46 protein-coding genes, 1 tRNA gene and 1 riboswitch (2 of these 48 cut by a window edge) are annotated in these 57,484 nt (G+C 67.0%); of the genes, 19 read left to right on the forward strand and 28 right to left on the reverse strand.

Annotated elements, in window-relative coordinates; translation table 11 throughout:
• Positions 1-306 carry the 5' portion of a DUF3486 family protein gene (locus tag Q331_RS0102625; protein ID WP_026379398.1) on the reverse strand. It extends 42 nt beyond the left edge of the window, so 306 of the gene's 348 nt are visible here — the first part of the coding sequence; the start codon lies at positions 304-306; its stop codon lies beyond the left edge, outside the window.
• A 43-nt stretch (positions 307-349) separates the two neighbouring features.
• The gene (locus Q331_RS0102630; protein ID WP_026379399.1) at positions 350-649 is read right to left on the reverse strand and encodes a helix-turn-helix domain-containing protein; all 300 of its coding nucleotides are present in this window, start codon (positions 647-649) and stop codon (positions 350-352) included.
• A gap of 231 nt (positions 650-880) precedes the next feature.
• On the opposite strand from Q331_RS0102630, the gene Q331_RS23345 reads away from it, so the two are divergent.
• On the forward strand, positions 881-1,567 hold the full coding sequence (locus tag Q331_RS23345; protein WP_084174666.1) for an XRE family transcriptional regulator: 687 nt from the start codon (positions 881-883) through the stop codon (positions 1,565-1,567).
• 131 nt (positions 1,568-1,698) lie between these two features.
• On the opposite strand, the gene Q331_RS19640 is transcribed toward Q331_RS23345, so the two are convergent.
• The gene (locus Q331_RS19640; protein WP_051630415.1) at positions 1,699-2,625 is read right to left on the reverse strand and encodes an NAD-dependent epimerase/dehydratase family protein; all 927 of its coding nucleotides are present in this window, start codon (positions 2,623-2,625) and stop codon (positions 1,699-1,701) included.
• 77 nt (positions 2,626-2,702) lie between these two features.
• Between Q331_RS19640 and Q331_RS0102650 the strand changes: the two genes are divergently transcribed.
• The gene (locus Q331_RS0102650; RefSeq protein WP_156953244.1) at positions 2,703-2,900 is read left to right on the forward strand and encodes a hypothetical protein; all 198 of its coding nucleotides are present in this window, start codon (positions 2,703-2,705) and stop codon (positions 2,898-2,900) included.
• A 135-nt stretch (positions 2,901-3,035) separates the two neighbouring features.
• Positions 3,036-3,863 (forward strand): C40 family peptidase, encoded by an 828-nt coding sequence (locus Q331_RS0102655; RefSeq protein WP_026379401.1) that lies wholly within the window; start codon positions 3,036-3,038, stop codon positions 3,861-3,863.
• Between the two features lie 15 nt (positions 3,864-3,878).
• Here Q331_RS0102655 and Q331_RS0102660 read toward each other — a convergent pair whose 3' ends face one another.
• A complete protein-coding gene (locus Q331_RS0102660; RefSeq protein ID WP_034490842.1) occupies positions 3,879-5,219 on the reverse strand; it encodes a deoxyribodipyrimidine photo-lyase in 1,341 nt (446 codons plus the stop codon).
• Between the two features lie 290 nt (positions 5,220-5,509).
• Between Q331_RS0102660 and Q331_RS19645 the strand changes: the two genes are divergently transcribed.
• Positions 5,510-5,659: a YqaE/Pmp3 family membrane protein gene (locus Q331_RS19645; RefSeq protein ID WP_034490844.1), complete on the forward strand. Its 150-nt coding sequence runs from the start codon at positions 5,510-5,512 to the stop codon at positions 5,657-5,659.
• Between the two features lie 16 nt (positions 5,660-5,675).
• Here the strand turns inward: Q331_RS19645 and dut are convergent, their stop codons facing one another.
• Positions 5,676-6,164: a dUTP diphosphatase gene (gene dut / locus Q331_RS0102670; RefSeq protein WP_026379403.1), complete on the reverse strand. Its 489-nt coding sequence runs from the start codon at positions 6,162-6,164 to the stop codon at positions 5,676-5,678.
• A 223-nt stretch (positions 6,165-6,387) separates the two neighbouring features.
• Between dut and Q331_RS0102675 the strand changes: the two genes are divergently transcribed.
• Positions 6,388-7,275, forward strand: coding sequence for an MBL fold metallo-hydrolase (locus tag Q331_RS0102675; protein WP_026379404.1), 888 nt, complete (start codon positions 6,388-6,390; stop codon positions 7,273-7,275).
• Positions 7,276-7,480: 205 nt separating this feature from the next.
• Here Q331_RS0102675 and Q331_RS0102680 read toward each other — a convergent pair whose 3' ends face one another.
• The 12 genes from Q331_RS0102680 to mutM all read right to left on the reverse strand — a co-directional run bounded on the left by Q331_RS0102680 (position 7,481) and on the right by mutM (position 30,059).
• Positions 7,481-9,112: an alpha-D-glucose phosphate-specific phosphoglucomutase gene (locus tag Q331_RS0102680; RefSeq protein ID WP_026379405.1), complete on the reverse strand. Its 1,632-nt coding sequence runs from the start codon at positions 9,110-9,112 to the stop codon at positions 7,481-7,483.
• Positions 9,102-10,586, reverse strand: coding sequence for a glycogen synthase GlgA (glgA, locus tag Q331_RS0102685; protein ID WP_026379406.1), 1,485 nt, complete (start codon positions 10,584-10,586; stop codon positions 9,102-9,104). Before glgA ends, Q331_RS0102680 begins: the two co-directional genes overlap by 11 nt.
• 9 nt (positions 10,587-10,595) lie before the next feature.
• Positions 10,596-11,879, reverse strand: coding sequence for a glucose-1-phosphate adenylyltransferase (gene glgC / locus Q331_RS0102690; RefSeq protein ID WP_084174698.1), 1,284 nt, complete (start codon positions 11,877-11,879; stop codon positions 10,596-10,598).
• Between the two features lie 121 nt (positions 11,880-12,000).
• Complete coding sequence (gene malQ / locus Q331_RS0102695; RefSeq protein WP_026379408.1) at positions 12,001-13,848, reverse strand: 4-alpha-glucanotransferase; 1,848 nt, start codon at positions 13,846-13,848, stop codon at positions 12,001-12,003.
• Positions 13,849-13,870: 22 nt separating this feature from the next.
• Positions 13,871-15,946, reverse strand: coding sequence for a glycogen debranching protein GlgX (gene glgX / locus Q331_RS0102700; RefSeq protein WP_026379409.1), 2,076 nt, complete (start codon positions 15,944-15,946; stop codon positions 13,871-13,873).
• Between the two features lie 12 nt (positions 15,947-15,958).
• A complete protein-coding gene (gene glgB / locus Q331_RS0102705) occupies positions 15,959-18,178 on the reverse strand; it encodes a 1,4-alpha-glucan branching protein GlgB (protein ID WP_026379410.1) in 2,220 nt (739 codons plus the stop codon).
• Entirely contained in the window at positions 18,175-21,522 is a 3,348-nt protein-coding gene (gene treS / locus Q331_RS0102710) for a maltose alpha-D-glucosyltransferase (protein WP_026379411.1), read from the reverse strand. Before treS ends, glgB begins: the two co-directional genes overlap by 4 nt.
• The gene (locus Q331_RS0102715; protein ID WP_051630420.1) at positions 21,519-23,525 is read right to left on the reverse strand and encodes an alpha-1,4-glucan--maltose-1-phosphate maltosyltransferase; all 2,007 of its coding nucleotides are present in this window, start codon (positions 23,523-23,525) and stop codon (positions 21,519-21,521) included. The genes treS and Q331_RS0102715 overlap by 4 nt, the downstream gene beginning before the upstream one ends.
• Before the next feature lie 153 nt (positions 23,526-23,678).
• Positions 23,679-27,404, reverse strand: coding sequence for a bifunctional proline dehydrogenase/L-glutamate gamma-semialdehyde dehydrogenase PutA (gene putA / locus Q331_RS0102720; protein WP_026379413.1), 3,726 nt, complete (start codon positions 27,402-27,404; stop codon positions 23,679-23,681).
• A gap of 84 nt (positions 27,405-27,488) precedes the next feature.
• Complete coding sequence (locus tag Q331_RS0102725; protein ID WP_026379414.1) at positions 27,489-28,172, reverse strand: Crp/Fnr family transcriptional regulator; 684 nt, start codon at positions 28,170-28,172, stop codon at positions 27,489-27,491.
• A gap of 131 nt (positions 28,173-28,303) precedes the next feature.
• Entirely contained in the window at positions 28,304-29,077 is a 774-nt protein-coding gene (locus Q331_RS0102730) for an enoyl-CoA hydratase (protein WP_026379415.1), read from the reverse strand.
• Between the two features lie 79 nt (positions 29,078-29,156).
• Entirely contained in the window at positions 29,157-30,059 is a 903-nt protein-coding gene (mutM, locus tag Q331_RS0102735) for a bifunctional DNA-formamidopyrimidine glycosylase/DNA-(apurinic or apyrimidinic site) lyase (protein WP_026379416.1), read from the reverse strand.
• A 119-nt stretch (positions 30,060-30,178) separates the two neighbouring features.
• Between mutM and ubiE the strand changes: the two genes are divergently transcribed.
• The 3 genes from ubiE to coaBC all read left to right on the forward strand — a co-directional run bounded on the left by ubiE (position 30,179) and on the right by coaBC (position 33,858).
• The gene (ubiE, locus tag Q331_RS0102740) at positions 30,179-30,928 is read left to right on the forward strand and encodes a bifunctional demethylmenaquinone methyltransferase/2-methoxy-6-polyprenyl-1,4-benzoquinol methylase UbiE (protein WP_026379417.1); all 750 of its coding nucleotides are present in this window, start codon (positions 30,179-30,181) and stop codon (positions 30,926-30,928) included.
• Between the two features lie 21 nt (positions 30,929-30,949).
• Positions 30,950-32,518, forward strand: coding sequence for a 2-polyprenylphenol 6-hydroxylase (gene ubiB / locus Q331_RS0102745; RefSeq protein ID WP_156953245.1), 1,569 nt, complete (start codon positions 30,950-30,952; stop codon positions 32,516-32,518).
• Positions 32,519-32,619: 101 nt separating this feature from the next.
• Positions 32,620-33,858, forward strand: a complete 1,239-nt coding sequence (gene coaBC, locus Q331_RS0102750) for a bifunctional phosphopantothenoylcysteine decarboxylase/phosphopantothenate--cysteine ligase CoaBC (RefSeq protein WP_407637758.1) — start codon at positions 32,620-32,622, stop codon at positions 33,856-33,858.
• A gap of 14 nt (positions 33,859-33,872) precedes the next feature.
• On the opposite strand, the gene Q331_RS19650 is transcribed toward coaBC, so the two are convergent.
• The 3 genes from Q331_RS19650 to dctP all read right to left on the reverse strand — a co-directional run bounded on the left by Q331_RS19650 (position 33,873) and on the right by dctP (position 39,143).
• Positions 33,873-36,350 (reverse strand): glycogen/starch/alpha-glucan phosphorylase, encoded by a 2,478-nt coding sequence (locus tag Q331_RS19650; protein WP_051630423.1) that lies wholly within the window; start codon positions 36,348-36,350, stop codon positions 33,873-33,875.
• 178 nt (positions 36,351-36,528) lie between these two features.
• Entirely contained in the window at positions 36,529-38,076 is a 1,548-nt protein-coding gene (locus Q331_RS0102760) for a malonate--CoA ligase (RefSeq protein ID WP_026379420.1), read from the reverse strand.
• A 62-nt stretch (positions 38,077-38,138) separates the two neighbouring features.
• Positions 38,139-39,143 (reverse strand): TRAP transporter substrate-binding protein DctP, encoded by a 1,005-nt coding sequence (gene dctP, locus Q331_RS19655; RefSeq protein ID WP_051630425.1) that lies wholly within the window; start codon positions 39,141-39,143, stop codon positions 38,139-38,141.
• Between the two features lie 239 nt (positions 39,144-39,382).
• On the opposite strand from dctP, the gene proV reads away from it, so the two are divergent.
• The 5 genes from proV (at position 39,383) to cysK (ending at position 45,245) form a co-directional block, all read left to right on the forward strand.
• Positions 39,383-40,606 (forward strand): glycine betaine/L-proline ABC transporter ATP-binding protein ProV, encoded by a 1,224-nt coding sequence (gene proV / locus Q331_RS0102770; RefSeq protein WP_051630428.1) that lies wholly within the window; start codon positions 39,383-39,385, stop codon positions 40,604-40,606.
• Entirely contained in the window at positions 40,599-41,804 is a 1,206-nt protein-coding gene (gene proW, locus Q331_RS19660; RefSeq protein WP_051630430.1) for a glycine betaine/L-proline ABC transporter permease ProW, read from the forward strand. The genes proV and proW overlap by 8 nt, the downstream gene beginning before the upstream one ends.
• A gap of 94 nt (positions 41,805-41,898) precedes the next feature.
• The gene (gene proX / locus Q331_RS0102780; RefSeq protein WP_026379422.1) at positions 41,899-42,927 is read left to right on the forward strand and encodes a glycine betaine/L-proline ABC transporter substrate-binding protein ProX; all 1,029 of its coding nucleotides are present in this window, start codon (positions 41,899-41,901) and stop codon (positions 42,925-42,927) included.
• A gap of 179 nt (positions 42,928-43,106) precedes the next feature.
• Complete coding sequence (locus Q331_RS0102785; RefSeq protein ID WP_026379423.1) at positions 43,107-44,063, forward strand: MarR family winged helix-turn-helix transcriptional regulator; 957 nt, start codon at positions 43,107-43,109, stop codon at positions 44,061-44,063.
• Positions 44,064-44,252: 189 nt separating this feature from the next.
• A complete protein-coding gene (cysK, locus tag Q331_RS0102790; RefSeq protein WP_026379424.1) occupies positions 44,253-45,245 on the forward strand; it encodes a cysteine synthase A in 993 nt (330 codons plus the stop codon).
• Between the two features lie 6 nt (positions 45,246-45,251).
• Here cysK and Q331_RS0102795 read toward each other — a convergent pair whose 3' ends face one another.
• Positions 45,252-46,367: a 2'-deoxycytidine 5'-triphosphate deaminase gene (locus Q331_RS0102795; protein WP_051630432.1), complete on the reverse strand. Its 1,116-nt coding sequence runs from the start codon at positions 46,365-46,367 to the stop codon at positions 45,252-45,254.
• 56 nt (positions 46,368-46,423) lie between these two features.
• Positions 46,424-46,501, forward strand: a riboswitch (SAM riboswitch).
• 53 nt (positions 46,502-46,554) lie between these two features.
• On the opposite strand from Q331_RS0102795, the gene metZ reads away from it, so the two are divergent.
• Complete coding sequence (gene metZ / locus Q331_RS0102800; protein ID WP_026379426.1) at positions 46,555-47,787, forward strand: O-succinylhomoserine sulfhydrylase; 1,233 nt, start codon at positions 46,555-46,557, stop codon at positions 47,785-47,787.
• Between the two features lie 9 nt (positions 47,788-47,796).
• Here the strand turns inward: metZ and Q331_RS0102805 are convergent, their stop codons facing one another.
• The gene (locus Q331_RS0102805) at positions 47,797-48,399 is read right to left on the reverse strand and encodes a CDP-alcohol phosphatidyltransferase family protein (protein WP_026379427.1); all 603 of its coding nucleotides are present in this window, start codon (positions 48,397-48,399) and stop codon (positions 47,797-47,799) included.
• An 84-nt stretch (positions 48,400-48,483) separates the two neighbouring features.
• On the opposite strand from Q331_RS0102805, the gene Q331_RS0102810 reads away from it, so the two are divergent.
• Positions 48,484-49,305: a transporter substrate-binding domain-containing protein gene (locus Q331_RS0102810; protein WP_169738462.1), complete on the forward strand. Its 822-nt coding sequence runs from the start codon at positions 48,484-48,486 to the stop codon at positions 49,303-49,305.
• Here the strand turns inward: Q331_RS0102810 and Q331_RS0102815 are convergent.
• From Q331_RS0102815 to Q331_RS0102825, 3 genes are read right to left on the reverse strand one after another with little or no spacing between them, the layout of a single operon-like run.
• A complete protein-coding gene (locus Q331_RS0102815) occupies positions 49,302-49,874 on the reverse strand; it encodes a GNAT family N-acetyltransferase (RefSeq protein ID WP_026379429.1) in 573 nt (190 codons plus the stop codon). The two genes, Q331_RS0102810 and Q331_RS0102815, sit on opposite strands and share 4 nt — an antisense overlap.
• A complete protein-coding gene (locus Q331_RS0102820) occupies positions 49,875-50,681 on the reverse strand; it encodes a sterol desaturase family protein (protein WP_051630436.1) in 807 nt (268 codons plus the stop codon).
• 30 nt (positions 50,682-50,711) lie between these two features.
• Positions 50,712-51,122, reverse strand: coding sequence for a tellurite resistance TerB family protein (locus Q331_RS0102825; protein WP_026379431.1), 411 nt, complete (start codon positions 51,120-51,122; stop codon positions 50,712-50,714).
• 188 nt (positions 51,123-51,310) lie between these two features.
• Between Q331_RS0102825 and Q331_RS0102830 the strand changes: the two genes are divergently transcribed.
• The 4 genes from Q331_RS0102830 to Q331_RS19665 all read left to right on the forward strand — a co-directional run bounded on the left by Q331_RS0102830 (position 51,311) and on the right by Q331_RS19665 (position 54,911).
• Entirely contained in the window at positions 51,311-52,909 is a 1,599-nt protein-coding gene (locus Q331_RS0102830; RefSeq protein ID WP_051630438.1) for a lysine--tRNA ligase, read from the forward strand.
• Positions 52,910-53,052: 143 nt separating this feature from the next.
• A tRNA-Gly gene (locus tag Q331_RS0102835) sits at positions 53,053-53,127 on the forward strand.
• A gap of 112 nt (positions 53,128-53,239) precedes the next feature.
• A complete protein-coding gene (locus tag Q331_RS0102840) occupies positions 53,240-54,196 on the forward strand; it encodes an aldo/keto reductase (RefSeq protein WP_084174672.1) in 957 nt (318 codons plus the stop codon).
• Between the two features lie 31 nt (positions 54,197-54,227).
• The gene (locus tag Q331_RS19665) at positions 54,228-54,911 is read left to right on the forward strand and encodes a DUF6064 family protein (RefSeq protein ID WP_407637759.1); all 684 of its coding nucleotides are present in this window, start codon (positions 54,228-54,230) and stop codon (positions 54,909-54,911) included.
• Here the strand turns inward: Q331_RS19665 and Q331_RS0102850 are convergent.
• The 3 genes from Q331_RS0102850 to Q331_RS19675 all read right to left on the reverse strand — a co-directional run.
• Positions 54,902-56,383 carry a glycosyltransferase gene (locus tag Q331_RS0102850; protein ID WP_026379434.1) on the reverse strand — a complete coding sequence of 494 codons (1,482 nt, stop codon included), beginning with the start codon at positions 56,381-56,383 and terminating at the stop codon, positions 54,902-54,904. The two genes, Q331_RS19665 and Q331_RS0102850, sit on opposite strands and share 10 nt — an antisense overlap.
• Before the next feature lie 178 nt (positions 56,384-56,561).
• Positions 56,562-57,296, reverse strand: a complete 735-nt coding sequence (locus Q331_RS19670; protein ID WP_051630440.1) for a glycosyltransferase family 2 protein — start codon at positions 57,294-57,296, stop codon at positions 56,562-56,564.
• A 116-nt stretch (positions 57,297-57,412) separates the two neighbouring features.
• Positions 57,413-57,484: the 3' portion of a hypothetical protein gene (locus Q331_RS19675; RefSeq protein WP_210164896.1), read on the reverse strand. The gene runs 195 nt beyond the window's last position; the window shows 72 of its 267 coding nt (coding positions 196-267); its start codon lies beyond the right edge, outside the window; it ends in the stop codon at positions 57,413-57,415.

The raw sequence follows: 57,484 nt of genomic DNA on the forward strand, positions 1-57,484 counted from the left end.
GATCCGCTGAGCGGCAGCGGCGCCGACGGCGCGGCTGAGGCGTTCTCGGAAGATGGGTGCGAAGACTGCGCCCTCCGCTGCCGGCAGCAAGACCTCCGGTCTTTGGACCTTCCCGTCGAGCACTCTGCCGGCATACCGGTTGAAGCTCGATCTGGAGGCCTTGATCCCGTACGGCGCGAGGCGCTCGTTGAGGCCTTCCAGCACCGCCTTCTGCGTCATGCGTCGTTCAACGATCCGCTCGAAGGCCCATTGGACGGCGCCGAGCGCCTCGTCCGGAATGGTCTGGATGGAGGAAAGGCGTGCCATCACCGCACCTTTGGAGCGATGGCCAGGCGCGCCGACGGCATCCTCATGTGCGCGCCTCGATCTTGTCGGAGGCGCGCTCGCGCTTTTGCCTTTTGCGACCACGACCGTTGTGGGTATTGTCACCCTTGCTCTTCTGGCTGGCGTATCGGTCGGGAAAAAGCTCTTCGAGGGGGATGCCCAGCGCCTCCGAGAGAGCGCGCTCCCCTGAAGGCTGGCTGCGGACCAGAGCTTCCCGGCATGCCGCGTCCCAGAGCCCGGCATCGCGGGCGATGCCTGTGAGCGTGAGGCCGGATCGCTTCACCTCTGCGGCGATCGCGTGACGGTCCCAGACAGGTTGGGCCATGAGAGCTCCTGTGCTCGTCCGCGCCGAATCGCGGGCGGTTGCAACTTATGTTGGGCGACAATGCCCAATGAAAATTTGGCAGTCAACCATGTTTCTTTGGTCAGAGTTCGCAATAGCCCAACCGTCTTCACGGCGCTCCCTATCTCGCTGGTTTTGCGGCACTTTCGTGCGCTCTACATTGATTGGCCAGAACTCTGACAACGGGTCAGAGTTGGGGGTGATCGTTTCAATATGATGATCGCCCAAGATTTATCGGGCAGGTTGGCCGCAGAAAGAAAGCGCCTGGCGCTATCGCAGCGTGAAATGGCTGCTGCCGTAGGCGTTTCAAAAACCTCGTGGGAGAACTACGAGGCGGGGAAGAGCTCGCCGGGTGCACGCGTTCTCGCGTCTTTGGCCGAGCTCGGCGCGGATCTGCACTGGTTGCTTACTGGAGCGGCTCTCCGCGACGGTGAGAACGAAAGTCAGCGTCTCTCAAAGACTCCGGAGGTACGCGCTGAGGGCTTCGCGCTGATCCCGAAAATTGACGTCCAGGCAGCTGCGGGAGCCGGCGCCGTCGTCGATTCAGAGGCGGTTAGCGCCGAAATCGCTTTGTCCCCGCGCTGGCTGCGGGCAAGGCATATCAATCCGGCCGGCGCGCGCATGCTGACGGCGAAGGGCGATTCCATGGAGCCGACGATCCGCAGCGGCGACACGCTCATTGTCGACACCTCGATCGAGATGGTCGTCGACAGCGGCATCTACGTCGTCGTCTATGGAGGACTGCTACTGGTGAAGCGCGTGCAGCTGCGCCGCGACGGCAGCGTCATCCTCAAGAGCGACAACCCGGCCGCCCATTACGAGGACGAGATCGTCCCGGCGGCGGAGGCTCACGAATTACGCATCGCCGGCCGCGTCATGTGGTTCGGCCGCGAGATTTGACGGTCCTGCCGGGCGGGCGCATGTGTTCTTGCGCGCCGCAGCCGTTCTCGGCTCCCCTGGCGCACTTGTTCTTGCGCGCCCGCTTTTCGGCGCGATAGCCCTCCGCCTCCCCTATCCGCCTGATCCGTCTGCTACTTTTCCGCAGGATACAGGGTCGTTCCGGGTAATCCCGCAAATCTCACCTGATCTTGCGCGTTACACATCTGCGCGAAAAACGCCCGTTCGGGCCGCCATCGAAGCTCCGTCGCCGCCTTTTGGGTCTCGATGCGTTGCGAGCGCGCCTGGCCGGCGATCCACGCGCCGTGCTCGGCGATGGCGCGTTCCAGAGGTATCGCCTTGGTGACGGCCGCCATGCCGCAAACCTCCTCCACGCGGCCGATCAGTCGCTCCACGCTGACGCCGGCATCGACGACGCCGAGATAGTCGGTCCCCGGCTCTGCGCGCTCCAGGGCGAGAAGATAGAGCGCCGCCAGATCCTCCACATGCACCAACGGCCAAGACACCTCTGCCGAGCCGACGATTTCGATCGGGCTCCCCTCGCGGAGCGCTGCGGCATACGCGCCGAAAAAGCCGCCGGTTTCGCTCCACACGATGCCCGGATGCACGGTGACGACGTTGAGGCCGCCGGCCTGAAGCCTGGCGCGGTTCTTCGCCATATAGGCGAAGGCGGGAAGCGGATCGAAGGGCGTCGCCTCGTCGATGGGCGGGCTCGTGCGCGCCGGATAGAGCCAGCAACCGCCCGTATAGACCACGCGCAGCGGCACGCCTTGCGGCCTGTTCAAGGATAACATCGCCTCAAGCCACGGCTCCTCGGCCGCGGCCGGATCGGTGTCGAAGGCGGCAGCCGCCTGGATCACCGCGTCGGCCTGCTCCACCGCGGCGCGCCATGTCTCCGGCCCGGTCAGGTCTCCGAGGATCGGTGTGCCGCCGGCCTTGCGCACGAGGTCGGCGCTCCTTTCGGAACGCACGATGCCGAAGGTCTCGTGACCCTGCGCGGCGGCGGCTGCGGTGACAGCGCGCCCGATGAAGCCGGATGCGCCGAATATGATCGTCTTCATATCTGCTGCCTGAACGAATGGGGATGTGGACGAGCGCTCTCCAAGACCTCCGTTCCCGGTGAAAGGAAAGCCGGGTGGTGGGCGAAGGCACGCGTCGCGTCGTTTCTGAACGCCTGAAGCACATCGGCCAATTGCCTCCGGCAGGCAAGCCCGGGCTCTGTCTGCGGCCGGCTCGCAAGGTTGAGCTGCAAGATGGTCTTCGGCAGGCGCTATCGCTCGCGCGCCTGAACTCGGGCGCGGCCCGTGCCTTGCTCGCCGCGATCCTTCGCGAATGAAGGTTAAGATCGGTTGCTTTCCGGCCACACCACCGTGGCAATGAAAGCCCCCGGCTCCTGCAGGCCCGCCGCGCCAGGTTTCGCCCGGGCGCCGCCTCTTGACGGACGGCTCGCCGCGGGCCTCTTCTTGCAACGATGAGTCGCGGAACCGCCACGCTTCTTGACCGGATCGGCCACCGCCTCGCCCGCTGGCTGGAGGCGGAGACCGGCAGTTACGATACCTATGCCACCTTCGAGCCGGCCGAGCTGCGCCGTCTCTTGAAGCCGGGCGACATCGTGCTGGTGGAAGGTCGGGCCTACATCTCGCAGGTGGTGAAGTATCTCACCCAGTCCACCTGGTCGCATTCGGCGCTCTTTGTCGGCGACCTGCCGGATACGGCCGGGCCGGACGGCGAGCCGCATTGCCTGATCGAGGTCGATGCCAGCGATGGCTGCGTCTCCGTGCCCTTGTCGCGCTACGCCACCTACAATGTGCGCATCTGCCGGCCGAGCGGCCTTTCCTCCGGTGACCGCAAGAAGGTGACCGAGTTCATGATCGGCAAGCTCGGCCTGCAATACGACATGAAGAACATCTTCGATCTGATGCGTTATTTCCTGCCGCTGCCCTTGCCGGCGCGCTGGCGGCGGCGGGCGATCTCCTTCGGCTCAGGCGATCCGACGCGCGCCATCTGCTCCTCGCTGATCGCCGAGGCCTACCAGAAGGTCGGCTATCCGATCCTTCCCGTGGTGCGCCGCGAGGATCGCGGCCGGCCGGGCATCTGGCGCAAGCGGCGGGAGATCTATTTCATCCGCCACCATTCGCTCTTCGCCCCGCGCGACTTCGACCTCTCGCCCTATTTCGCCGTCGTCAAGCCGACCTTGCAGTCGGGCTTCAACTACAAGCGCCTCACCTGGGCCGAGGGCGCGCCGCCGGAGGAGCCGGAAAAGGCGCGTAAGGCGGCCGAGCCGGCTTCCGCCGCATAATCTCGGCGCCGCGCTTCATTCCACGCCGCGGATATAGGCGCTCACGTCGAATTTGCGCTTCAGGCCGCTCCGCGTCATCGGCCGCACCGTGCCGTAGACCTCGTTCTCCTGGAAGGGCCGGTCGTGCAGGCCGAGCGCCCACAGGTTGTTGGCGAAGGAATTGTGGTCGCCGCCGTCGAGAAAATAGCGGTTGTTGAGGTCGACGATCGTCGCCAGCGCGTATTTGGGACTGGAGGCCCAGCGCAGGATCTGCTTGGCCCAGTACATGCGCATATGGTTGTGCAGGTAACCGGTTGCCTTCATCTGCCGCATCGCCGCGTTGAAGGCTTCGTCGCCCGTCTTCGCCGCCTCCATCTCCGCCGCGCTGTAGCCGGGATCGCGGGCATCCTCCGCATGCCTTTCGAGCGTGGAGCGCGCCCATTGCGGCAGCGCGTCGTAGCGATCGTAGTCGCCGCGGTAGTGGCACCAATTGGCGGCAAGCTCGCGCCGCACGATGAGCTCCTCCAGGAAGGAGGCGGCGTCGGCCTTGGCGGCGCGCGCCTTCAGCGCGATCTCCACCGGCGATATCTGGCCGAAACGCAGATAGGGCGAAAGATGGGAGACGCGCTCCGCGTTCGGGTCGGAGCGTTCCTCGTCGTAACGGGCAAGGTCGTGGGCGAGAAAGCGCGTCAGCCGCGCGGCCGCCTCAAAGTATCCGCCCTTGATCCATCCGGCCGGCTCCGGCTCCCCGCTGCCGGCGGCCATGGCGACCGCCTTCACGTCGGCCGGATCGATGCCCTCGGGCAGAGAGATGCCGGAGAACGCGTTCTTCGGCGTCCGGACCTCGAGCGGCTTCAAGAAGCGCTCCAACTGGCGGTGGATCTTGGGGCGGATGGTGCGGGCGGCGTATTCGGCCTTGTCGCTCGCCACCTCCACCGGCACGACGCAATCGGTATCGACGGCGAGAGCCGGGCAGGGAGCGTTCTCGCCGAGCCAGTCGCGCCTTTGCCGGTGGTAGCGCAGATAGCCGACATCGGTGACGGCCGCGACCGCCTGGTCCAGAAGCTTCGCGAAGGCCTCTTCCTCCGCGCTCGGCAGGATGCGGAAGGCGATGCCGCGCTCGTCGAGCGTCGCGGCGAGCTCTTGCAGCCCCTCGGCCATGAAGGCGGCCTGCCGGGCCGTGATCGCCGGCTCCTCGCCGCCGAGGCGCAGCACGACGAGCAGCGGGCAATCCTGCCGGTCGGCGATGATGACGGCCGCTTCCAGCGCGTGGTTGAGCTCCGCCCTTTGCGCCCGGTCCATCCAGTAAAGGACGAAGCGGCCCTTGCCGGGCGTCTTGCCGTTCAGCCAGATCTGGCGCGAGCTCTCCTGCGGCACCTTCACCTCCTAGCGTCCACTCTTCTTGCCGCCTTGCAGCCCCCATATGGCGAGCATCTTCGGCTTGTCGCGCTCGCCTGATGACGGCCAAAGAGCGGGAACGGTTCCCACGCGGGCGAGTTGTGCCGGTAACGCAACACCCGCCAACGCCGTGCCCGGAAGGGCAAGACACGGCCTGGCGAGACGAGACAACGAGACGAGAAAAGAAGGAGAGCTTGATGGCTCACGACACCCACCATCCCGTCCGCCACGATGCGCATCACCCCGCCGATAGCAACAAGGGCGACGTTCTGCGTATCCTCCTGGCCATCCTCCTGCCGCCGCTCGGCGTCTTCCTGCAGGTCGGCCTTGGCCTGCATTTCTGGCTGAACATCATTCTGACGCTCTTCGGCTACGTGCCGGGCATCATTCACGCCGTCTGGGTCATCCTGCGCCGCTGAGGCGTGCCGGTTTCGCTTAACCGGCCGCGCTCCCCGTGGAGCCGAAGCCGCCGGCCCCGCGGACGCTCGTCGCCGAGAACTCCTCCACCTCCACAAAGCGCGGCCGCAGCACCGGCGTGAAGACCATCTGGGCGATGCGCTCGCCCGGCTCGATCACGATCGGCGCCGTGCCGGCCGCGTTGCGGTTCCAGGCGCTGAGAAGAATCGGCCCGTGATAATCGGCGTCGATGAGCCCCACGGTATTGCCGAGCACCAGCCCCTTCCTGTGGCCGGAGCCGGAGCGCGGCACGATGAGGGCGGCGATGCCCGGATTGGCGATGGAAACGGCGATGCCGGCGGGGATCAGCTCCGCCGGCGCGCCGGCCGGCAAGGACAGGGGCTCATCCAGGCAGGCGCGCAGATCGAGCCCGGCGGCAAGATCCGAATGATGCGCCGGAAGCCCCCATTGCCGCAGCCGCGCATCCAGGATCTTGATCTCGACAGGCGGGTGAAACTCGACGTTCATGGCGATTCGATCCGGGGCGAGGGAGCTTGCCGAGACGACCTCGCGCCGCGCCCTCGCCGGGTCAAGCGCCTATTGGCCCGGCGGCGATGTCGTCCCGGCTTTCCCCGCAACGCCGCCCGCACAGTTGCGCAAACGAGCCCGCACAGTTGCGCAAACGAGCCCGCACAGTTGCACAAACGAGAATGTGAACCATGTTGCTGCGGCCAGACAGGGAAAGGACCCCATGAGCGAGAAAGCAAGGCCGGAGGTAACCGGCTTCTACGACGAGCGCACCTTCAGCGTGCAATATGTGGTGGCGGACCCGGAGACGAAGCGCTGCGCCATCATCGATCCGGTTCTCGATTTCGACGAGAAGTCCGGGGCCACCGCCACCATCAACGCCGACAGGATTTTGAAGTTCGTCGCCGAAAAGGGTCTTAGCGTCGAGTGGATACTCGATACCCATCCCCATGCCGACCATTTCTCCGCCGCCTCCTATCTGAAGGAGAAGACCGGCGCGCCGACCGCCATCGGCGAGCATGTCGCCGATGTGCAGGAATTGTGGAAGGGGATTTACAACTGGCCCGACTTTCCAGCCGACGGCTCGCAATGGGACCGTCTCTTCGCCGAGGGCGAGCCTTTCAAGGTCGGCAATATCGATGCCCGGGTGATGTTCTCGCCGGGCCATACGCTGGCCTCCATCACCTATGTCATCGGCGACGCGGCCTTCGTTCACGATACCTTGTTCCAGCCCGATTTCGGCACGGCGCGGGCCGATTTTCCCGGCGGCAGCGCCAGGCGGCTGTGGCAGTCGATCCAACAGATCCTGGCGCTTCCCGACGAGACCCGGCTCTTCACCGGCCACGATTATCGTCCGGGCGGTCGCGAGGCGGCCTGGGAATCGACCGTCGCCGAGCAGAAGGCGAAGAACAAGCATCTGGTGGAGGCGAAGACGGAGGAGGCATACGTCAAGCTGCGCGAGGCGCGCGACGCGACGCTACCCATGCCCAAGCTCATCCTCGCCGCCCTGCAGGTCAATATGAACGGCGCCCGCCTGCCGGAGCCGGAGGAAAACGGCCGCCGTTACCTGAAAATCCCGCTCGATGCGCTTGAAGGCGCGGCCTGGGGATAGGCGGGCAGGCGCGTTCCAAGGCGCGATTTCGTCGCCATGCCATGGCTTGACCCACGGCATCCATTCCTCAGCCTTTCACCGAGCTGAGAGTGGAATGGATTGCCGGGTCAAGCCCGGCAATGACGACAGTTTGGCAGTGAGGGGCTTAGCGGTGAGCCGCTTAGCGGTGAGCGGCGCGGGCGCCTTTCATGACAGTCGGGTGCGCTCAGGTGATGACGTCCGGGTGGGTGCGGCCGATATGCGCCTTGATGCGGGCGACCTCGCGCGCAGCTTCCAAGATAGGTTTCAGCGCTTCCTGCGGGTCGAGGCCGTGCTTTTCGGCGTCGGCCTCGAAGCGCTCCAGATAGACGCGCAGGGTCGCGCCCTCCGTGCCGGTGCCGGAAAGGCGGAAGACGGCGCGCCCGCCGCCGGAAAACAGAATGCGCAGCCCCTGATGCTCGGTAAGCGAGCCGTCGATGGGATCGCGGTAGGCGAAGTCGTCGGCCGCCTCCACGGTGAGCGTGCCGGCGCTCGTTCCCGCCAGCTCCGGCAGCCTGGTCGAAAGCTCCGCCATCAACGCCTCGGCGCTTTCGGTGTCGAGGGCCTCGTAATCGTGGCGCGTGTAATAGTTGCGCCCGAACAGCGCCCAATGCGTGCGGGCGATCTCCGGGATGGTCTCCTTGCGCCGTGCCAGGATGTTGAGCCACAAGAGCACCGCCCAGAGCCCGTCTTTCTCGCGCACATGGTCCGAACCTGCCCCCGCGCTCTCCTCGCCGCAGAGCGTGATCTTGCCGGCATCGAGCAGGTTGCCGAAGAACTTCCAGCCGGTCGGCGTCTCAAACAGCGGCACGCCGAGCCGCTCCGCCACCCGGTCGAGCGCCCGGCTCGTGGGCATGGAGCGGGCAAGGCCGACCGGGCCCTTGGCGTAGCCGGGCGCCAGATGCGCGTTGGCGGCAAGGATGGCGATGGAATCGGAGGGCGAGACCGGCAGCCCCGGCCCCAGCACCAGGTTGCGGTCGCCGTCGCCGTCGGAAGCCGCGCCCATATCGGGCGCCTCCGGCGAGGCCATCAGCTCAAAAAGCTTTCTGGCATGGACGGGATTGGGATCGGGATGCAGGCCGCCGAAATCGGCGAGCGGCTCGCCGTTGACGACGGTGCCTTCCGGCGCGCCGAGCCTTTCCTCCAGGATCGCCTTGGCATAGGGGCCGGTGGCGGCGTTCATGGCGTCGTAGCTGAGGGTGAAGCCTTCTGAAAACAGCGCCGCGATCGCCTCAAAATCGAACAGCTCCTCCATCAGCGCGGCGTAGTCGGCGACCGGATCGACAACCTCGACGCTCATGCCGTCGCGCTCGCTCGTGCCGATCTTGGCAAGGTCCACCGGCGCCATTTCCGCGATGCGGTAGAAGGCGATGGTCTTTGTCGCCTCGTAGATGGCGGCGGTCACCGCCTCCGGCGCCGGTCCGCCATTGGCGATGTTGTATTTGAGGCCGAAATCGCCGTCCTCGCCGCCGGCATTGTGGCTGGCGGAGAAGATGAAGCCGCCATCGGCCTGGCGCTTGCGGATGAGGCAGGAGGCGGCCGGCGTCGACAACAGGCCCTCGCGCCCGATGATGAGATGGCGCGCGCCGTTGGCGGCCAGCATGCGTATCAGGGTCTGCATCGCCCGCCGGTTGCCGTAGCGCCCGTCGCCGCCGATGACGAAAGTTCCGCCTGCGACGCCCCCGATCCCGTCGATGATCGCCTGGATGTAGTTCTCCAGATAGCCGGGCTTCAGGAAGACCTTCGTCTTCTTGCGCAGGCCCGACGTGCCCGGCTTCTGGCCGGCGATCGGCTCCGCCGGCACGGTCTCAATGTCCATGCGCTTTCTCCCCCTTATGTGCTCGGCGCCTCGCGGTGAGGATCTGCCGGTAGAGCTGGCTGTAGAGCCGGGCGGAGGCCGCCCAGCCGAAATCGAGGCCCATCGCCGCCTTGCGCGCGGCCCGAAAGGCGCGGCGGTCGCCATAGAGCGCGAAGGCGCGGTCGAGTGCGTGGCGCAGCGCCTCCGCGGTGACCGGGGCGAAGGTGATGCCGGTCGCCGCCCCCGCCTGCAAGGCCGCCGGATTGGCGTCGATGACGGTATCGGCGAGCCCGCCCGTGCGCGCCACCACCGGCAGGGTGCCGTAGCGCAGGCCGTAGAGCTGCGTCAGCCCGCAGGGCTCGTAGCGTGAGGGAATGAGGATGGCGTCGGCGCCCGCCTGGAGAAGGTGCGACAGCGCCTCGTCGTAGCCTATCCTGACGCCGACGCGGCCCGGATGGCGCCGCGCCGCCTCCGCGAAGGCGCTCTCCAGCTTCGCCTCGCCGCTGCCGAGGACGGCGAGCTGTCCCCCGCGCCAGAGAAGATGCTCCAGGTTCGAAAGGAGAAGGTCCATGCCCTTCTGTTCCGTCAGCCGGCTGATGACGCAGAAAAGCGGCGTCTCCGGCTCCGGCTGGAGGCCGAAGCTTTCCTGCAGGGCGCGCTTGTTGGCGGCCTTGCCTTTGAAGGATGTCGCCGAGAAGGGCGCGGCGATGAACGGGTCTTTCGCTGGGTCCCACACCTTGCGGTCGATGCCGTTGAGGATGCCGAGGACATCGGCGCCACGATGGCGGATGAGCCCGTCGAGACCCCAGCCGAATTCCGCGCTCTGCAACTCGCGGGCATAGGTCGGGCTCACCGTGGAGACCTTGTCGGCCATGGCGATGCCGGCCTTGAGGTAGGAAATCTGTCCCCAGAACTCCATGCGCTCGCGGTGAAAGAAGCTCGCCGGCAGGCCAAGGGGCGAAAGCTCCCTGGCCGGAAAGACGCCCTGGAAGGCGATGTTGTGGATGGTGAAGAGGCTGGCCGCGCCGGCCTTGTCGGCCTTCAGATAGGCCGGCACCAGGCCCGCCTGCCAGTCATGCGCGTGCACGAGCTGCGGCCGCCAGGCGGCAACGCCCTTCTCGGCGATGTCGGCGGCGGCCCGCGACAGGGCGCCGAAGCGGCGATGATTGTCCGGCCAGTCGCCGCCGTCCGGCGCCGTATAGGGATTGCCCTTTCGCCGGTAGAGGCGCGGCAGGTCGAGGGCGAGAATCTTGAGGCCGGTCTCGGTGGTGGCGGCGAGAAGCGCGCCCTCCTCGCCGAGCACCGGTCCGGCGGGAAGCGGCAGCCGCGCCGCGCCCGAAAGCGCCTCGCGCACCTGCGGATAGGCGGGCAGGAGCACGCGCACGTCGATGCCCTGGCTCGCCAGGGCGAGCGGCAGGGCGCCGACGACATCGGCGAGCCCGCCGGTCTTCACCAGCGGATAGCATTCGGAGGCGACGAAGAGGATGCGCGGCAAGAACGGCCCCTACGAAGCCACGCCCGGCAAGCGGTCGATCATCGCCTGGGTGATGAGGCAGACGCCGTCCTCGGTACGGCGGAAATAGCGCGAATCCGCTTCCGGATCTTCGCCGACGATGAGGCCGCGCGGGATGACGACGCCGCGGTCGATGACGACGTTCTTCAGCCGCGCATGCCGGTTGATGACGACATGCGGCAGCGCCACGACCTTGTAGAGCTGGCTGTAGGAATGGGCGTGCACGCCGGTGAAGAGCAGGGATTTGTCGATATGCGAGCCGGAGATGATGCAGGCGCCGGAGACGAGCGAGCTCGTCGCCGTGCCGCGGCGTCCGTCCTCGTCATGCACGAACTTCGCCGGCGGGGTGACCTCGCTATAGGTCCAGATCGGCCAGTCCTGGTCGTAGAGGTCGAGGCCGGGCACGAAGTCGGTGAGGTCGATATTGGCCTCCCAGAAGGCGTCGACGGTGCCGACGTCGCGCCAATAGGGCTCCGGCTCCGCCCCCGACATGACGCAGGATTCGGAGAATTGGTGGGCGATCGCTTTGCCGTGCTTGACGATATAGGGGATGATATCGCGGCCGAAATCGTGGCTGGAATCGGCATCCTCCGCGTCGCGCTTCAGATGCTCGAACAAGTGCTTGGTGTGGAAGACATAGATGCCCATGGAGGCGAGCGCCATCTGCGGATTGTCGGGCATGCCGGGCGGGTCGGCGGGCTTCTCCACGAAATCGACGATGCGATCGGAAGCATCGATATGCATGACGCCGAAGCCGGTGGCTTCCCGCCGCGGCACGGCGATGCAGCCGACGGTGACGTCGGCGCCGCTGTTGACGTGCTGGGCGAGCATGATCTCGTAATCCATCTTGTAGACATGGTCGCCCGCCAGGACGATGATCAGCTCCGGGTCGTAGTCCTCGATGATATCGATGTTCTGCGTCACCGCGTCGGCGGTGCCGACATACCATTTGTCCTCCGCCACGCGCTGCGAGGCGGGCAGGATGTCGAAGGTCTCGTTGCGTTCGGGGCGGAAGAAGTTCCAGCCGCGGCCGAGATGGCGGATGAGGCTGTGCGCCTTGTACTGGGTGGCGACGGCGATGCGCTTGATGCCGGAATTGAGCGCGTTGGAGAGAGCGAAATCGATGATGCGGCTCTTGCCGCCGAAATAGACGGCCGGCTTGGCGCGGGTATCGGTCAGCTCCATCAGCCGGCTGCCGCGCCCGCCGGCGAGCACGAAGGCCATGGTACGCCGGGCAAGCCTGCCACCGAGCGCGTCAGGATCGATTCGGGTCATGACGATCTCCCCCCTCGCGGCGCCGGGCCGGCGCATCGCCTGTTCGCACAATGGGCCGAAGCGTGCCAGCGCTCAAGCCGCCTCGCTCCTTGCGGCCTAATGCCCGCCCCGAGCCCGAATATCATGCCGGGGGGCGCGGCCGCTCGCGCGCCAGCGTCTCCGCGATGCGCTGAAAGTCCGGCCGGGCGCAGAGCTGAAAGACGTCGACCGGCAGGCGGCGGCGCCAGTTCGGGTGCTGGTCGATGGTGCCCGGCACGTTGGGCTGGTCGGCGATGCCGGCCATGTCCTCAAGGGCGAGCGCGAAAAGCCGCGAGGGAGCGCGAGCGACGAGCGCGTGCAGGCGCAAGAGGATTTCCGCCGTGTGGCTTTCGCAGCCCTCCTCCATGCCTTCCAGCCCGTCGGCAAGGCCCTGCTCGGCGAGCAGCCGGTAGACGGCCTGGCGCTCGCCCATGCGCGCCTCCTGCGCGCCCCGCAGGCTCTCCTCGTCAAGCAGGCCGAGGTCGCGGCGCACGATGAGGTCGTGCCCGCTCCACCAGCCGGCGAGGCTGGCCGTATCGTGGGTTGTGAGACAGGCGAGCGCGGCGCGCGGATATTCCTGCGGCGCGCGGAAGCGCTCGCCCTCGCGCTCGAACAGGAAGACCTTATAGGCGTGCAGGGCGGCCTCCTGCATCACCTCGCGAAAGCCTTCCGGCACCACGCCCAGATCCTCGCCGACGACCAGCGTTCGCTCCGCCTGCGAGATGTCGGCGAGGGCGCCGAGCAGCGCGGCCAGCGGAAAGCGCATATAGGCACCCTTTTCCGGCGAGGCGCCCTGCGGGATCCAGAACTGCCGGTAGAGCCCCATCACATGGTCGATGCGCATCGCCCCGGCGTGGCGCATGAGGCCGGCGATGAGGCTGAAAAAGGGCTTCAGCTCGGCTTTCAGCAGCGCTTCCGGCGACAGCGGGGCGAGGCCCCAATCCTGGCCGTGGGCGTTGAAGAAATCGGGCGGCGCGCCGACGGTGACGCCGTTCAAGGTGACGCCGCCATCGGTCCAGGTGGCCGATCCGTCCGGAGCGACGCCGACGGCGAGGTCGAGGTAGAGCCCGATACGCATGCCGGCCTTCAGCGCCCGTGCCTGGGCCTTGCCGAGCTGCGTCTCGGCAAGGAACTGCAGCCACATCTGGAAGAGCACCGCCTCGCCGTGGTCGCGTGCATAGGCCTTTACCGTGTCGCTGGCGGGGCGCTTGAAGTCCTCGTCCCAGACATGCCAGCCGGCGGGAGCTGCCGAGGCGTGGCCGCCGAGCGAGATCGCCTCAAACAGCGCATGGTCGAAAAGCGCCTCGCCGCCCGCCTCACGGAAGGCGGCGAAGTCCGCATCGGTCTCGATCTCTGCCTTGCGCCGCTGAAACAGCCGCCACAGCGCCGCCAGCTTGTGGCGCGTCACGCCCGCATAGTCGACGAGCGGGGCGGCGCGCGCCGCTTGCAGCCATTCGGTCGGCGGCGCGTCGCCCGCCTCAAAGCCCGGCACCTCGTCGACGGCGATATAGAGCGGGTTCAAGAAGCGCCGGCTGGAGGGATAGAACGGGCTGACGCGCTCCGGCATGGCCAGGAAGAGGGCGTGCAGCGGATTGAGGCCCACGAAGTCGGCGCCGCTGGCGGCCAGCCGCTCGGCGAGCGCGGCAAGGTCGGCGAAATCGCCGATCCCCCAGTTGCGGGCGGTGTTGAGGCCGTAGAGCTGGCAGGTGACGCCCCAGGCGCGCCCTTCTTCCAGGGAGGGCGGCACGAAGCAGGCCCGCCCCGGGCCTTCCAGTCCGCCGAGCGTCGGCCTCAGCCCCTCGCCGCAAGGCGTCGCCCCCGGATCGACGCCGAGGGCGGTAAGGAGCGCCGAAAGCGTTTGCGGCTCCGCTTCCACCTTCTCGCCGGAAAGGGCGAAATAGGTCGTCTCGATGCCGTGCGCCCAGGCAAGGTGGTTGAGGGTTGCATCCATCTTGCAGCCTCCCGGGCCAGTATCAGCCTTCCAGCACGATCATGGAGCGCGAGGGCAGGTGCAGCCGCGTTCCGGGCTCGTATTCGGCCCCGCCGATCTCGCCGGAGAAGGTCTCAATGACGCGCCGCCAGCGTTTTGAGCCGGAAATGGCGGGCAGGTCGAAGTCGGTATCGTTCGGCGCGGCGTTGCAAAGGATAAGCAGGCTCGTTGCCTCCTCGCCGGAGAGCATCAGCCCGACCGCCTTGCGCAGATGGTCCTGCCATTCCGCCTCGCCCATGACGCCGCCTTCCGGCTTCAGCCATTGCACGTCCGGTACGCCCCGGCTTTGCACCGCCTCGCCGTGCAGGTACTGCGTCTGGCGCAAGAGCGGGTGCAGGCGGCGGAAGGCGACGACGCGGGCGGTGAATTCGCGCAGCGCCGTCTCGCGCGGCCCCAGCCCCTCCCATTGCATCCAACTCGTCTCGTTGTCCTGGCAATAGGCGTTGTTGTTGCCGCCCTGGCTGCGGCCCTGCTCGTCGCCCATCAGAAGCATCGGCGTGCCCTGTGACAGGAGCAGCGTCAGGATGAAATTGCGTCGCTGCCGGTCGCGCAGCTCCGCGATGGCCGGATCGTCCGTCGGCCCTTCCACGCCGCCGTTCCAGGAGCGGTTGTCGTCGTGGCCGTCGCGATTGCCTTCCCCGTTCGCCTCGTTGTGCTTGTCATTGTAGGAGACGAGATCGGTGAGCGTGAAGCCGTCATGGGCGGTGACGAAGTTGACGCTGGCCCAGGGTTTGCGGCCGCGGCGCTCGAACAGGTCGGCGAAGCCGAGCAGACCGCGCGCCAGGTCCGGCAGGGCGCCGTCGTCGCCCTTCCAGTAGCTGCGGGTCACGTCGCGATAGGCGCCGTTCCACTCCGCCCAACCCGGCGGGAAGTTGCCGAGCTGATAGCCGTCCGGGCCGATATCCCAGGGCTCGGCGATGAGCTTCACCCGCGACAGGATCGGGTCCTGGCGGATGGTGTCGAAGAAGACCGCATCGTGGGAGAAGCTTTCGCGCTCGCGCCCGAGCGCGGTGGCCAGATCGAAGCGGAAGCCGTCGACATGGCATTCCTCGACCCAGTAACGCAGGGAATCTGTGACCATCTGCAAGACCCGCGGATGACGTAGATTGAGCGTGTTGCCGGTGCCGGTCGTGTCGTAATAGTGCCGCGGATCGTCGGCGAGCATGTAATAGCTGGCATTGTCGATGCCGCGGAAGGAAAGGGTCGGGCCGAGATGGTTGCCCTCCGCGGTGTGGTTGTAGACGACATCCAGAATGACCTCGATGCCGGCCTCGTGCAGCTTGCGCACCATCAGCTTGAATTCGTGGAAATTCGCCCCCGGCGAGATGTAGCGCGGCGCCGGGGCGAAGAAGGCGATGGTGTTGTAGCCCCAGTAGTTGGACAGGTTCTTCTTGAGGAGAAAATCGTCGTCGAAGAAGGCCTGGACCGGCATCAGCTCGATAGCGGTGACGCCGAGCTTGGTGAGATGCTCGATCACGTCGGGATTGGTCAGCCCCGCGAAGCTGCCGCGCAGAGGCTCTGCTACCTCCGGGTGGCGGGCGGTCATGCCCTTCACATGCGCTTCGTAGATGATGGTATCGGCCCAGGGCACTTTCGGGGCGATGTCGCGCCCCCAGGTGACGGCCGGGTCGACGACCACGCATTTGGGCATGACGCGCGCCGAATCGCGCCGGTCGAAGGAAAGGTCCTCCCGGCCGGAGGCGATGCGGTAGCCGAAGCAATGGTCCGGGCGCTTCAACTCGCCCGAGAGCGCCCGCGCATAGGGGTCGATCAACAGCTTGTTGGGATTGAAGCGATGCCCTTCCTTGGGCGCGTAAGGCCCGTGGACACGGTAGCCGTAGAGCTGTCCGGGGCGGATGTCGGGAAAATAGCCGTGAAAGACCTCATGGGTGTATTCCGGCAGGGCGATGCGCTCCAATTCGCGCCGCCCCTGGCGGTCGAAAAGGCAGAGCTCCACCTTTTCCGCATGGGCCGAAAAGAGAGCGAAGTTCACCCCGGAGCCGTTCCAGGTCGCACCCAGCGGGTGCGGCGTCCCTGGCTCCACGCGAAGCCGCGTCATGCGCTGAACCCCCTAACGCTGGTACTTGAGAACAAGCACGCCAAGCGGTGGAAGGGTTAGGGCGACGGAGGCCGGCTGTCCATGCCAGGCTTCCTCGCTGGCATGAACGGCCCCGCCATTGCCGACATTGGAGCCGCCATAGATGGCGGCGTCGGTATTGAGCCGTTCCTCCCAGCGACCGGCGAAGGGCAGGCCGATCCGGTAGCCCTCGCGCACCACGGGAGTGAAGTTGCAGATGACGGCGACGACCTCGTCGGGCTCCTCGCCGCGCCGGAGATAGGAAAAGACGCTCTGATCGGCGTCGGAGGCGTCGATCCACTGAAAGCCGGCCGGCTCGCAGTCGCGCTGATGCAGCGCCGGCGTTTCGCGATAGAGCCAGTTGAGGTCGCGCACCAGGCGCTGCACGCCGGCATGGTGCTGGTCTTCCAGAAGGTGCCAGTCGAGCGCGCCGTCATGGCCCCATTCGCGCTCCTGGGCGATCTCGCCGCCCATGAATAGGAGCTTCTTGCCCGGATGCGTCCACATGAAGCCGTAATAGGCCCGAAGGTTGGCGAAGCGCTGCCAGGTGTCGCCCGGCATCTTGCCGAGCATGGAGCCTTTGCCGTGCACCACCTCGTCATGGCTGAGCGGCAGGACGAAATTCTCCGAGAAGGCGTAGAGCAGGCCGAAGGTCATCTGATGGTGATGATAGCGGCGGTGCACCGGGTCGTTCTGGATGTAGGAGAGCGTGTCGTGCATCCAGCCCATGTTCCATTTGAAGCCGAAGCCGAGCCCGCCCGTCTCCACCGGCCGCGACACGCCCGGCCAGGCCGTGGATTCCTCCGCGAAGGTGGTGGCGCCCGCGAAGGCGCCGAAGACGTCGGTGTTCATGTTGCGCAGGAAGGCGATGGCTTCCAGGTTCTCGCGCCCGCCATGCACGTTCGGCACCCATTCGCCGGGCTCGCGGCTGTAGTCGAGATAGAGCATGGAGGCGACGGCATCGACGCGCAGCCCGTCGATATGGAACTCGTCGAGCCAGTAGAGCGCGTTCGCCTCCAGAAAGTTGCGCACCTCCGTGCGGCCGAAATTGTAGATGAGCGTGTTCCAGTCGCGGTGAAAGCCCTGGCGCGGATCGGCGTGCTCGTAGAGCGCCGTGCCGTCGAAACGGGCAAGCCCGTGCTCGTCGGTGGGAAAATGCGCCGGCACCCAGTCGATGATGAGGCCGATATCGGCCTCGTGGCAGCGCTCCACGAAGCGGGCGAATTCCTCCGGCGTGCCGAAGCGCGCCGTCGGCGCATAAAGGCCGATCGGCTGGTAGCCCCAGGAGCCGGAGAAGGGGTGCTCGGAGATCGGCAACAGCTCGATATGGGTAAAGCCCATCTCTTTGACATAAGGTACCAGTTCATCGGCCAGCGCCTGGTAGCTGAGGAAGCCGCCATCCTCCTGGCGCCGCCAGGAGCCCAGATGCACCTCGTAGATGGAGATCGGCGCATTGTGCTCGTTCCTGGCCTTGCGCCTTTCCATCCAGGCCGCGTCGCTCCAGGCCCGCTCCGGCAGGCCGGCGACGCGCGAGGCCGTGGAGGGCGGTGCCTCCTGCGAAAAGGCGAAGGGATCGGCCTTCAAGGGCAGGCGGCGGCCCTCTGCGGAGATGAGCTCGTATTTGTAGAGCTCGCCGGGGCCGATATCGGGAATGAACAGCTCCCAGATACCGCCTTCGTGCCGCTTGCGCATGACATGGCGGCGCCCGTCCCAATCGTTGAAGCCGCCGAGGACGGAGACGCGGCGGGCATTGGGCGCCCAGACGGCGAAGGCCGTTCCTTCCGCCCCCTCCAGCGTCGTCGGATGGGCGCCGAGCTTCTCGTAGAGGCGGCGATGGCGCCCCTCGCCGATAAGATGCAGGTCGAGCTCGCCGAGAAGCGGCGGGAAACGGTAGGCATCGCCGGCCGTCCAGGAAGCCTCGCCGACGAAGAAACGCAGGCGATAGGGCTGGTCCAGCACCGCGCCCGGCAGGAAGGCGGCGAAGAAGCCGACGTCGAGCGGCTCCATCTGCGCAAGCACGCTCATCTCGTCGGCGCTCAGCACCTCGGCGCGTTCGGCTCCCGGATGATAGGCGCGGATGGTGATGCCGCCTTCGCTTTGATGCGGGCCGAGCAGGGCGAAGGGGTCGCTCTGGCCCCCTTCGATCAGCAGGCGAACGGCGCGGCGATCGATTTCGGGAAATGCGACAGGCTGTTGGATGCGCGAAAGGTTCATGCGCTGGCCTTCGTGTTCATGAGGTCAAGAACGCCGCGGAGGGGGATGTCGATCCAATCCGGGCGGTTGGCGGTCTCGTAGTGGAGCTCGTAAAAGCCCTTCTGCAGGAGGAAGAGGCGCAGGAGCCGTTCCCTCGCCTCGTGCTCCTTGGGCAATGTCGGCGCCCCGTCCATGCGGCTGAAATAGCTGGCGAGGAAATCGGAGACCGATTTGTCGCGCCACAGAAGGGCGCGCTCGCGCACGCCTTCCGGCTCGTCGGCGTGGCGCGACAGGAAGCGCCGCTCGGCGGCCTCGGCGGCGTAGTCGAAGGAACGCAGCATGCCGGCGACATCGCGCAGGGGCGAAGACTTGGCCCGGCGCTCCGCCAGTGAGCGCTGCGGCTCGCCCTCAAAGTCGATGATGACGATATCGGCCTGGCTGATCAGCACCTGGCCGAGATGGTAGTCGCCATGGATGCGCGACTTACCGCCGGAAGGCGGGCTGGCGGCGAGCTCCGACAGTTCTGAAAGCACCGCCGACCGTTTTTCCGCCAGCGCCTCGATGGTCGCTTGCGTGGCCGCCGGCAGCGTCGGCGCGGCGGCTTTCAGCCGGTCGATGGCGGCCTCCGCGAGGCGGGCGGCGTCCTTGGCCCAGGCGGCGACATCGTCCGCGCCCACCGGCTCCACCTTGAAGGCCGCCTCCTCGCACGGCGTCGTAAGGGCCAGATGCATCTCCGCGGTGCGGATGCCCATGCGCCACGGCAGGTCGAGCGGATGGCCGAAGGGGATCGCTCCCGCCGGCCGGTCGAAAGCGGGTGTGGTGGCCAGCGCCGTGGCGTCAAGGTCGCGCTCCAGCGCGTCCACCAGCACCGACCAGCCGTCGCCCTGGTTGCGCACGAAGGAGAAGGCGGCGGCGAGCGCCGTCGGCTCGCCGTCGTCGGGACGATACTCCACGGTGCCGAGGAGCTGCGGCGTGTTGTCGAAGCCGGCGGTCTCGGTCAGGAAGCGGCCGACCTCGATTTCCGGCTGCTCGCCCTGTCTGAGGCGCCGATAGATCTTCAGAAGGGCCTTCTCGCCGACGAGCACGGAGACGTTGGACTGCTCCACCCCGAGCGGATGCACGTCCTCTTCCTTGGCGGCCTCCGCCAGCTCCGCATGGCCTTCCATGGCGATGACGCCGTCTTCGGCGGCAACGTTCTCACCGCGCGCCATGGCGCTCAAGAGGGTGCGGGTGAACTCCTCGTCGAAGGCGGCGTCGACGAGCGCCGCGACCTGCGGCCCGCGGCGGATCTTGGCGAGGGTATAGGAGAGCTTCGGCGCGCCGAAATGCAGGTTTTCCTCACCCCACAGCGCCGAAAGCGGCAGGAAGTAGCGCTGCTTCTCGCCCGCCTCGGGCGTCACGTCGACGGCCGCCAGCGCCACGCGGCCCTCGGCCAGCGTGGCAAGCTGCGTCAGCGCCACGTCGACGATTTCAGCGCCCTTGCCGGCGAACCAGCGCTGGCGGTGCAGGAATTCCGGCAGCGTATCTGTCTCCAGATGCTTGCGGTCGCGTCCCGCAAGGGCCGCCGAAAGGTCGGAGCGGGTCGTCACGGTAATGAATTCGGGCATCACATCGGGCGCGGGTATGTGCCATTTGGGAACTTCCGTCTCATCGGTCAGAAGGAACCAGAAGAAGCCGTAGCCCGGCAGGGTGAGCATATAGGGCAATTCGCCGATCGCCGGGAAGGCGGAATGCCCGGAAAGCTCCACCGGGACCTTGTGGCGGAAGCGGGAAAGCTCGAGTTCCACCGCCTGGGCCGAGCGCGAGAGATTGGCCACGCAAAGAATGTGCTCGTCGCCATGACTGCGGATATAGGCGAGGATTTTGCGATTGCCGGGATACAGGAACGTCATCTCCCCACGGCCGAATGCATTGTGCTGTTTTCGCACATTGACCATGCGCCGCATCCAATTCAGCAGCGAGGAAGGGTCGCTCTGCTGCGCCTCCACATTGACCGCCTCGTAGCCATGGATCGGGTCCTGGATGGGCGGCAGATAGAGCTGCTGCGGATTGGCGCGCGAGAAGCCGCCATTGCGGTCGGCGGACCATTGCATGGGCGTCCTGACGCCGTCGCGGTCGCCGAGGAAGTAATTGTCGCCCATGCCGATCTCGTCGCCGTAATAGAGGACGGGCGTGCCCGGCATGGAAAGCAGGAGCGCGTTCATCAATTCGATCTTGCGCCGGTCGTTCTGCAACAGCGGCGCCAGGCGGCGGCGGATGCCGAGATTGATGCGCGCCTTCTGATCGGAGGCGTAGGTTCGCCAGAGATAGTCCCGCTCCAGATCGGTCACCATCTCAAGGGTCAACTCGTCGTGGTTCCTGAGGAAGATCGCCCATTGGCAGGGTTCGGGAATGTCGGGCGTCTGGCGGATGATGTCGGTGATCGGGTGCCGGTCTTCCTGGGCGAGCGCCATATACATGCGCGGCATCAGCGGGAAGTGGAACGCCATGTGGCATTCGTCGCCCTCGCCGAAATAGGGGCGGGTGTCCTCCGGCCATTGATTGGCCTCCGCCAGGAGCATGCGGTCGCCGTAATGGGCGTCGAGCTCGGCGCGGATCTTCTTCAGGACCTCGTGCGTCTCCGGCAGGTTCTCGTTGTTGGTGCCGTCGCGCTCCACCAGATAGGGGATGGCGTCGAGCCGCAGCCCGTCCACCCCCATATCGAGCCAATAGCGCATCACCGACTGCACCTCTTTGAGCACCCGCGGATTGTCGAAGTTGAGGTCCGGCTGGTGGGAATAGAAGCGATGCCAGAAGAAGGCCTCCGCCATAGGGTCCCAGGTCCAGTTGGAGGTCTCCGTGTCGAGGAAGATGATGCGCGTGCCCTGGTATTTCTGGTCGGTGTCGCTCCACACATAATAGTTGCGCGCCGCCGAGCCGGGCCTCGCCTTGCGGGCCCGCTGGAACCAGGGATGCTGGTCGGAGGTGTGGTTGATGACCAGCTCGGTGATGATGCGCAGGCCACGCTTATGGGCTTCTGCGACCAGGCGCCGGAAGTCGCGCATCGTGCCGTAGGCGGGATTGATCGCCCGGTAATCGGCGATGTCGTAGCCGTCGTCGCGCAGCGGCGAGGGATAGAAGGGCAACAGCCAGATGGCGGTGACGCCGAGGCTCTCGATATAATCCAGCCGCTGGATGAGGCCCTGGAAATCGCCCACGCCGTCGCCGTTGGAATCCAGGAACGCCTTGATGTGCAGCTGGTAGATGATGGCGTCCTTGTACCATTCCCTGTCGGAGCGATCGATGACGCCGTCCAGCCGGTTGGCCTTGGCCTGGCCGGGCTTGGGAGCGGTTCCGGTCAGCGTTGTCGGGCTCGCCTCGTTCATGCCGGCCGCTCCTGCGGTGCCATCAGGCGCCAGACGGCATAGGTGCGCTCCGACGGGTTGAGCCAAAGATGCTGCATCTTGCCCTGCCAGACGAAGCGGCGCGAAACCACCAGATCCTCGCCAAGGATCGGCGCCGTATCGGAAAGGCCGAATTCCCACAGCGGCACCTCGAATTGCGCCCCTTGCGCGTTCTGCGGGTCGAGATTGACCGCAAAGAGCAGGAAGTCGGAGAGGTCGTCGGTGAATTTGGCGTAATAGAGAATGGCGTCGTTATAGGCGTTATAGAATTTCAGATTGGCGAATTGCTGCAGCGCCGGATGGCGGTTGCGCAGATCGTTGAGGCGCCGGATATCGTCCTTGATATGGCCGGGGCGGTCATAGTCCCAGGCGCGGATCTCGTATTTTTCCGAATCGAGATATTCCTCCTTGCCTGGGATCGCCGCCGCCTCGCAGAGTTCAAAGCCATTATAGACACCATAGTTCGGCGACAGGGTGGCGGCCAGGAACAGCCTCACCTGGAAGCCGGCCCGTCCGCTCTGCTGCAGATAGAAGGGGTTGATGTCGGGGGTGTTGACGAAGAAGTTCGGCCGCATGAAGTGGCGGCATTCCGTCGTCGTCAGCTCGCTCAGATATTCCGTCAGCTCTTCCTTGGTGTTGCGCCAGGTGAAGTAGGAATAGGATTGGGTGAAGCCGAGCTTGGCGAGCCGCTTCATCATTTTGGGCCGGGTGAAGGCCTCCGACAGGAAGATCACCTCCGGATGCTCGCCCCGCACCTCCGCGATCAGCCATTCCCAGAAGGGCAGCGGCTTGGTGTGCGGGTTGTCGACGCGGAAGATCTTCACCCCGTGGCCGACCCAGAAGAGCACGACGTCGCGCAGCGCGTACCACAGGCCCGGAATGGCCTCGCGGTAGAAATGCACGTTGACGATGTCCTCGTATTTCTTCGGCGGGTTCTCGGCGTATTTGATGGTGCCGTCCGGTCGCCAGTCGAACCATTCCGGATGCTCCTTGATCCAGGGATGGTCGGGCGCGCACTGGATGGCGAAGTCGAGCGCGATCTCCAGCCCGTGCGCCTTCGCCTCTTCCACCAGCCGCTCGAAATCCTCAAATGTGCCGAGTTCCGGATGGATGGCGTCGTGCCCGCCCTCCTGCGCGCCGATGGCGTAGGGGCTGCCGGGATCGTCCGGGCTCGGCGTCAGCGAATTGTTGCGGCCCTTGCGGTTCTTGCGGCCGATCGGGTGGATGGGCGGGAAATAGAGGACGTCGAAGCCCAGATCGCGCACATAGGGCAGGTGCCTGATCACGTCCTGGAAGGTGCCGTGCCGTGCCGGATCGTCCGACATGGAGCGCGGGAAGAGCTCGTACCAGGCGGAGAAGGCGGCGCGCTTGCGGTCGACGATGAGCTCCAGCACGCGGGCGTAATAGGAGACGTTGGTGCGCAGCCCGCCGGCGCGCATCGTCTCCATCAGCCGCTCGTCCATCAGATGCGAGAATTGCTCGCCCGTCTCGGCGATGGCCTTCAGCTCCTCCGCCGCGATCTGCAGCCCCGCCCGGGCCTCCGGGTTAAGCCGCTCGCTCTCCGTCAGCGTCTTGGTCAGAAGCCGGGCGCCTTCGTTGAGCTCCACGGCGATGTCCTGGCCGGCGGCGTGCTTCTTGGCGGTCTCCGCGCGCCAGCTGGCGAAGAGGTCGCGCCAGGCCATGATTGTGTATTCGTAGGTGGTGTTCTCGCAGGGCGAGAAGGCGGCGCGCCAGCGGTCGTTGTCGAAGAGATGCATCGGCGTCTCGCGCCAGGCCGCCTCGCCCTTGCGACGGGTAAGGAGCGCGGCATCGATGATGTCGTGGCCGTCGCAGAAGATATCGGCTTCCACCACGACGATCTCTCCGATGGCGGCCTTGGCGGCGAAGCGGCCGCCATCGATCTCCGGCGTTACCTTTTCGATCGCGACCCTATTGTCGGCAAGCGCAAGCAACAAACGGTCGGCGCTTTTCAGGCCTTTCTGCATGGTCCCCCTATTCGGGCGGTTGGTTTCGAACCTGGGCGCTTGAGCACGGCGCCGGCAAGGCTCGAGCTATGTCATTGGCCGGTATCGTCCAGCCGCCCCCTTTTGTTTCTAACTGCCTAGCCGGAAGAGAGTTGCAGCTTGATGTCGGCCGGCTCACTCCTCCCCGAGCGTGAGAAGGCTGGCATTGCCCCCCGAAGCCGTCGTGTCGATGGAGACGACCCTTTCGGTGGCGAAGAGGGCAACGCCGTCGGCGAGCGAAACGAGCGGCACGCGTGCGCCCTGGCGCCCGGCGAGGGCGAGGCGGATGCGGCGCGCCGTCTCGTCCCCCGGCGCCTGTTGCACCTCATAGGCGACGAGGCCGAGCCGCGGCAACCTTGCGGCCAGCTCTTCCGGCTCGCCTTGCACGAAGACGATGAGCCGCTTCGGCCGCACGATCTCGCCGAGAGCGCCGGCAAGCGCCAGGACGGCCTCGTCCGCCCGTGACGCGGGAATGACGACGCGGTTGCCGGCAACGAGCGCCGTCACCGTCTGGGCGAGCAGCGCCCCGCCCGCTTCGCCGCCGAGGCAGAGCGCGACACCGCGCGCATGAAGGCCGAGCCGGTTGGCCTCGCCGGTCGGGCCGGGCAGGGCGAGGATGCCGGCGATCTGCGGCCGCGCCGCCTCAATCGCCGCCCGCGCCACCTTTTGCGGCGCCTCCGGCAGGCTGCTGGCGGCGCTCGCCAGCATCATGATGCGCGCCGAATTCTCTTCCCAGTCGCGCGCCGGGGCGAGCTTTGAAAAATCCTCAAGCGACAGCGATTGCGGCGCAACGGCCAGCCTGGAAGCGGCGTCCGCGACGGCTTCCGGCGGCCTTGCCGGCCGTGTGAAGCGCAGGAGATAATGCGGCCCGCCGGCTTTCGGTCCGGTGCCGGAAAGCCCCTCGCCGCCGAAGGGCTGCACCCCGACCACGGCGCCGATTTGGTTGCGGTTGACGTAGATATTGCCGATGCGCGCCCGCTCGCAGATGCGTTCCACGCGCTGGTCGACGCGCGAATGCACGCCGAGCGTGAGGCCGTAGCCGGCGGCGTTGATTTCCTCCACCACCTTGTCGAGCTCCTCCGCCTTGAAGCGCACGACATGAAGGACGGGGCCGAAAATCTCTTCTTTCAGCTCCGAGAAGGCATCGAGGCTGAGCGCCACCGGCGCGACGAAAGTGCCTTCCTGCGGCACGTAGGGGTGCTCGAAGAGGAGCCGGCCCTTCGCCTTCAGCCGTTCCACGTGATCCACAATGCCGGCGCGCGCTTCCGCATCGATCACCGGCCCGACATCGCTCGCCGGCTCCCAGGGATCGGCGACGACAAGCTCGCGGGTGGCGCCCTGAAGCATTTTCAGGAGCGGGCCGGCGATATCCTCCTGCACGAAGAGCGCCCGCAGCGCCGAGCAGCGCTGCCCGGCCGACTGGAAGGCCGATTGCACGATGTCGCGCACCGCATGCTCCGGCAGGGCGGTGGAATCGACGATCATGGCGTTGAGCCCGCCGGTTTCCGCGATCAGCGGCGCGCGGGCGGGAGCGTTTTGCGCCATCGCCCGGTCGATGCGAACCGCCGTTTCCGTGGAGCCGGTGAAGCAGACGCCGGCGATGCGCGGATCGGCCGTCAGCGCCGCGCCCACCGTGCCGCCCTCGCCGGGAACGAAATTCAGCGCCGCGCCGGGAACGCCCGCCTGGTGCAGGAGCTGCACCGCCCGCGCCGCCGTCAGAGGCGTCTGCTCGGCCGGCTTGGCGACGACGGCGTTGCCGGCGGCGAGCGCCGCGGAGACCTGGCCGGTGAAGATGGCGAGGGGGAAGTTCCAGGGCGAGATGCAGACGAAGACGCCGCGTGCCTGGCGCCGCGCCTCCCCTGACACGTCCGCTCCGAGAAGGCGCCGCGCCTCGGCGGCGTAATAGCGCAGGAAGTCGGCCGCCTCGCGCACCTCCAGGATGCCGTCGAGCCGCGTCTTGCCGGCTTCGCGGGTGGCGAGCGCCATCAGTTCCGGCGCGTTCGCCTCATAAAGATCGGCCGCCCGCTCCAGGATCGAAGCCCGCTCCTCTGCCGGCCTCTCCCCCCAGGCGGGCGCCGCCTGTGCCGCGGCGGCGACGGCCAGCCGCGCGCTCTCAGCGTCCCCTTCAAGCACCGTCCCCACCTCCTCCGCCCGCCGCGCCGGGTTGAGGAGCCGGCGTTTTTCGCCATCCTTCCTTTCACCGCCGATCAGCGGTGCGGCCTCCCACAGCTTGTCGCGGAAGGGCGCCATCGCCTCCTCCAGCGCGGCAAGGTCGAGCGCGTTGTTGATGTTCCAGCCCTTGGAATTCGCCCGCTCCGGCCGGAAGAGGTCCGGCGGCAGCGGGATATGCGGATGGGCGAGCGGCTTTGCCGCCTCCACCTTCGCGATCGGGTCGGCGGCGAGCTCGGCGGCCGGCACCTCGGCATTGAGAAGCTGGTGCACGAAGGAGGAATTGGCGCCGTTCTCAAGAAGCCGGCGGACGAGATAGGCGAGGAGGTCCTTGTGCACGCCCACCGGCGCATAGATGCGGCAGGGCCTTCCCGTCGCCTGCCGCAGCTTCTCGTGCAGCGCCTCGCCCATGCCGTGCAGGCGCTGGAACTCGAAGGCGGTATCGGGCTCGGCCATCTCCAGGATGGCGGCGGCGGTATGGGCGTTGTGGGTGGCAAATTGCGGATAGAGATGTTCCGCGTTCGCAAGGAGAAAGCCCGCCCCGGCGAGATAGAAGACGTCGGTGGAGGCCTTGCGGGTGAAGACCGGATAGGCGGGAAGGCCGAGCGTCTGGGCGAGCTTGATCTCGTAATCCCAATAGGCGCCCTTGACGAGGCGCACGGCAAGGCGCGTGCCGCGCCGGCGGGAAAGCTCGGCGATCCAGGAAAGCACCGGCGCAGAGCTCTTGGCGAAGGCCTGGACGACGAAGCCGAAGCCGTCCCAGCCCTGCGCCGCGTCTGAGGCCAGCGCCGCCTCGATGACGTCGAGCGAGATATCCAGCCGGTCGGCCTCTTCCGCGTCGACGGAAAGGCCGATCCCGGCGCGCCGGGCAAGCGCGATCAAATCGGTGAGCCGCGGCGTCAGCTCGGCGAGGACGCGCTTTTGCTGCACCGTCTCGTAGCGCGGATGCAGCGCCGAGAGCTTCACGGAGATGGAAGGCCTTGCGGCGATATCGCCGGAGCCGGCCTCTCGGCCGATGGCCTCGATGGCGCCGGCATAGGAGCGGAAATAGCGCTCCGCATCCTCGCCCGTGCGCGCCGCCTCGCCGAGCATGTCGTAGGAATAGCGATAGCCCTTCTCGCGCAGCGGCGCGGCGTGCCGCATCGCCTCCTCGATATGGCGCCCGAGAACGAACTGGGCGCCGAGCATCTTCATCGCCTGGGCGACGGCGGTGCGCACCACCGGCTCGCCGACGCGCTGCACCATGCGGCGCATCGTGTGCAGGAGATGCGCCTCGGCCTGCTCGCCGGAAGCCTTTGCGCCGTAAAGCTGGCCGGTGAGCATCAGCCCCCAGGAGGAGGCGTTGAGGAGGAGGGAATCGGCGCTGCCGCGATGGCGGCCCCAATCGGCGCCGCCGATCTTGTCGCGGATGAGCGCGTCGAGCGTCGGCGCGTCGGGAACGCGCAGATACGCCTCGGCGAGGCACATCAGCGCCACGCCCTCGTCGGTGGAAAGCCCGTATTCGGCCAGAAAGCGCTCCATCAGATGCGGCGCCGGATCGGCGCGCAGCGCCTCCACCATCGTCTTTGCCGCTTCGGCGGCGCGTTCCCGTGCCGCCTTGTCGAGCGGGATGGCGGCAAGGCGCCGGGCGATGCTTGTCGCTTCGTCTTGATAAGGGGCGGCGCGGATTTCGGCGCGAAGATCGGTCGGCATGGCGTCTCGCTCGGCTGGCCTTGCGCGATGCTGCGCCGAAAGCGGGGGCGGATTCAACGCCCCAAAAGGGCGCGAAGGCGGAGCCTACTTCTCCATCGCCTTGGAGATGCGCCGGTTGAGCTCGTCCGGGTCGCACAGAATGAGCCCGCCGCGGCTCTTTTCCGTCAGCCCGGCCTTGGCGAGCGCCGACAATTCGCGCGAGACCACCTCGCGGCGGCAGCCGATGCGGTTGGCCAGATCGTGATGGAAGGGCGGCGGCGAGACGATGCGCTGCCCCTCATGGCCGGTCCGCGGCTTCGATTGGCGGATGAGCTCGGCGTAGAGCCGCTCCTTGGTCTGCAGGAAGGAATGCTCGGCGAGCCTGGCGTTGAGGGAGCGCACCAGGCCGGCGAGATTGGCGAGCATGTGCCGGCTGACGGAGGGCACCTCGGTCGCAAGGTCCATGAACAGCCGCCCCGGCATGATGCACAGCCGGGAACGATGCATGGCCGTGACGTTGGCCGAGCGCGGCGTGCCGTCGATGGCGGCGAGCTCGCCGAAATAGGTGCCTTCGCCGAGTTCGCCGAGAATGATCTCGCGTCCGGTCGGCGAGCGGAAGAGGACGCGGCATTTGCCGGCGAGGATGAAATGCACCTCGTCGGATTCGTCCTCGTAGTCGATGATGAGTTCGTTGGTGTCGTAATTGCGCCAGCGGCAGCGCGAAGCCACCGCCTTGGCGCGCTCCTCGCCAAGATCCTTGAAGAGAGGTATCGCCCGTAAATCGTCCATATCGCCGGCGGGCCCCACGCCAGGGAAATCTCCGCCCTATGGTGCGGCGCCCGGGCGCGCTTGACAAGCGCCTGGGCGCAGAAGCGGCGCCGGCCCCCGCAGGCTCGGCGGTCGGGCTCGGCGGCTTGCGCTCAGCGGTTCTTGAACTGCGGCTCGCGCTTTTCGGCGAAGGCGGTCATGCCTTCCTTCTGGTCCTCCGTGGCGAACATGGCGTGGAACAGCCGGCGCTCGAAGCGCACGCCCTCTGCGAGCGTCGTCTCGTAGGCGCGGTTGACGCTCTCCTTGGTCATCATCACCGCCGGCAGGGAGAAGGAGGCGATCTTCTGCGCCGCCTTCACCGCCTCTTCCAGAAGGTCGCCCGCCGGCACGATGCGCGAGACGAGGCCGGCGCGCTCGGCTTCCTCCGCGTCCATCAGCCGGCCGGTGAGGCACAGATCCATCGCCTTGGCCTTGCCCACGAAGCGGGTGAGGCGCTGCGTGCCGCCGGCGCCCGGCATGACCCCGAGCGTGATCTCCGGCTGGCCGAACTTGGCCGTCTCCGCGGCGATGATGAAATCGCACATCATGGCGAGCTCGCAGCCCCCGCCGAGCGCATAGCCGGCGACGGCGGCGATCAGCGGCTTGCGGCGTTGGCCGACGCGGTCCCAGGAGGTGATGAAATCGCGGCGATAGGCCTCCACGAAATCGAGATCCTTCATCTCCTTGATGTCGGCGCCGGCGGCGAAGGCCTTCTCGGAGCCGGTGATGACGATGGCGCCGATCTTCTCGTCGGCCTCGAAATCGTCGAGCGCGGCGTTGAGCTCGCTGATCAGGCCGGCATTGAGCGCATTGAGCGCGTTCTGCCGGTTGAGCGTGATGAGCCCCGCCCGCCCGCGCTTTTCCACCAGGATGAAATCGTAGCCCATTCTTCCCTCCCGAAAGGCCCTTCGCCGATGCCTAATCCTCTTGCGCCCTCCCGGCAAGGCGGGAGCTGGCAGCACCCTCTCACCTCTGGCAGAGGGGGCAGTAAAACGTGGAACGTCCCGATTGCGTGATGCGGGCAACGGTGCCGCTGCAAGTTGTTCGCGGGCAGGGCTCGCCCTGGCGGTCATAGACGGCGAAGCTCTCCTGGAAGCGGCCGACCGTGCCGTTGGCCTGCACATAATCGCGCAAGGAGGAGCCGCCGGCCGCGATGGCCTCGGCGATGACGGCGCGGATGGCCTCCACCAGCGCTTCCAGGCGCTGCGTCGGGCGCCCGTCCTTGCGCACCAGCGAGCCGGCGCCGCGCCTTGGCGACAGCTTCGCGCGCCACAGCGCCTCGCAGACATAGATGTTGCCGAGCCCGGCGACGAGCCGCTGGTCCATCAGCGCCGCCTTCAGGGGGGCTCTGCGGCCGGCAAGCCGGGCGGCCAGGAATTGCGGGGTGAGCGCGTTGCCCGTCGGCTCCACGCCGAGATGGGCAAAGAGCGGATGCTCGCTAAGCCGGCCGGCCTCGGCGATGTCCATGAAGCCGAAGCGGCGGGCATCGTTGAAGATGAGCCGCGTGTCGCCGGAAAGATGGAAGACGACATGGTCGTGCTCGCTCTTCTTCTTGCCCTCAAAATAGCGCCCGTCGGCGGGCGTCATCTCCACCGCGCCCTCAAAGCGGAAGGAGCCGGTCATGCCCAGATGCATGACGAGGATCGGCCCGCCGGCTTCCTTGCCGGCTTTGCCCGCCGTCTCCACCAGGAGATATTTCGCCCGCCTGCCGATATGGACGATGCGCCGCCCCTGAAGCCGCCTGGCGAAACCTTGCGGCAAGGGAAAGCGTAGATCCGGGCGGCGCAGCTCCACCTTCTCGATCTTCCGCCCTTCCAGGATGGGGGCAAGACCCCGCCTGATCGTCTCCACCTCCGGCAGTTCCGGCATGCTTCGCCCACTCGTTCGCCTCTTGCGCCTCGCCGCATGGCGCGGCAATCGCGCATTGGTTATGGTCCGGCCACATTCGCCCGCCAACGGCAAGACATCAGCCTTCAGAGGACATGTAGATGAGCGAGAAGACCCGCTTCGGCTACCAGGAGGTAGCCATGGAGGAAAAGCAGGGCCGCGTCGATGGGGTCTTCCACTCGGTCGCCCGGCGCTACGACATCATGAACGACTTGATGTCGGGCGGGCTGCACCGGCTATGGAAGAACGCCATGGTCTCCTGGCTCGCCCCGCCGCAATCGGGCCGGCCCTACAAGGTGCTCGACATGGCGGGCGGCACCGGCGACATAGCCTTTCGCATCGCCGACCGCTCCAGAGGCCATGCGGAGGTGACCGTCGCCGATATCAACGCCTCCATGCTGGAGGTCTGCCGCGAGCGGGCCGAGAAGCGGCGCAACGCCCATTTCACCTATGTGGAGGCGAATGCGGAGGAGCTTCCCTTCGAGGATGCAAGCTTCGATGCCTATACGATCGCCTTCGGCATCCGCAACGTGCCGCGGCTGGACAAGGCGCTCAGCGAAGCCTATCGCGTCCTGAAGCCGGGCGGGCGCTTCCTCTGCCTGGAATTCACCCCGGTGTCGATGCCCCTCATCCGCGAGGCCTACGAGGCGTATTCCTTTCATGTCATTCCGACCATCGGCCGCGTCGTGACCGGCGATCGCGACTCCTATCAGTATCTGGTGGAATCGATCCGCGTCTTCCCCAACAAGGAGCGATTTGCCGCCATGATCGCCGATGCGGGCTTTGAGCGCGTAAGCTATCGCGACTATACCGCCGGCATCGTCGCTCTCCATTCCGGTTGGAAGCTCTAGCAACGGGCCAGGATCGCCAGCGTGTTAAGTCTCTTCCGCCTTACCAAGGCGGGATTCCATATCGTCCGGGCGGGAGCCCTCGGCTTCGTCGACATCGATGAGCTGCCGCCAGGGCCGGCGCGCGGCGTGCGCTTCCTGCGCCTGTTCGAGCCGCGCGGCCTTTCCGGCGCCGAGCGCGGCCGGCGCCTGTCGGCGCGTCTGCACCAGCTCGGCCCCTCCTATGTGAAGCTCGGCCAGTTCCTGGCGACGCGGCCCGATATCGTCGGCAACGAGGCGGCCGAGGCGCTGTCGGGTCTCAAGGACGAGATGCCTCCCTTTCCGACCGAGGAGGCGAAAGCGATCATTGCCGCCAATCTCGGCCGTCCCGTCGACAGGGTGTTCACCTCCTTTTCCGAGCCGTTGGCCGCCGCCTCCATTGCCCAGGTGCATCACGCCACCATGCTCCTCGACGGCGAGGAGCGCGAGGTTGCGGTCAAGGTGCTGCGCCCGCATGTGCGCGGCCGCTTCCAGCGCGACCTGGAGACCTTCTATGCCGGGGCGCATTTCCTGGAGGGCCTGTCCTCGGAGGGCAAGCGCTTAAAGCCGGTTGCCGTGGTTCAGACGCTGGAGCGCACCGTTCTTCTGGAGATGGATCTGCGTCTGGAGGCGGCCGCCTATTCGGAGCTGTCGGAGAACATCGCCGACGACGTGGATTTTCGCGTGCCGAAGGTCGACTGGTCGCTGACCGGCCGCGACGTCCTCACCATGGAGTGGATCGACGGCATCAAGCTGCGCAACACCGAGGCGCTTGTGGAGGCAGGCATCGACCGGGAAAGGCTCGCCCTTACCGTCGTCCAGTCCTTCCTGCGCAACGCCCTGCGCGACGGCTTCTTCCATGCCGACATGCATGAGGGCAATCTCTTCGTCGACCATGACGGCGAGCTCGTCGCCGTCGATCTCGGCATCATGGGTCGCATCGGTCCGAAGGAGCGGCGCTTCCTTGCCGAGGTGATCTACTGCTTCATCAAGCGCGACTATCTGCAGATCGCCAAGCTGCATCTGGAGGTCGGCTACGTGCCGCCGATCCATACGGCGGAGGATTTCGCCCAGGCGCTGAGGGCCATCGGCGAGCCGATCCAGGGTCAGCGGGCGAGCGAGATCTCCATGGCCCGCCTGCTCGGGCTGCTCTTTGAGGTGACGGCGCTGTTCAACATGCAGACCCGCCCCGAGCTCATCCTGTTGCAGAAGACCATGGTGGTGGTGGAGGGCGTGGCGCGCCGGCTCGATCCGGAATTCGATATGTGGGCCGCCGCCGAGCCGGTCGTCACCGAATGGATGCAGCGCCATCTCGGCCCGGCGGGCCGACTGGAGGACGCGGCCGATACGATCCGCCAGATCGGCGGCTTCGTGGAGCGGCTTCCCGGCACGCTGACGCGGGTGGAATCGGCGGTCGACCGCCTTGCGGCCTTCTCCGCCGGAGGCATCAAGCTCGACGAGGAGACGGTGACAAGGCTCGCCGACGCTTCCGCCAAGGAGCTTTTCTGGACGCGCTGGGCGGTCAGGATCGGCGGTCTCGCCCTTGCCGTCCTCGCCGTCGTCAGCTTCTTCTAAGGCAAGGGTGCTTGCCGGCGATTGGATTGGGTAACGCTCTTGGCCTATCGTCGCGCCGCGGCAAGCAAGGGATCGGCCGATAAGGGCCGAAGGCTATGACGGTGAGCGACATTGGCGGGCGGCGCATTATCCTCATCATCGGCGGCGGCATCGCCGCCTATAAGGCGCTGGAGCTCATCCGCCTGTTGAAGAAGGCGGGAGCAGATCTGCGCGTCGTCATGACCAGGGGGGCGCAGGAATTCGTCACCCCGCTTGCCGCTGGCGCGCTCGCCCACGGCCCGGTTCTCACCGAGCTATTCGATCGCCGGGCGGAGGAGGATATCGGCCATATCCGCCTTGCCCGCGACGCCGATCTTGTTCTCCTCGCCCCGGCGACGGCGAGCCGCATGGCCAAGATGGCGGCCGGCATCGCCGACGACCTTGCCGGCGCGGTGCTGCTCGCCACCGACAGGCCGGTGCTCGCGGCTCCGGCGATGAACCCGAACATGTGGGCGCATGCCGCAACGCAGCGCAATTTTCGCCGGCTTGCCGCCGACGGCATCCGCTTCGTCGGCCCGGAGGCGGGCGAGATGGCGGAGGCGGGCGAGGCCGGCATGGGGCGCATGGCCGAACCTGAAGCGATCCTGGCCGCGGTCGAGGCGCTTTTCGGCGCCGGCTTTGGCCCGCTTGCCGGCCGGCATGTCCTCGTCACCTCAGGGCCGACGCACGAGCCCATCGACCCGGTGCGCTATCTCGCCAACCGCTCCTCCGGCCGCCAGGGCCATGCCATCGCCGCCGCCTTCGCCGCCGCCGGCGCGCGCGTCACCCTCGTCTCCGGCCCCGTCGCGCTTGCCCCTCCTGCCGGCGTTGAGACGGTGAAGGTGGAGACGGCGCGGCAGATGCTGGAAGCCGTAGAGGCTGCGCTGCCGGCCGATATCGCGATCATGGCGGCGGCCGTCGCCGATTGGCGCGTTGCCGAGGAAGCGCGGCAGAAGATGAAGAAGGACGGCGATGGCGGCCTGTCGCTCGGCCTGACGCAGAACCCCGACATCCTCGCCACGCTCTCACGTCACGCCCGGCGCCCGGGGCTCGTTGTCGGCTTCGCCGCCGAGACGGAGAATGTCGTCGCCAATGCGCGCGCCAAGCTGGCGAGGAAAGGCTGCGACGTCATCCTCGCCAACGACGTCTCGCCGTCGACCGGCATCATGGGCGGCGAGGAGAACGCCGTCCATTTCGTCACCGCGCGCGGCGAGGAGGCGTGGCCGCGCATGGGTAAGGACGCGGTGGCCGCGCGTCTGGTGGAGCGGGCGGCCGCGCTTCTCGCCGCGAAGGAAGCTCGCGGCGAGGTGGCGACGGGCTGAAGGGACCTGAAAGCCTATTCCGCCGCCTCGGCGAAGGCAGAGGGGGGCGGGGTGTCGACCCCCCAGATCTCCCGGGCATAATCGCGGATCGCCCTGTCGGCGGAGAACCAGCCGACGCGGGCCGTGTTGAGGATCGCTCGGCGCGTCCATTCCCGCCGGTCGTTGAAGCCTTCGTCCACCTGCCGCTGCGCGTCGAGATAGGCGGCGAAGTCGGCCGTGACGAAGAAGAAATCGTCATAGGTCAACCGGTCGACGATGGCGCGGAAGCGGCCCGGCTCCTCCGGCGAGAAGACGCCGGAGCCGATGGCGTCGATGACGCTCTTCAGGATCGGGTCCGCTTCGATGACGGCGCGCGAATCGAAGCCGGCAAGCCGGTGGGCGGCGATTTCCTCCGCGGTGAGGCCGAAAATATGGATGTTCTGCGCGCCGACGCGCTCGGAGATCTCCACATTGGCGCCGTCCAGCGTGCCGATGGTGATGGCGCCGTTGAGCGCCAGTTTCATGTTGCCGGTGCCGGAGGCTTCCATGCCGGCGGTGGAGATCTGCTCCGACAGATCGGCCGCCGGGATGATGCGCTCGGCCAGCGAGACGTTGTAATTGGGGATGAAGGCGATCTTCAGCCGGTCGCCGATGACCGGATCGCTGTTCACCGCCCGCGCCACGTCGTTGATGAGCTTGATGATCAGCTTGGCCATCTGATAGCCGGGCGCCGCCTTGCCGGCGAAGATCTTCAGCCGCGGCGTCCAGTCCCGATCCGGCTCGGCGCGGATGGCGAAATAATGCGCCACCGCCTCCATGATGTTGAGGAGCTGGCGCTTGTATTCGTGCATGCGCTTGATCTGCACGTCGAACATGGCGTCCGGCGAGACCTTGAGGCCGAGCCGCTCTTCGATCTCGGCGGCAAGGCGCTCCTTGCTGATGCGCTTGGCGGCGTGGAAGCGCTCGCCGAAGGCGGCGTCGTCGGCGAAGGGCTCCAGCGCCTTGATCGCCTCAAGGTCGCCGATCCATGCCTCGCCGATCGTCTCTTCCAGAAGGTCGCTCAGCGGCTTGTTGCAGGAATGCAGCCAGCGGCGCGGCGTCACGCCGTTGGTGACGCCGATGATGCGCCCCGGATAGACCTGATCGAGATCGTGAAAGACCGTGCGGCGCATCAGATCGGCATGCAGCGCCGAGACGCCGTTGGCGCGGTGGCTGCCGACGAAGGCGAGATGGCCCATGCGCACGCCATGGCCGTTGCCGTTGCCGTGATCGACGATGCGCAGCCGCTCCAGGTCGAGCGAGCGCTGGGCCGCCGCGGCGGTTCTCAGATGCTGCTCGTCGATCCAGCGCACCAGTTCCAGATGCCGCGGCAGCACCGCGCCGAAGAGCGTCAGCGACCAGCGCTCCAGCGCTTCCGGCATCAGCGTGTGATTGGTGTAGGAGAGGGTTCTGCGGGTGATGTCGTAGGCCTCGTCCATGCCCATGCCGTGCTCGTCGACGAGCAGGCGCATCAGCTCCACCACGGCGACCGCCGGATGGGTGTCGTTGAGCTGGATGGCGACCTTGTCCGGCAACTGCCTGAGGTCCGGATGGTCGGAGAGGAAGCGGCGCAACAGGTCCTGCAGCGAGGCGGAGGTGAAGAAGAATTCCTGCCGCAGACGCAGGTTCTTGCCTTCGTCGGTGGTGTCGTCCGGATAGAGCACGCGCGAGATCGTCTCCGCCCGCACCGCCGATTCCATCGCCGTCAGGTATTCGCCGCGGTTGAAGCTGGCCAGATCGATGCGCGTGGCCGGCCGTGCCGCCCACAGGCGCAGCGTGTTGACATGGCTGCCGCGCCAGCCGGCGATCGGCGTGTCGTAGGCGGCGGCGAGGATGACCTCGGCCGCCTGCCAGTGGCGCCGGCCGTCATGGCGTTCCACGACCTGGCCGCCGAAGGGGATGTGATAGATGACCTCCGGCCGCTCGAACTCCCAGTTATGGCCGGTGACCAGCCAGTCCTCCGGCTCTTCCGTCTGCCACCCGTCGGCGAGGCTTTGGCGGAACAGGCCGTTCTCGTAGCGGATGCCGTAGCCATGGGCGGGGATGGCCAGCGTCGACATGGAATCGAGGAAGCAGGCGGCGAGCCGGCCGAGGCCGCCATTGCCGAGGGCGGCGTCGGGCTCTGAGCGCAAGATCTGCTCGTAATCCCGTCCCAGCGACGCCAGCGCCTCGCGCACATGCTTCTCCAGGCCGAGATTGAGGATGGTGTCCTTCAACAGCCGGCCGATCAGGAACTCCATCGACAGGTAATAGACCCGCTTCTGGTCCTCCCGGTACGCCTTGCGCGTCGATTGCATCCAGCGGTCGACGAGCTGGTCGCGCACGGCCAGGATCAGCGCCGCGCTCCAATCCTGGCGCACGGCGTTTTGCGGATCCTTGCCGACCGAATAGATGAGCTTGTCGACGATCAGCCTGCGCATGTCCTCTGCGCTGGCGATATGCCGCATGGGCTTGGCTGGTGAGGCAGCGTCCATCAGCTGTGTCCCTCGTGAAATGTGGAAAGCGACTCCGCCGGCTGGCGGAAGGCAACGCGGTCAGCGCGGCGATCCCCCCTCGCATCGGCGACACGTTGAAAGCAAAATGGCGCGGGAAGTTAGCCTACTTAGCAGTCGCGGTTCAACGCCCTAACAGAAGCCCCTGCAGGAAATCGCTTCATTCGCCTGCCTGATCAACATGCAGAGCCTCGGCGAAACTGGCGCGAAGACGCGCCTTTTCAACTTTTCCCATGGCGTTGCGCGGCAATTCCTTCACCAAGACGATTCGCTTGGGCTGCTTGAAGCCGGCAAGCCGCTCCCGCAGCGCCGCGGCCAGTCTCTCCGGCTGCGGGCGGAGGCCATTCTCCGGCACGACAAGCGCAATCACGGCCTCGCCGAAATCGGCGTCGGGCACGCCGATGACCGCCGATTCGGCGACGCCCGGCAGGCTGTCGAGCGCGGCCTCGATCTCCTTGGGGTAGATGTTGAGACCGCCGGAGATGATGAGATCCTTGGCGCGTCCGACGATATGGACATAGCCGTCTTGGTCGATAAGCCCGAGATCGCCGGTGACGAAGAAGCCGTTCCGGAACTCTGCGGCGGTCTTTTCGGGCATGCGCCAATAGCCCTTGAAGACGTTGCGGCCCTTCACCTCGATGACGCCGATCTCGCCTTGCGTCTTCTCCTCGCCCGTCTGCGGATCGGCGATGCGCAGCTCCACCCCGGGGATGGCAAAGCCGACCGTGCCGGCCCGCCGCTCCCCCTCATAGGGATTGGAGGTGTTCATGCTCGTCTCCGTCATGCCGTAGCGCTCCAGGATGGCGTGGCCGGTGCGCGCCGCGAAGGCTTCGTGCGTGGCGGCGGTGAGCGGCGCGGAGCCTGAGATGAAAAGCCGCATATGGGCGACGCGCTCGCGGCTGAGCCGCGCGTCGGCCAGAAGCCGCGTGTAGAAGGTCGGCACGCCCATCATCGAGGTGGCGCGCGGCAGGGCGGCGATCACCTCATCGACGCTGAAGCGCGGCAGGAAGATCAGCTGGCCGCCGGCGGCCATCAGCGTGTTGATGGCGGTGAAAAGCCCGTGCGTGTGGAAGATTGGCAGGGCGTGCAGGAGGACGTCCTTGTCGGTGAAGCGCCAGATATCGCGCAGCGCCAGGGCGTTGGAGGCGAGGTTGTCGTGGGTGAGCATGGCGCCCTTGGAGCGCCCCGTCGTGCCGGAGGTGTAGAGGATGGCGGCAAGGTCGTCGTCGCCGCGCGGCACGGTGGCAAAGCGCGGCGAGGCGCTGAGCGCCCTGTCGGCGAGGCTGCCGGCCGATAGCTGCGGCGAGCGCCACACGCCGAGCGTCTCAAGCCGCGCTCCCTTGCTCTCCGCGACCGGCCGCAGCGTCGCGGCCCTGGCGGGATCGCAGACGAAGATGGCCGGCTCCGCATCGGCAAGGAAATAGTCGATCTCCGCCGGCGTATAGGCCGTGTTGAGCGGCAGGAACGCCGCCCCGGCCCGCACCGTGCCGAGATAGAGCATCACCGCCTCGATGCTCTTTTCCACCTGCGCCGCCACCCGGTCGCCGGGCCGCACGCCGAGCGCGAGAAGGGCGTTGGCGAAGCGCGCGGAGACCTCCTCCACATCGCCGTAGCTGTAGGTTCTGCCCTCGCCGAGCTCGGCGAAGCGCGTGCCCGGCGCGTCGGCGGGAAAAAAGGCGGCGAGGCGGGAATAGAGATTGCGGTCCATGCGCTTTCCATGGCGCCTCGCCGCGCCTCATGGCAAGGCCTTGCTTGAAGGTTGCGCGGCCCTCAGTTCAGGCTGATCGCCTCGTCGATCAGCCGCTTGCCGACATCGCTGTCGCGGACGAGATCGCGGAAGGCCGATTCCTTGGCGACGGCGAGCCATTGATCGAAGGCGGCGCGGTCCATCTCCTCGACCTTGACGCCGGCCGCCGCATAGGTCCGCGTCAGCTCGTCCTCCAGTTCCACAGCCGCCTCGCCGGCCCATTCGGCAACCTTCTGGCCAGCCGCTTTCAGCGCCTTCTGCTCCTCTTCGCCGAGCGCTTCGAAAGCGGGTTTTGCCATGACGATAGGCTCGTAGCTGACGAAGAGCGCCGCCTCGCCCGGCGCGGTCAGGCATTTGACGGTCGTGGTCAGGCCCTCTTGCAGAAGCGTCTCCGAAGAGGCGAAGGCGCCGTCGATGACGCCCCCGGCCATCGCCTCGGCGAGCCGCGCCCGCGGCGTCTCCGCGACCGCCGCGCCGGATTTGACCAGGAGCGTGCGCAGCGCCGGCGCTTCGGCGTGCAGCGTCTTGCCGGAAAGCGAGGCGGGCTCGCCGATACAGGCATCGGCGGAGACGATGCCGCCCGACAGCCAGGCATCGGCGAGAACCACCAGGCCGGCCGCCTCCGCCCTTTCGCGTAACACGGCGGCGAAGGCGGAGCGGGAAAGCCGTTTGGCCCGGCCAAGGTCGCGCACCAGGCCGGGAAGCAGGGCAGCCGTAAGGGCGCTGTCGCCGCCGGCGGCCGCCAGCGGCAGGGCGGCGATGTCGATGCGCCCGGAGGCGAGGGCGCGGCGCAATTCCGCCGGGCGCGCCTGCGTCTCGGCGGCGGGCATGGCGATGCTGAGGGCCGGCTCGCCGTCCTCGGCCACCCGCTTCAGTCTCTCCAGCATCTGACGGTGGAAGCTGTCTTCCTGGTTCGGTCCGGTCAGTCCGGCCTTCAGCGTCGCGGCGCCGGCGGGGCCGACGAGACAAAACGCCAGTGCCAGAGCGAGTGCGGGAGCCAGCATCGGCGGCGATTTGCGGGGCGGCATCGGTTCATCCTTTTCCGGCGCACAGAAGAGCGGGCGAATGCGACGACAGCGCGGCATGGCGCCCCGGCGCACCTCGTGCGCCTGTGGCCGGAAGGCGGCCCTCTTGCAAGGCACTGTCGATACGCTGGCCAGCATTTGCACGGCATTTCGACGAATGGCGATAGGTCTGCAAGGTTGACATCGGTGCCAGCCCCGCATACCCCTTGCCGCCAAGTGAAATCCTTCCAAGAATAGCAAGAATGCAAGGGCCAAGCGGTTTGAGCGAAAGCGACACGCTTGTTGTCAGGAATCTCTTCAAGGTTTTCGGCGACGAACCGGGCGAGGCGATCGCCCTCTATAACGACGGTCTCGGCAAGGACGAAATCTTTGCCAAGACTGGAATGACCGTTGGCGTCTGCGACGCCAGTTTTAACGTGCGCGAAGGCGAGATTTTCGTCGTGATGGGGCTGTCGGGCTCCGGCAAGTCGACGCTCGTGCGCATGCTCAACCGGCTGATTGAGCCCTCCTCCGGCGAGATCGTGGTGAAGGGTGCCGACATCGCCAAGATGTCGGACAAGGAGCTCATGGAGTTCCGCCGCCGGCACATCTCCATGGTTTTCCAATCCTTCGCCCTGATGCCGCATCTGACGGTGCTGCAGAACGCGGCGTTCGGGCTGGAGCTGGACGGCGTTGCCGTGGCCCAGCGCGAGGCGCGCGCCAACGCGGCGCTCGCCCAGGTGGGGCTGGAGGCCTGGGGCCATTCCTACCCGAACGAGCTCTCCGGCGGCATGCAGCAGCGCGTCGGTCTTGCCCGCGCGCTCGCCAACGACCCGTCGATCCTGCTGATGGACGAGGCCTTTTCCGCCCTCGATCCTTTGATCCGCACGGAGATGCAGGACGAGCTTCTGTCCTTGCAGGAGGAGCAGAAGCGCACGGTCGTCTTCATTTCGCACGATCTCGACGAGGCCATGCGTATCGGCGACCGCATCGCCATCATGGAGGGCGGGCGCGTCATCCAGGTCGGCACGCCCGACGAGATTTTGAACAATCCCGCCGACGATTACGTTTCCTCCTTCTTCCGCGGCGTGAACGTCTCCAACGTTCTGAGCGCGGGCGATGTCGCGGTGAAGGAGCAGGTGACGGTGGTGGAGCGGGACGGCAATGTGCGCAGCGCCCTGCAGCGCATCGGCAAGGCCGATCGCGACTTCGCCTATGTCGTCGATCGCGGCCAGCATTTCCACGGCGTCGTTTCGGCCGCCTCTCTGGAGAAGGAGGTGAAGAGCGATAAGCCGGAGCTGCGCCGGGCCTTCCTGCCCGGCATCGAGCCGATTTCCGCCTCCACCATGATCGGCGAGATCATCGGCCCCGTGGCGGCGGCGCCTTGCGGCCTGCCGGTGGTGGACGACAAGGGCCGCTATATCGGCGTCGTCTCGCGTGCCCTTCTGTTGGAGGCGCTGAACCGGGAGGGCCCGCAAGATGCCTGATGCCACGAGCAATCCATGGGCCGCGGCGAACGGCGCCGACCAATCGGCGACGTCCTCATCTGGCGAGGAGCCTGCCGGCGCTTCGCCGCAGGCCTCCGAAGCCACGGATATGGCGCAATCGGGGGGCGGCTCCGGCGGCGGCACCAATCCCTGGGGCTCTTCCGGCGGGGGGGATACCGGCGGCGAGGCCCCGGCCAGTACCGATTGGCTCAGCCAGGCCGCGCCCGCCCAGGAGCAGCGCTTCGACATCCTGCATCCCTTCGACCATTCCATCATTCCGCTCAATGAGTGGGTGGAGCAGTTCCTCGACTGGCTGGTGGCCAATTTCCGCCCGGTCTTCCAGGCGATCCGCTGGCCGATCGATGGCGTTCTGTCGGCCCTGGAGGGGGCCTTGCTGGGTATGCCGGCCGTTCTCATGCTGGCGGTGATCGGGCTTCTCGCCTGGCAGGCCGCCGGCCCGCGGCTCGGCATCGGCGCGGTTCTCTCGCTCGCCTTCGTCGGCTTCATCGGCGCCTGGGACGAGAGCATGGTCACGCTCGCTCTCGTTTTCACCTCGGTTTTCTTCTGTATTCTCATCGGCCTGCCGACCGGCATCGCGCTGGCGCGCAGCGACCGCGCGGCGCAGATCGTTCGCCCGATCCTCGATGCCATGCAGACGACGCCGGCCTTCGTCTATCTGGTGCCGATCGTCATGCTCTTCGGCATCGGCAACGTGCCGGGCGTCATCGTCACCATCATCTTCGCCCTGCCGCCGCTCATCCGCCTCACCAATCTCGGCATCCGCCAGGTGCCGGGCGATCTCGTCGAGGCGGCGAGAAGCTTCGGCGCTTCCGATCGGCAGCTTCTGACGAAGGTGCAATTGCCGATCGCCATGCCGACCATCATGGCCGGCATCAACCAGACGCTGATGCTGGCTTTGTCGATGGTTGTCATCGCCTCCATGATCGCCGTTGGCGGCCTCGGGCAGATGGTGCTGCGCGGCATCGGCCGGCTCGATATGGGCCTGGCCACGGTCGGCGGCATCGGCATCGTCATCCTGGCCATCATCATCGACCGCATGACCCAGGCGCTCGGCGTGACCCGGCGCGATCGGGGCAACCTTGCCTGGTACGAGAGCGGCCCTGTCGGCCTGGTGCGCCGGGCGATGGGCCGGACCGGATCTCGGCCCAAGTCCGAACCGAAGACCAGCGAGGCCTAAGGCGCCCGGCGCCTCAAGGCCTTGCCTGCCTGTCGCCGATGCTTGCGGCGGGCCACAATCTTGAAACACGAACGAACCACAGGGAGATCAGCCTATGCTCCATTCGCCAACCAAGTTCAGCCTGCGCAGCCTGGCGGCTGCCACGGGCCTCGCCGTCCTCCTCTCAAGCTCGGCCATGGCGCAGTCGATGCCCGGCGAGGGCATCAACGTCGTGCCGCTCAAATCCTCCATCGCTGAGGAAACCTTCCAGACCCTTCTCGTCATGAAGGCGCTTGAGGAGCTCGGCTACGAGGTCGAGGATATCAAGGAGCTGGAATACGCCGCCGGTCACGTGGCGATCGGCAATGGCGACGGCACCTTCCTCGCCACCCATTGGGACCCCTTGCATATCGACTTCTACAAAGAGGCCGGGGGCGATGAGAAGATCTACCGCGAAGGCATCTATTCGCCGGGCGCGCTGCAGGGCTACTTGATCGACAAGAAGACGGCCGAAGAACACGACATCACCAATCTCGGCCAGTTCAAGGATCCGGAGATCGCCAAGCTCTTCGACAATAACGGCGACGGCAAGGCCGACCTTTCCGGTTGCACCCCGGGCTGGGGTTGCGAGAAGGTGATCGAGCACCAGCTCGACGCTTTCGAGCTGCGCGACACCGTCACCCACAACCAGGGCTCCTATTCGGCCATTATGGCCGATACGATCACCCGCTACGAGCAGGGCGAGCCGATCTTCTACTACACCTGGACGCCCTATTGGGTGTCGGGCGTCATGGTGCCGGGCGAGGACGTCGTGTGGCTGAACGTGCCCTTCTCCTCGCTGCCGGGCGAGCGCCAGGACGTCGACACCGCCCTGCCGGACGGCTCCAACTACGGCTTTCAGGCGAACAACCAGCGCATCATCGCCAATCGCGAGTTCGCCGAGGCCAATCCGGCCGCCGCCAAGCTCTTTTCCATCATGAAGCTCTCCTCCAACGACATCTCCGCGCAGAACCTGAAGATGCGCGACGGCGAGGATAGCGAGGCCGACATGGAGCGCCATGCCGATGCCTGGATCGCCGCGCATCAGGAGCAGTGGAACGCCTGGCTGGACGAGGCTCGCGCCGCGGCCGAGGACGCCAGCTGAGCCGGCGGCTTCCCAAACGCCTTGATGCAAGGAAGGGCCGGCCGCGCGCCGGCCCTTTTTCGTTGCAGGTATCCGGCTGTGGGCGGCCGGATACCTGCCCGGACACTTCCATTGACCGCCGCATGGGTCCGACATATCGTTGGCATATACAACTATAATGCACAACGATAAATGCGATCATGCTCGCAACCGACTCTCATCTCGTCGCCGATATCCGCGCCGCCTCGCGGCTTCTGGTGCGCGAGCTCGGCTTTCTCAACAAGACCATCGCCGGCACCGGCCTGTCGCCTTCCACGGTGCACGCGGTGATGGAGATCGGCTTTGCCGGCAAGGTCTCGGCGCGGCAGCTTTCCGACATCCTGTTGTTGGAAAAATCCACCGTCAGCCGTCTTCTCGGCCCGCTCCTTCAAAAGGGGCTCGTGCGGGAAAGCCGTTCCGGTGCGGACAGGCGCGTCAAGCTGTTGTCGCTGACGGCCAAGGGCGAGCGTCTCTTCGCCGCCATCACCGCCTTCGCCGAGCGCCAGGTGGAGGCGGCGCTGCGCCCGCTCTCGCAGCCGGAGCGCCAACGGGTACTCGCCGGGCTTGAGACCTACGCCGGGGCGCTGACGGCGGCCCGCTGCGGTGAGGTCGCCTTCCCGGCCCCGGCCGCTCTTGATCTCCAGACCGGCTATGTGCCCGGCATCATCGGCGCGGTGGCGACGCTGCATGCGCGCCATTACAGCGCCCTTGTCGGCTTCGGCGCGGCCTTCGAGGCGAAGGTGGCGCGCGACATCGCCGAATTCGTCGGCCGGCTGGAACGGCCGCAGAACCAGCTCTGGTACGCGCACAAGAACGGCCGCGTCGTCGCCGCCATCGCCATCGACGGCGAGGATCTCGGCGAGGCGAGGGCGCATCTCAGATGGTTCATCGTCGAGCCCGGCCTGCGCGGCGCCGGCCTCGGGGGCCGGCTGATCGCCGCCGCGCTGCGCTTCTGCGACCAAAAGGGCTTTGCAGAGACGCATCTTTGGACCTTGACGGGTCTGGATGCCGCCCGCCTTCTCTACGAGCGCCACGGCTTCCGGCTCGCCGAGGAGTTCACCGGCGGCCAATGGGGCAAGGCGGCCTGTGAACAGCGCTGGGTGCGCCACGCCCATTGAGCCGTCGCGGCCAGCCGCCGGCCGCCTGTGCTGAGGCTTCGGCGCCAGTTCAAGGCAAAGGCTTTCTCTTTCTCCCGCCTCCGCCGCAAAAGCGTTCTGCGCGTTTTCGCTGGCCGAGACAGGGCCGCCTCGCATGGAACGTCTTTCCGCCTTAGGGTGTTGGCCGACAGGAACACATCGGAGGATGCCATGAACGAGCAGGCCCTTGAGCGCGACGTGGCGGCAAGGCGCCCCGGGCGCGGCCGCATCTTCAATTCCATCACCGAGACGATCGGCGACACGCCCATCGTCCGGCTCGACAAGATCGCCGCCGAGAAGGGCGTCAAGGCGCATCTCCTCGGCAAGCTTGAATTCTTCAACCCGATCGCCTCCGTCAAGGACCGGATCGGCGTTGCCATGCTGGAAGCCCTGGAGCGTGAGGGTAGGGCGGAGCCCGGCAAGACCGTGCTGATTGAGCCGACCTCCGGCAATACCGGCATCGCCCTTGCCTTCGCCGCCGCCGCCAAGGGCTACCGGCTCATCCTCACCATGCCGGAGACGATGTCGGTGGAGCGGCGCAAGATGCTTCGCCTGCTGGGCGCCGATCTCGTCCTGACGGAAGGCCCGAAAGGCATGAAGGGCGCGATCGCCAAGGCCGAGGAGCTGATCGCCGAAACGCCGGGCGCCGTCATGCCGCAGCAATTCGACAACCCCGCCAACCCCGAGATCCACCGCAAGACGACGGCCGAGGAGATCTGGAACGACACCGGCGGCAATATCGACGCCTTCGTCTCCGGCATCGGCACCGGCGGCACCATCACCGGCGTCGGCCAGGTGTTGAAGCAGCGCAAGCCCGACCTTCACGTCGTCGCCGTGGAGCCGGCCGACAGCCCGGTGCTTTCCGGCGGTCAGCCCGGCCCGCACAAGATCCAGGGCATCGGCGCCGGCTTCGCCCCTTCCGTTCTCGACACCGCCGTCTACGACGAGGTGCTCCAGGCGAGCAACGAGGAGGCCTTCGATTACGCCAGGCTCTGCGCGCGTCTGGAGGGCATTCCCGTCGGCATTTCCTCCGGGGCGGCGCTCGCGGCCGCCGTCGCGCTCGGCCGGCGGCCGGAATTTGCCGGCAAGAACGTCGTCGTCGTCATCCCCTCCTTCGCCGAGCGCTATCTGTCGACGGCGCTTTTCGAGGGGCTGGAGGCGTAGCGGCTCTCAGGCGCGGAAGTGCTTCGATAGCTTCAGCGCCTGGCCCTGATAGTTGGAGCGAAGGCCGGCGCCGTAGACCCTTGTCGGCGGCGCCGCCATCCGCTCGTAGACGAGGCGGCCGACCGTCTGGCCGTGCTCCAGGATGAAGGGCACTTCCCGGCTTCTGACTTCCAGGACGGCGCGGCTGCCGTAGCCGCCGGCCGCTTCGTGGCCGAAGCCCGGATCGAAGAAGCCGGCATAGTGGACGCGGAATTCGCCCACCAGCGGGTCGAAAGGCACCATCTCCGCCGCCGTCTCGGGCGGCACGGTGACGGCCTCGCGCGAGGCGAGGATGTAGAACTGGTCGGGGTCGAGGATGAGGCCGGCATCGGCGCTCGGCCTGAGCTCCTCCCAGAAATCGGCGATGCGATAAGCGCCCGGGCGGTCGACGTCGATGACCCCGGTATGGCGCTTGGCGCGGTAGCCGATGAGGCCCTCGCCGCTGGAAAACTCGCCGGCCAGATCGACCGAGACGGCAAGCCCGCCGGCAAAGCGCGGCTCGCCGCTGGCGAGCGCGGCGCGGCGATGCAGGTCGGCAAGCTCGCTGTCGTCAAGCCGGGCGCGGCCGCGGCGGAAGCGGATCTGGGCAAGGCGGGAGCCGGTGCGCACCAGAATCGGGAAGGTGCGCGGAGAGATTTCCAGGTAGAGCGGGCCGGCATAGCCCGCCGCCACCTGGTCGAAGGCGCGGGCGCGGTCGGCGATGACGCGGGTGAAGACGTCCAGGCGCCCGGTGGAGCTTTTCGGATTGGCGCTCGCCTCCAGGCCGGCGGGCAGGGCAAGGCTTTCCAGAAGCGGCACGATATAGACGCAGCCGGTCTCCAGGACGGCGCCTTCGCTGAGGTCGAAGGCGTGCAGGCTGAAGCGTTCCAGCTTTTCCGCCACGCTATGCTCTGGCCCCGGCAAAAAGCTCGCCCGCACCCGGAAGGCGCGCGCCCCGAGGCGCAGATCCAGGCTCGCCGGCTGCACCTGCTCGGTGTCGGCCGGACGCTCGAGCCGCAGCTCGCCCGCCTCAATGAGTGCTCGGATCGCCGTATCGGGCAGGATGCCCGCGCCGATGCCGCCTCTTCCGCCCGGCTCGTCCATCGAACTCCGTTAGCCCAAGCGGCCATTGACGCCAAGCCGGCGAGGCGCTAAGCGCTGCGATATCCCGTGGTGATTTGGCCGGCCGGCTTGCAGCCACGTAAAACAAGTCGCTAAAAGGTCGGGGTGTGTTCCACCCGGTCTGGCGGCGGCCCGGCCGGGTTTCGTTGTTCTGGAGGGAACGCGCCCGATGACGCATAAAGACAAAAGCGAGGAAGCAAAGCTCCGCCCCGCGACCCGCCTCGTCCACGGTGGGACGGTGCGCTCGCCCTTCGGCGAGACCTGCGAGGCGATGTTCCTAACGCAGGGCTTCGTCTATCCGAGCGCGGAAGCCGCCGAGGCGCGCTTCAACGGCGAGGATCCCGGCTTCGTCTATTCGCGCTACGCCAACCCGACCGTGGCCATGTTCGAGGAGCGCATGGCGCTTCTGGAAGGCGCCGAGGCGGCCAAGGCGACGGCCTCCGGCATGGCGGCGGTGACGGCGGCGCTTCTCGCCGATATCGCCGCGGGCGACCATATCGTCGCCTCGCGCGCCCTTTTCGGCTCCTGCCTTTACGTCGTCTCCGAATTCCTGCCACGGCTCGGCGTTGCCTGTACCCTGGTCGACGGGCCCAAGCTCGATGAATGGCGCGCCGCCGTGCGGCCGCAGACGAAGGCGTTCTTCCTGGAAAGCCCGGCCAATCCGACGATGGAGCTGATCGACATCGCCGCGGTGGCGCAGATCGCCAAGGCCTCCGGGGCGCGGCTTATCGTCGACAATGTCTTCGCCACGCCCGTCCTGCAAAAGCCCTTGGAACTGGGCGCCCATACGGTGGTCTATTCGGCGACCAAGCATATCGACGGCCAGGGCAGATGCCTTGGCGGCGTCGTCCTGTCGAACGCCGAATGGGTGGGCGAGAAGCTTATTCCGTACCTCAAGCATACCGGCCCGGCGATCAGCCCGTTCAACGCCTGGGTGTTGCTGAAATCGTTGGAGACGCTGGAGCTGCGGGTCACGCGCCAGGCCGAAACGGCGGCGAGCCTTGCGGAGGTTCTCGCCATGCATCCGGCGGTGGAGCGCCTCGCCTATCCCGGCCGCGCCGACCATCCGCAATTCGCGCTCGCCTGCCGGCAGATGCGCTCCGGCGGCACGATGATGGCGATCGAGCTCGCCGGCGGCAAGGCGGCGGCCTTTGCCTTCGCCAATGCGCTGAAGGTGATCAAGCTCTCCAACAATCTCGGCGACGCCAAGAGCCTTCTCACCCACCCGGCGACGACGACGCATCAGAGCGTGTCGGAGGAGGAGCGGGCAAGGCTCGGCATCACCGACGGCATGCTGCGCTTTTCCGTCGGCCTGGAAGACCCCGCCGACCTTGCCGAGGATCTGTCAGCCGCGCTTGACGCCGCGCTCGCCGGGACGGAGCGGATGCGCGCGGCTTCCTGAGCTCCCATCTTAGAAGGTGCGCCAGGCGAGCAGGATGCGCGCTGCGGCCGTGACGAAGCACAGCACGGCGAAGAGATAGGCGATCGCGGCAAAGGCGCCGGGGAAGAGGCAGAAGAGGCAAAAGACGATGACCGTCTCCGCCCCCTCCGCGAGGCCGGTGGTGAAATAGAGCGACTTCACCCCGCGCCTGTCGGTCTTCAGGCCGCGCTTTTCCGCCATCACGGCATAGGCGAGGAAGCTGGCGCCGTTGACGTAAAAGGAAAGCAGGAGGATTGCGGCCGCGAGCGCGTTGGCGCCGGGATCGGCGAGCGCGAAGGCGGCCGGGATGAGGCCGTAGAAGGCGAAATCGAGAGTGATGTCGAGGAAGCCGCCGCGGTCGGTGGTCGTCGTCGCTCTGGCGAGCGCGCCGTCGAGCCCGTCGGCGAGCCGGCTCAAGAGGATGAGGCCGAGCGCCAGGCCGTAAGCCTGCGCCACGATGGCGAGCGCGGCGAGAAGCGCGATGGCGAAGGCGCCGAGCGTCACCTGGTCGGCGGTGAGGCCGAGGCGCGCAAGCCCCTTGCCCAGCCGGTCGAGCCAGGGCTCGACGTTTTTTCGGATAACGCCGTCCAGCATGTTCTTCTCCTTGGCGAAACCTAGCCGTTTGCGGCCGAAGGCTCTATGAACGGAAACGACAATCAACGTGATCGTGGGTGGTCCTTGTCGAGGATTCTTCTCGCCCTAGGCTGTCTCGCCCTTCTGGTGGCCGGCGTGGCGCGCGCCCAGGAGCCGGTGATCCCCAATTTCTGGGACCCGCGCTCACGCATCGAGCGCCCGAATGCCGACACGATCGGGCCGATCCGCTTTCTCGCCACCAACGATTTTCCGCCCTTTTCCTATCGCGACCGGCGCGGGGCGCTGATCGGCTTCGACATCGATCTCATCCGCGCCGTCTGCGACGTCTTGAAGACCGCATGCGCGGTGCAGACGCGGCCTTTCGAGACGCTGGAGAAAGCGCTGCGCGACAAGGAAGGCGATGCGGTGATCGCCGGCCTTGCGCCCGATCCGGAGGCGGACGAGCCGCTCCTGGCGACGCGGCCCTATCTCAAGGTTCCCGCTCGCTTCGTGACCTTGAAGGAGACGGCGTTCGATCCGGGCGCCCCGGCGGGGGAGTTCGTCGGCACCGTCTGCGGCAGCGCCCATCAGGCCTATCTCGACCGCTATTTCCCCGATCTCAACGTCGCCTGCTTCCAGAACATGCAGGCCGCGCTCAATTCGCTGCAGGAGAAGCGGCTGAAGGCGGTCTTCGGCGACGCGCTCCGGCTTTCCTTCTGGCTGCATGGCGAGAGCTCCGAGGCGTGCTGCCATTTCGCCGGCGGACCTTATCTCAGCGACCGTTATTTCGGCGACGGGCTGAAGATCGTCGTGCGCCCGGACGAGGCCGAGCTGAAGAACGCCCTCGACTATGCCCTGCGCGAAGTCTACCGCAAGGGCACCTATGCCGAGCTTTATCTGCGCTACTTCCCGGTGAGCCTCTTCTAGGCCGGCTCTTCGTCCTCGCGCCAGAGCTCGGGGCGCGCGAGCGTCTTCGCCGGGCGGACCGTGCCGCGCAGCATGCCGAGGACGTCCTCTTTGAGCGCCTGCACCATCCAGGCATCGTGATGCTCCGGCGGGATCGGATGCGGTGCCTCAAGCCCGTGGGGCAGGGCCGGAACGAAGCCGTGGCGCGGATAGTAATCGGCATGGCCGAGGACGAAGACGAGCTCCACGCCTTCCGCCTGAAGCCGCTTCAGCCCCTCGCGGATGAGCGCCCCGCCGCAGCCCTTACCTTGCGCCTTCGGCAGCACCGCGAGCGGCGCCAGGATGGCCGCCTTCACCCGGCGCCCGGCGCCTTCCAGCTCGGCGGCGGTGAAGAGGATATGGCCGACGGGCTCGCCGTCGAAGAGCGCCAGGAGCGACAGGCGCGGTTCGGCCGTTGGGTCGGCGAGAAGGTCGGCGACGAGCTCCGCCTCCTCCGGCTGGGCGAAGGCGCGGCGCTCGATATTGAGGACGGCGGCGCGGTCCGCCTCGCCCGCCTCGCGGATTTCCAGCCCTTGCGTTGCCGCGTCCATTCAGGCTCCGCGGCGGAAGGGATAAAGGAGCGACCAGAAGAGCCGCGAGGGCGCCGCGTCCTGATGCGCCGCGATGCCGAGCTTCATGGCGATATGTCCGCCCTCCGGATCCTCGGTGTAGACGCGAAACAGCCGATCCCAGAAGGACAAGTTGAAGCCGTAATTGGAATCGGTCTCGCGCCGCTGGATGGAATGGTGGATGCGATGCATGTCGGGCGTCACGATGACCCAGCGCAGCGCACGGTCCACCCGCTCCGGCAGGCGGATGTTGGAGTGGTTGAACATCGCCGCCCCATTGAGGACGATCTCGAAGACAAGCACGGCCAGAACCGGCGCCCCGAGAAGCACGACGAGCCACGCCTTCAGCACCATGGAGATGAGGATTTCGATCGGATGAAAGCGCAGCGCCGTCGTCACGTCGACGTCGACATCGGCGTGATGCACCCGGTGGACGCGCCACAGGAAGGGGATCTTGTGGAAGGCGACATGCTCCGCCCAGACCGTGAGGTCGAGCAGGAGGAAGGCGATGATGCCGGCAAGCAGCGGCGCCATGCCGATTTCTCTGAACAGGCCGAAGCCCTGCGCCTCCGCGTAAAGCGCCGCGCCCACCGCCGCCATCGGGAAGATGACGCGAAGGCTCACCACGTCAATGACGAGGATGGCGAGATTGGTCGCCCAGCGCCGGCCCTTGAGCGGATGCGCGTCGCGCCGCGGCGCGGCGAGTTCGAAGGCGGCCATCGCCCCGAAGATGCCTAGGAAGGCAAGAAGCCGGATCCCGGCCTCGGTGAACAGAAAACCGAAGCTCATCGCCTCTCCCGCGCCGAGCTTTGGGCGCTCTCAGGCATTGCGATAACGCGCCGTCGCCGAGCGCTCCAGCGCCGCGGCGGTCAATTTGTCGATACCCAGCCGGTCGCGCAGAAGCTGCAGGAAGCGCAGCTCCTCCTGCGGCAGATTGCGGTCGGCGATGGCGACCTCCACGGCGAGCGCATAGAGCGTGTCGTGCAGGCGCTCCGGCACCGTGTCTTCCAGGAGCGACAGCATGTTCTCAAGCCCGTCTTCGCCGGCCAGGATCTCCGCCGCCACGCCGGAGACCTTCGGCAGCAGCGAGGTGTCGTAGCCTTCGAAGACCGGCAGGCTGTCGACCAGCTCGCCGATCGTCTGCAGCTCCGGATCGGCCATGTCGGCATCGGCGGCCGAGACCGTGATCATGGCATAGACGAGGGCGTCCTGGGTGGAGACGGACGGCATGGCGGGCTCCCATTCGATAGCCGGGTGAGGATCTGACGCTAGCTAGGTCCTTGAAGGACGCGCTGCAAGGCTGGGTAGCGCTTCTGTGGCTCGACCTTCCTCGCCGGCTGGGCTAGACCGCGCGGCACATAAGGCGCCGGCGGGCCGGTCCGTCGCCGCCGGCACGATCCGAAACGGGAAAGACGAAGATGCACAACCTGCCGCAGGAATGGCTTGAGGCCGCCCGCGTCTCCAAGGCCTGGCCCTTTGAGGAAGCGCGCAAGCTGGTGGCGCGGGTGGAGAAAGAGGGCCCGCGGGAAATTCTCTTCGAGACCGGCTATGGCCCTTCCGGGCTGCCGCATATCGGCACCTTCGGCGAGGTGGCGCGCACCACCATGGTGCGCCACGCCTTCCGCATCCTGACCAAGGACGAGGTGCCGACACGCCTCATCTGCTTCTCCGACGATATGGACGGGCTCAGGAAGGTGCCGGACAACGTGCCCAACCAGGAGATGATGCGCGCCCATCTCGGCAAGCCCCTGACGCGCATTCCCGATCCCTTCGGTCACGAGCAGGGCACCTTCGGCGCCGCCAACAATGCGCGCCTCAGAGCCTTTCTCGACCGCTTCGGCTTCGAGTACGAATTCGCCTCCGCGACGGAATATTATGCCAGCGGGCGTTTCGACGCGACGCTTTTGAAGATGCTCGCCGCCTATGATGAGGTGCGCGCCATCATGCTGCCGACCCTGGGCCCGGAGCGGCAGGCGACCTATTCGCCCTTTCTGCCGATCTGTCCGCGCACCGGCGTCGTCCTGCAGGTGCCGACCATCGCCCGCGATCCTGAAGCCGGCACCATCACCTATATCGACCCGGAGACCGGCGAGGAGGTGACGGTGCCCGTCACCGGCGGGCAGGTGAAGTGCCAGTGGAAGGCCGATTGGGCGCTGCGCTGGGCCGCGCTCAAGGTCGATTACGAGATGGCCGGCAAGGATCTCATCGATTCGGTGCGCCTGGCCTCGCAGATCTGCAAAGCTCTCGGCGAGCGCCCGCCGGAAGGCTTCAACTACGAGCTCTTCCTCGATGAGAACGGCGAGAAGATCTCCAAGTCGCGCGGCAACGGCCTCACCATCGAGGAATGGCTCACCTATGCCTCGCAGGAGAGCCTTGCCCTCTACATGTTCCAGAAGCCGCGCTCGGCCAAGCGCCTTTACTTCGACGTCATCCCCCGGGCGGTGGACGACTATTTCTCCCACCTCGCCTCCTATCGGGACCAGGCGCCGGAGCAGCAGATCGCCAACCCGGTCTGGCACATCCATTCCGGCGAGCCGCCGGTCGTCGATATGCCGGTCTCCTTCGCCATGCTGCTCAACCTGGTCTCGGCCTCCAATTCGGAGGATGCGCGGGTCTTGTGGGGCTTCATCTCGCGCTATGCGCCCGGCGCGACGGCGGAAAACCATCCCAAGCTCGACGAGCTGGTCGGCTACGCCATCCGCTACTACCACGACTTCGTGCGGCCGAAGAAAAGCTTCCGCGTCCCGAGCGAGACGGAGCGGGCGGCGCTTTCCGACCTTGACGAAAGGCTTGCCGGCCTGCCGGAGGATGCCGATGGCGAGACCATCCAGAACGAGGTCTACGCGGTCGGCAAGGCGCACGATTTCGCTCAGCTGCGCGACTGGTTCCAGGGCCTCTACCAGGTGCTTCTCGGCCAGGATCAGGGCCCGCGCTTCGGCTCCTTCGTGGCGCTCTACGGCATCGCCGAGACGCGCCGGCTGATCGCCGAAGCGCTCGCCGGCAAGCTGGCGGCCTAGCGGCGCGTTCCTCGCGGCATCGCGGTGGCAAGTCGGGCGCCCGACTTGCGCCTGCCTGGCCCCCCGTCCGGCGCCCCGCCAGGCACCCGCCAGGCGAATGAAGCTTGACGGAAGCGGTGCGGCTCGCCAATTCTCTTTCCGGCGCGGGCGTAGTTCAGTGGTAGAACGTCAGCTTCCCAAGCTGAATGTCGTCGGTTCGATCCCGATCGCCCGCTCCACTTCCCCCTGAGGCGCCCCACACCGCAGGCTGCAAGCCGGCTCACGGCTTTGTGGCCATTGGTGCCTTGCCGGCGCCTTTGCGCCGCGCGCCCGCCGCGCCAGATAGGGCGCATGCGCAGGAAACCGCTATTCGCCGCCTCTCCCTCGTCCTTTCTGCCGAGCCGCCGCGCGCTCCTTGTCGCCGGCGCGGTGATGGCGGCGGGGGCCTCCCTTCCCGGCTTTCCTCTCGCCGCCGGGGCGGCGCCCGGCACGCGCCGCATCCCCTCCAGCGGCGAGGCGGTCCCGGCGGTCGGGCTCGGCACCTGGATCACCTTCAATGTCGGCAACGATCCGTTGCTCCTGGAGCGCAGCGCCCGGGTGATGGAGGCCTTCTTCGCCGGCGGCGGGCGGGTGATCGATTCCTCGCCCATGTACGGTTCCTCCCAGGCAACGCTCGGCTACGGCTTCGACAGGCTCGGCCGGCCTGAGGGCCTGTTTGCCGCCGACAAGGTGTGGACCTCCTCGCAGCGGGAAGGGCCTGCCCAGATGGCGCGATCGCGCCGGGCGTGGAAGGTGCCGCGCTTTTCCCTGATGCAGGTGCACAATCTGCGCGGCTGGGAGGCGCATCTGCCGATGCTGCTTGAGAAGAAGGCGGCCGGAGAGATCGGCTATGTCGGCATCACCACCTCCGAAGGCCGCCGCCATGGCCTCTTTGAGGAGATCATGGCCCGTGAGACGCTGGATGCCGTGCAGGTGACCTACAATCCTCTCGACCGGGAGGTGGAGGAGCGCATCCTGCCGCTCGCGGCCGAGCGCGGCACCGCCGTCATCGTCAACCGTCCCTTCCGCCAGGGGGCGCTGACGCGCCGGCTGGAGGGCGAGAAGCTGCCGGATTTCGCCGCCGAAATCGGCGCTTCAAGCTGGGCACAGCTAATCCTGAAATTCATTCTCGCCCATCCCGCCGTGACCGTCGTCATCCCGGCGACGACGCGCCCGGAGCATGCCAGCGAGAACATGGCCGCTTCCGGCGGTCCGCTCCCCGACGCGGCGATGCGCGAGCGCATCTCGGCCGCCATCGGCGGGCTCTGATTTTCGGCCCGCGCTCGTGGGAATGCCCGTCTTGGAAGGGTGGAGCTACCGGCCGGCCGACTTCCTGCTTTTCTCAGAGCGCGTCTACTGGCGGCTCTTTGAGCTGCAGGACGCCGCGCTCTGGCCCTTGCAGCTCGTGGCGCTCGCCGCCGGCGGAGCGGTGCTTCTTCTGGCGCTGCGGCAGCGGCGTGGCGCGGCGCCGGCCATTTTCCTCATCCTCGCCGCCGCCTGGCTCCTCGTCGCCGTCAGCTTCCTGTGGCAACGCTATCTGCCGGTCAATTGGGCGATCGCCTATGCGATCCCCTTCTTCCTCGCCGAGGCGGGGCTTCTTCTCGGTCTCCTCCTGGGACGAGGTGGTGCGCTGGCGGCACCTTGGAGCCCGCGCCTGCTCGCCGCCGCCGGGCTCCTTGCCTATGCCCTCCTGGCGCATCCCCTCTTGCCGCTCGTTGCCGCAAGGCCGCTGGCGAGCGCGGAGCTCTTCGCGCTCGCGCCGGACCCGACGGCGATCGTCACGCTTGCCGTCGGCGCCATGCTGGTGGAGCCGCGCTCGGCCTGGCTGATCATGCCCGTGCCGGCGCTCTGGTGCCTGGCGAGCTTCGCCACGCTCCTCACGCTCGGCAGTTGGCAGGGGTGGATTGTCCTGGCGGCGCCGGTCCTGGCGCTTTCCGTGCGGCTCTTGCCGGCGGACGGGCCAAGCGGAAGAGTTCAGGCGTAGCGCCCCTCCAGCGTCGAGGCGATGACGCGCAGCCAGCTGCGGATATGGGAAAAGACCAGAAAATCGGTGTGGACCCGGCGCTGGGCGTTGCTGCCGAAGGCCTCGCGCCGCTCCTGATCCTGCAACAGGTCGGTCAGGGCGAGCGCGATTTCGTGCGGGTCCTGCGGGTTCTTGATGAGGCAGCCGTCGAGATCGGGGCGGATCTGCTGGCGCAGCCCGGCGGCGGAGGAGCCGAGGATCGCCGCGTGCTTCCACATCGCCTCCGTGACGGTGAGGCCGAAGCCTTCCTGCAGCGAGTTCTGCACCACCACGTCGGAGCAGCGTTGCAGGGCGTTGACGAGAAGGGCGTTGTGACGCTTCGACGCCATCGGCAGGGAAATGACGGCGATCGCCCGCTGCACATCGGGCGCAAGGCCGCAATAGGCGGCGCGTATCTCGTCCAGCGCCTCCAGCCCTTCCGGATCGTCGGTGACGGAAGCCGGGTCGGGCCCGGCGAGGACGAGACGGGCGAGCTCCAGCGGCCGGCGTCGCTCCGCCGGCCAGGCATCTCCGTCCTCCTTCAGCCGCTTCTTCATGGCGACGAAGGCCTGCATCAGCGGCAAATAGCCCTTCAGCCTGTCCCAGCGCGAGATCTGGGTGATGATGGGGCGAAACAGGAGCCCGAAATCCTCCGGCTCCGTCGCCGGTCCCCAGCTTCCGTCCGCCTGCAGACGCTCCGCAATCTGCGGATAGACCTCCGTCACGATCGGGCTGGAGGTGCGGATGAGGCCGCCATTGGCGAGGATGCCGACGATTTTACGTACCGACAGATCGCGGTTCTTGTCGCTCAAAGGGTCGATCGAAGGCCGGATGACGGTGGCCCGCCCGGCAAGGCAGCGCGGGATGTATTCCGGCGCGGTGAACACCGAATGGTCGTAGGGCAGCGCCCATTCCTCCAGGAAGCTCCAGGCCGCGCGCGTCTCCTGCGTCTCGTCGTCGAGGCCGATATGGCAGCGCCAGATGGCGGTGATGTCCATCTCCCGGCGCAGCATGGCGCCCGCGCCCATCGGCTGGGGGTCGTGCACGACGAGGACGTCGCCGGGGGAAAGATGCGCCTTCACGGCCGCGGCGACATCGCGGCTGACGCGCTCGTAAAGGCCCCGCTCGCCATTGCCGAGATCGCCGTCGCCATGGCCGTGGATGAGGTTGTGCAGGCGCTTCGTCAGGGTGAAGAAGGCGGGATCGTCCGCCTGCATGACCAGCCAGTTGGCGTCGATGCCCAGATCGCGCATCAGGCCGATAAGGCCGGGCAGGAGCTCGGCGACGCCGCCGCCCTGCGCGGTGCTGTTGATCATGAAGATGCGCCGTCCCTGCAGGCGCGGCATCAGCGTCTCCGCTTCCGCGCGCAGATCGCGCACGCCGCCGCCGAGATGCAGAATGCGCTCGTAATCGCCAAGGCTCGAATGATGCTGGGATTGGACGAGAAGTGCCATCTATGCCTTTCCGCGTTGTCGGGAGGCGTATCCAAGCACGCCGAATCGGAGAAGCTTGCCGTTTTTCAGCCTGATGCCACCCGAAGGAGGCCGAAAACGGGCCTGCGGGCGAACGGGCGACGAGACGTTCCGGCCGGCAGGGTCGATAGGCGATGGGTGAGCGCGGCCGGCGCGGTTCCTAGCATCGCTCTGCGCTTCCTCTCAATAGGCGCGAGGCATGCAGCAACGTCGCAAGGCTGCGGCGGCGCGCTGGCAAGGGTGGGCCGGCATGGCCTGACGGCGCGCGCGGGGCGGCGGGCGTGCGCCGCCGCCGCGACAGGCCGTGATCGGTCTTCTCCCACAGGAAGGGCTGGCGCAGCAATTGCGCCAGAGCCTGCCAGCCGGCGAAGGACATCGCCAGCCAATAGAAGGGCAGGAGAACGATCAGTGGCGCAAGGTCGAGCCGGCCGATGGCAAGGAGGCCGCGCAGCGCCGTCACGCCGGATAGGAGGAGAAGCAACGCGCCGTTGAACAGGGCGAAGACGAGAAGCGTGCGCGCCACCAGGGTTTCCGGCGCAGGCACCCCGCCATGCACGAGAAAGAGGACGGCGAAGCCGAAAAGCACCAGCGGAAAGATGAGCAGGCCCGCGACGCCGGTGCCGAGAATCGCCAGGACGCTGAGCTTGTCGGCCGGCTTCAGCGCCGGCACGTTCGCACCGGCGGGCCGAAACACGACAAGGAGGGTCTGCATCCAGCCTTTCAGCCATCTGCGGCGCTGCGCCAGCCATTGCCGCCGGCTGATCGGCGCCTCCTCGAAGGTGCGCGATAAGATCGTCGCGGTGCGGTAGCCGAAGCGGGCGAGACGGATGCCGAGATCGGCGTCCTCCGTGACGTTGTAGGGATCCCAGGCGCCGACATCTTTGAGGACGCGCACGGGAAAATGCGGCCTTATGTATCAAGCGCACCATCACCGGAGAAGCGCCAAAGCGCTGATTCCACTAGAATAGGAGAAGCAGCATGAACCGTATTGGATCAGGCGGCCCCCGGTATTCAGCTTCCGGGCGAGAACCAGACGAAGTTGAGTTCGTCAATGTCAGGTTGGGGGTAGGTCGACACATAGGC

Source organism: Afifella pfennigii DSM 17143 (genome assembly GCF_000688515.1).
Classification (GTDB): Bacteria; Pseudomonadota; Alphaproteobacteria; order Rhizobiales; family Afifellaceae; genus Afifella; species Afifella pfennigii.

Coding starts and splice junctions, on each gene's coding strand:
- Q331_RS0102630 (WP_026379399.1), bottom strand. CDS start 649: ATGGCCCAACCTGTCTGGGACCGTCACGCGATCGCCGCAGAGGTGAAG.
- Q331_RS23345 (WP_084174666.1), top strand. CDS start 881: ATGATGATCGCCCAAGATTTATCGGGCAGGTTGGCCGCAGAAAGAAAG.
- Q331_RS19640 (WP_051630415.1), bottom strand. CDS start 2,625: ATGAAGACGATCATATTCGGCGCATCCGGCTTCATCGGGCGCGCTGTC.
- Q331_RS0102655 (WP_026379401.1), top strand. CDS start 3,036: ATGAGTCGCGGAACCGCCACGCTTCTTGACCGGATCGGCCACCGCCTC.
- dut (WP_026379403.1), bottom strand. CDS start 6,164: ATGAACGTCGAGTTTCACCCGCCTGTCGAGATCAAGATCCTGGATGCG.
- Q331_RS0102675 (WP_026379404.1), top strand. CDS start 6,388: ATGAGCGAGAAAGCAAGGCCGGAGGTAACCGGCTTCTACGACGAGCGC.
- Q331_RS0102680 (WP_026379405.1), bottom strand. CDS start 9,112: ATGGACATTGAGACCGTGCCGGCGGAGCCGATCGCCGGCCAGAAGCCG.
- glgC (WP_084174698.1), bottom strand. CDS start 11,879: ATGACCCGAATCGATCCTGACGCGCTCGGTGGCAGGCTTGCCCGGCGT.
- malQ (WP_026379408.1), bottom strand. CDS start 13,848: ATGGATGCAACCCTCAACCACCTTGCCTGGGCGCACGGCATCGAGACG.
- glgX (WP_026379409.1), bottom strand. CDS start 15,946: ATGACGCGGCTTCGCGTGGAGCCAGGGACGCCGCACCCGCTGGGTGCG.
- glgB (WP_026379410.1), bottom strand. CDS start 18,178: ATGAACCTTTCGCGCATCCAACAGCCTGTCGCATTTCCCGAAATCGAT.
- treS (WP_026379411.1), bottom strand. CDS start 21,522: ATGAACGAGGCGAGCCCGACAACGCTGACCGGAACCGCTCCCAAGCCC.
- Q331_RS0102715 (WP_051630420.1), bottom strand. CDS start 23,525: ATGCAGAAAGGCCTGAAAAGCGCCGACCGTTTGTTGCTTGCGCTTGCC.
- putA (WP_026379413.1), bottom strand. CDS start 27,404: ATGCCGACCGATCTTCGCGCCGAAATCCGCGCCGCCCCTTATCAAGAC.
- Q331_RS0102725 (WP_026379414.1), bottom strand. CDS start 28,172: ATGGACGATTTACGGGCGATACCTCTCTTCAAGGATCTTGGCGAGGAG.
- Q331_RS0102730 (WP_026379415.1), bottom strand. CDS start 29,077: ATGGGCTACGATTTCATCCTGGTGGAAAAGCGCGGGCGGGCGGGGCTC.
- mutM (WP_026379416.1), bottom strand. CDS start 30,059: ATGCCGGAACTGCCGGAGGTGGAGACGATCAGGCGGGGTCTTGCCCCC.
- ubiE (WP_026379417.1), top strand. CDS start 30,179: ATGAGCGAGAAGACCCGCTTCGGCTACCAGGAGGTAGCCATGGAGGAA.
- Q331_RS19650 (WP_051630423.1), bottom strand. CDS start 36,350: ATGGACGCTGCCTCACCAGCCAAGCCCATGCGGCATATCGCCAGCGCA.
- Q331_RS0102760 (WP_026379420.1), bottom strand. CDS start 38,076: ATGGACCGCAATCTCTATTCCCGCCTCGCCGCCTTTTTTCCCGCCGAC.
- dctP (WP_051630425.1), bottom strand. CDS start 39,143: ATGCCGCCCCGCAAATCGCCGCCGATGCTGGCTCCCGCACTCGCTCTG.
- proV (WP_051630428.1), top strand. CDS start 39,383: ATGCAAGGGCCAAGCGGTTTGAGCGAAAGCGACACGCTTGTTGTCAGG.
- proW (WP_051630430.1), top strand. CDS start 40,599: ATGCCTGATGCCACGAGCAATCCATGGGCCGCGGCGAACGGCGCCGAC.
- proX (WP_026379422.1), top strand. CDS start 41,899: ATGCTCCATTCGCCAACCAAGTTCAGCCTGCGCAGCCTGGCGGCTGCC.
- Q331_RS0102785 (WP_026379423.1), top strand. CDS start 43,107: ATGCTCGCAACCGACTCTCATCTCGTCGCCGATATCCGCGCCGCCTCG.
- cysK (WP_026379424.1), top strand. CDS start 44,253: ATGAACGAGCAGGCCCTTGAGCGCGACGTGGCGGCAAGGCGCCCCGGG.
- Q331_RS0102795 (WP_051630432.1), bottom strand. CDS start 46,367: ATGGACGAGCCGGGCGGAAGAGGCGGCATCGGCGCGGGCATCCTGCCC.
- metZ (WP_026379426.1), top strand. CDS start 46,555: ATGACGCATAAAGACAAAAGCGAGGAAGCAAAGCTCCGCCCCGCGACC.
- Q331_RS0102805 (WP_026379427.1), bottom strand. CDS start 48,399: ATGCTGGACGGCGTTATCCGAAAAAACGTCGAGCCCTGGCTCGACCGG.
- Q331_RS0102815 (WP_026379429.1), bottom strand. CDS start 49,874: ATGGACGCGGCAACGCAAGGGCTGGAAATCCGCGAGGCGGGCGAGGCG.
- Q331_RS0102820 (WP_051630436.1), bottom strand. CDS start 50,681: ATGAGCTTCGGTTTTCTGTTCACCGAGGCCGGGATCCGGCTTCTTGCC.
- Q331_RS0102825 (WP_026379431.1), bottom strand. CDS start 51,122: ATGCCGTCCGTCTCCACCCAGGACGCCCTCGTCTATGCCATGATCACG.
- Q331_RS0102830 (WP_051630438.1), top strand. CDS start 51,311: ATGCACAACCTGCCGCAGGAATGGCTTGAGGCCGCCCGCGTCTCCAAG.
- Q331_RS0102840 (WP_084174672.1), top strand. CDS start 53,240: ATGCGCAGGAAACCGCTATTCGCCGCCTCTCCCTCGTCCTTTCTGCCG.
- Q331_RS0102850 (WP_026379434.1), bottom strand. CDS start 56,383: ATGGCACTTCTCGTCCAATCCCAGCATCATTCGAGCCTTGGCGATTAC.